27 protein-coding genes (2 of these 27 running past the window's edge) are annotated in these 57,671 nt (G+C 71.1%); 5 read left to right on the top strand and 22 right to left on the bottom strand.

All coding sequences use genetic code 11. The annotated features are described in order from the left end of the window. Both ACIBH1_RS31670 and ACIBH1_RS31665 read left to right on the top strand, forming a co-directional pair. Positions 1 to 938: the final stretch of a family 78 glycoside hydrolase catalytic domain gene (locus ACIBH1_RS31670; protein WP_397317627.1), read on the top strand. 1,636 nt of this gene lie to the left of the window's left edge; 938 of the gene's 2,574 nt are visible here — the last part of the coding sequence; the start codon falls outside the window, past its left edge; its stop codon occupies positions 936 to 938. A gap of 39 nt (positions 939 to 977) precedes the next feature. Further along, positions 978 to 1,694, top strand: coding sequence for a PIG-L deacetylase family protein (locus ACIBH1_RS31665; protein ID WP_397317626.1), 717 nt, complete (start codon positions 978 to 980; stop codon positions 1,692 to 1,694). Here ACIBH1_RS31665 and ACIBH1_RS31660 read toward each other — a convergent pair. From ACIBH1_RS31660 to ACIBH1_RS31630, 7 genes are all read right to left on the bottom strand, one after another. Further along, a complete protein-coding gene (locus ACIBH1_RS31660; protein ID WP_397317625.1) occupies positions 1,691 to 2,371 on the bottom strand; it encodes a Crp/Fnr family transcriptional regulator in 681 nt (226 codons plus the stop codon). The genes ACIBH1_RS31665 and ACIBH1_RS31660 overlap by 4 nt on opposite strands. 101 nt (positions 2,372 to 2,472) lie before the next feature. Further along, positions 2,473 to 3,597 (bottom strand): alpha/beta fold hydrolase, encoded by a 1,125-nt coding sequence (locus tag ACIBH1_RS31655; protein ID WP_397317624.1) that lies wholly within the window; start codon positions 3,595 to 3,597, stop codon positions 2,473 to 2,475. 5 nt (positions 3,598 to 3,602) lie between these two features. Continuing rightward, complete coding sequence (locus ACIBH1_RS31650) at positions 3,603 to 4,517, bottom strand: chlorinating enzyme (protein WP_397317623.1); 915 nt, start codon at positions 4,515 to 4,517, stop codon at positions 3,603 to 3,605. Between the two features lie 42 nt (positions 4,518 to 4,559). Beyond that, positions 4,560 to 6,308 (bottom strand): amino acid adenylation domain-containing protein, encoded by a 1,749-nt coding sequence (locus ACIBH1_RS31645; protein WP_397317622.1) that lies wholly within the window; start codon positions 6,306 to 6,308, stop codon positions 4,560 to 4,562. Further along, the gene (locus ACIBH1_RS31640; protein WP_397317621.1) at positions 6,305 to 7,231 is read right to left on the bottom strand and encodes a DUF6039 family protein; all 927 of its coding nucleotides are present in this window, start codon (positions 7,229 to 7,231) and stop codon (positions 6,305 to 6,307) included. The genes ACIBH1_RS31645 and ACIBH1_RS31640 overlap by 4 nt, the downstream gene beginning before the upstream one ends. An 87-nt stretch (positions 7,232 to 7,318) precedes the next feature. Next, on the bottom strand, positions 7,319 to 8,503 hold the full coding sequence (locus ACIBH1_RS31635) for a cytochrome P450 (RefSeq protein WP_397317620.1): 1,185 nt from the start codon (positions 8,501 to 8,503) through the stop codon (positions 7,319 to 7,321). A gap of 10 nt (positions 8,504 to 8,513) precedes the next feature. After that, on the bottom strand, positions 8,514 to 10,022 hold the full coding sequence (locus tag ACIBH1_RS31630; protein WP_397317619.1) for an MFS transporter: 1,509 nt from the start codon (positions 10,020 to 10,022) through the stop codon (positions 8,514 to 8,516). Positions 10,023 to 10,148: 126 nt separating this feature from the next. On the opposite strand from ACIBH1_RS31630, the gene ACIBH1_RS31625 reads away from it, so the two are divergent. Next, positions 10,149 to 11,549 (top strand): class I adenylate-forming enzyme family protein, encoded by a 1,401-nt coding sequence (locus ACIBH1_RS31625; protein WP_397317618.1) that lies wholly within the window; start codon positions 10,149 to 10,151, stop codon positions 11,547 to 11,549. On the opposite strand, the gene ACIBH1_RS31620 is transcribed toward ACIBH1_RS31625, so the two are convergent. The 11 genes from ACIBH1_RS31620 to ACIBH1_RS31570 form a co-directional block, all read right to left on the bottom strand. Beyond that, on the bottom strand, positions 11,535 to 12,071 hold the full coding sequence (locus tag ACIBH1_RS31620; protein ID WP_397317617.1) for a DUF1697 domain-containing protein: 537 nt from the start codon (positions 12,069 to 12,071) through the stop codon (positions 11,535 to 11,537). The two genes, ACIBH1_RS31625 and ACIBH1_RS31620, sit on opposite strands and share 15 nt — an antisense overlap. 6 nt (positions 12,072 to 12,077) lie before the next feature. Beyond that, a complete protein-coding gene (locus ACIBH1_RS31615) occupies positions 12,078 to 13,151 on the bottom strand; it encodes a flavin-containing monooxygenase (protein WP_397317616.1) in 1,074 nt (357 codons plus the stop codon). Between the two features lie 102 nt (positions 13,152 to 13,253). Continuing rightward, the gene (locus tag ACIBH1_RS31610) at positions 13,254 to 13,652 is read right to left on the bottom strand and encodes a DUF3224 domain-containing protein (RefSeq protein WP_181614168.1); all 399 of its coding nucleotides are present in this window, start codon (positions 13,650 to 13,652) and stop codon (positions 13,254 to 13,256) included. 44 nt (positions 13,653 to 13,696) lie between these two features. Then, on the bottom strand, positions 13,697 to 14,359 hold the full coding sequence (locus ACIBH1_RS31605) for a 4'-phosphopantetheinyl transferase family protein (RefSeq protein ID WP_397317615.1): 663 nt from the start codon (positions 14,357 to 14,359) through the stop codon (positions 13,697 to 13,699). Further along, positions 14,352 to 15,599 carry a beta-ketoacyl synthase N-terminal-like domain-containing protein gene (locus ACIBH1_RS31600; RefSeq protein WP_397317614.1) on the bottom strand — a complete coding sequence of 416 codons (1,248 nt, stop codon included), beginning with the start codon at positions 15,597 to 15,599 and terminating at the stop codon, positions 14,352 to 14,354. Before ACIBH1_RS31600 ends, ACIBH1_RS31605 begins: the two co-directional genes overlap by 8 nt. Further along, a complete protein-coding gene (locus tag ACIBH1_RS31595; RefSeq protein WP_397317613.1) occupies positions 15,596 to 15,847 on the bottom strand; it encodes a phosphopantetheine-binding protein in 252 nt (83 codons plus the stop codon). The genes ACIBH1_RS31600 and ACIBH1_RS31595 overlap by 4 nt, the downstream gene beginning before the upstream one ends. Continuing rightward, entirely contained in the window at positions 15,832 to 17,070 is a 1,239-nt protein-coding gene (locus ACIBH1_RS31590; RefSeq protein ID WP_397317612.1) for a hydroxymethylglutaryl-CoA synthase family protein, read from the bottom strand. The genes ACIBH1_RS31595 and ACIBH1_RS31590 overlap by 16 nt, the downstream gene beginning before the upstream one ends. After that, positions 17,067 to 17,303, bottom strand: coding sequence for a phosphopantetheine-binding protein (locus tag ACIBH1_RS31585; protein ID WP_397317611.1), 237 nt, complete (start codon positions 17,301 to 17,303; stop codon positions 17,067 to 17,069). Before ACIBH1_RS31585 ends, ACIBH1_RS31590 begins: the two co-directional genes overlap by 4 nt. Beyond that, positions 17,290 to 18,207: an LnmK family bifunctional acyltransferase/decarboxylase gene (locus ACIBH1_RS31580; RefSeq protein ID WP_397317610.1), complete on the bottom strand. Its 918-nt coding sequence runs from the start codon at positions 18,205 to 18,207 to the stop codon at positions 17,290 to 17,292. The genes ACIBH1_RS31585 and ACIBH1_RS31580 overlap by 14 nt, the downstream gene beginning before the upstream one ends. After that, positions 18,204 to 39,266: an SDR family NAD(P)-dependent oxidoreductase gene (locus ACIBH1_RS31575; protein ID WP_397317609.1), complete on the bottom strand. Its 21,063-nt coding sequence runs from the start codon at positions 39,264 to 39,266 to the stop codon at positions 18,204 to 18,206. The genes ACIBH1_RS31580 and ACIBH1_RS31575 overlap by 4 nt, the downstream gene beginning before the upstream one ends. Before the next feature lie 4 nt (positions 39,267 to 39,270). Beyond that, the gene (locus tag ACIBH1_RS31570; RefSeq protein WP_397317608.1) at positions 39,271 to 51,525 is read right to left on the bottom strand and encodes an amino acid adenylation domain-containing protein; all 12,255 of its coding nucleotides are present in this window, start codon (positions 51,523 to 51,525) and stop codon (positions 39,271 to 39,273) included. Positions 51,526 to 51,621: 96 nt separating this feature from the next. Between ACIBH1_RS31570 and ACIBH1_RS31565 the strand changes: the two genes are divergently transcribed. After that, a complete protein-coding gene (locus ACIBH1_RS31565; RefSeq protein ID WP_397317607.1) occupies positions 51,622 to 52,368 on the top strand; it encodes a thioesterase II family protein in 747 nt (248 codons plus the stop codon). On the opposite strand, the gene fabD is transcribed toward ACIBH1_RS31565, so the two are convergent. Genes fabD through ACIBH1_RS31545 form a run of 4 tightly spaced genes read right to left on the bottom strand, consistent with a single transcriptional unit; the run spans position 52,352 to position 57,363 of the window. After that, the gene (gene fabD, locus ACIBH1_RS31560) at positions 52,352 to 54,526 is read right to left on the bottom strand and encodes an ACP S-malonyltransferase (RefSeq protein WP_397317606.1); all 2,175 of its coding nucleotides are present in this window, start codon (positions 54,524 to 54,526) and stop codon (positions 52,352 to 52,354) included. The two genes, ACIBH1_RS31565 and fabD, sit on opposite strands and share 17 nt — an antisense overlap. 15 nt (positions 54,527 to 54,541) lie before the next feature. Further along, on the bottom strand, positions 54,542 to 55,252 hold the full coding sequence (locus ACIBH1_RS31555; RefSeq protein WP_397317605.1) for an enoyl-CoA hydratase-related protein: 711 nt from the start codon (positions 55,250 to 55,252) through the stop codon (positions 54,542 to 54,544). A 2-nt stretch (positions 55,253 to 55,254) separates the two neighbouring features. Further along, positions 55,255 to 56,478, bottom strand: a complete 1,224-nt coding sequence (locus ACIBH1_RS31550) for a hydroxymethylglutaryl-CoA synthase family protein (RefSeq protein WP_397317603.1) — start codon at positions 56,476 to 56,478, stop codon at positions 55,255 to 55,257. Positions 56,479 to 56,481: 3 nt separating this feature from the next. Further along, positions 56,482 to 57,363, bottom strand: coding sequence for a DUF6039 family protein (locus ACIBH1_RS31545; RefSeq protein ID WP_397317602.1), 882 nt, complete (start codon positions 57,361 to 57,363; stop codon positions 56,482 to 56,484). Between the two features lie 130 nt (positions 57,364 to 57,493). Between ACIBH1_RS31545 and ACIBH1_RS31540 the strand changes: the two genes are divergently transcribed. Beyond that, on the top strand, positions 57,494 to 57,671 hold the 5' portion of the coding sequence (locus tag ACIBH1_RS31540; protein WP_397317601.1) for a cation:proton antiporter. 1,112 nt of this gene lie beyond the right edge of the window; the window shows 178 of its 1,290 coding nt (coding positions 1–178); its start codon is at positions 57,494 to 57,496; its stop codon lies off the right edge, out of view.

The raw sequence follows: 57,671 nt of genomic DNA, 5'->3' as shown, positions 1-57,671 counted from the left end.
CCGGCACCGTCGAGACGCCCAAGAGCCTCATCGCCACCGCCGCCCTGGCCCGCAGCCTCCGCCTGATCGCGCACGCCGCCGACGTGCTGGGCGAGCCGCACGCTCAGGAGTACGGCGAGGCCTTCACCCGCGTGTCCGGCGCCTTCCAGCAGGCCTTCCTCAACGGGCCGAGGCTGCGCACCGAGACGCAGACCGGCTACGCCGTCGCCCTGGCCTGGGACCTGATCCCGCCCGAGGACCGGGCCGCGTCGGCGCAGGCCCTGGCCGACCTGGTCCGCGACGGCGGCCACCGGCTCATGACGGGATTCGTCGGCACCCCCCTGCTGCTGCCGGTGTTGTCGGAGACCGGTCACCACGACGTGGCCTGCCGGATCTTCAACCAGGAGGGCTACCCGTCGTGGCGCTACCAGCTGCGCGCCGGGGCGACGACCATGTGGGAACGCTGGGACGCCTGGCACCACCGCAACGGCCTGCAGACGCCGGCCATGAACTCCTTCAACCACTACGCCTACGGCTGCGTGGGCGACTGGCTGTTCCGTCATGTGGCGGGCCTGGGCGACGACCCGCGCGGGACCGGCGGCGGCTTCGGCGAGCTGCTGCTGCGTCCCGGCCCCGTTCCCCTGCTCCGTCAGGCGCACGCCCGCTACCGGAGCGCGTCGGGGACCGTCGAGTCGGGCTGGCGGGCCGGGCCCGACGGGGTGCAGTTCACCTTCGACGTCCCGGAGGGCGTGACCGCTCGCGCGGTGCTGCCCGTGCGGGGCGCGTGGGACGGGATGACCGTCAACGGCACCTTCCTCATGGGTCTCAATGAACAGCTGCCGACGACCAGGCTCGGCGACGGGGGATGCGCCCTGAACCTGCCGCCCGGCCGCTGGTCGTTCACGGCCCCGGGACCCGCCGTGAATCATCTGCTCCAAGCCTGGGACGAGCTCCGTTGAGCCGCGTTTACCGCCAGGAGGTGTGGTCAGGGGAAAACCATGACCGAGAATCTGCAACCCATGCCCAACGACTGGACCCGGGCCCTGGCCGTGGCGGCTCACCCCGACGACATGGAGTTCGGCTGCGCCGGCGCGGTAGCGGCCTGGACGGCAGCGGGAAAGCAGGTGGGCTACCTGCTCGTCACCCGAGGGGAAGCCGGCATCGACGGCATGGCGCCGGCGGAGGCAGTCAAGGTCCGTGAGGAGGAGCAGCACGCGAGCGCGGCGATCGTGGGCGTCGGTTCTGTCGAGTTCCTCGACTACGCCGACGGCTCCGTGGAGTGCACGGCGGGCTTACGCCGGGACATCGCCGCCGCGATCCGCCATCACCGGCCCGAGCTGGTCGTGACGTTCAACCACCACGACTTCACCTTCACGGGAAAGTGGAACTCGCCCGACCACAGGAACACCGGACGCGCCGCCCTGGACGCGGTGCTCGACGCGGGTAACCGGTGGATCTTCCCCGACCTCGAGGCCAAGCCCTGGAACGGGGTGAAGTACGTCGCGGTCGCGGGTTCGACCCAGCCGACGCACGCGGTCGACGTGACGGGATTCCTCGATGCCGCCGTCGCCTCCGTCGAGGCTCACCAGGCCTATCTGGCCGGGCTGGGAATTCCGCCGGGCGCCGCTCGCGGCCCGCTGGAGGGCTTCGCCCAGGCCACGGGTCAGAGGTTCGGCGGCCGCCCGGCCATTCCGTTCGAGCTTCTGGAGTTCTAGAAGAACGGCCATACGTCCACGTATTCGGCCAGCCGCTTTTCATCTACCAGCAGGAAGGGTTCGGACGTCGGCAGAACGAAGCCGGCGTCCTTGAACCTCTTGAGGAAATAGCCGACCCGCGAGCGCGTGGTGCCGACCATTCCGGATAGTTCTTCCTGGGTGATTCGGTCCTCAATGGCACGGATATTATGCGCGCAACGTTTTCCGATTTTGCGCGATAAGTTCAGCAGCACGAAAGCGAGGCGTTGCTCGCTGTCCATGGTCACCATGGTCGCTATGACGTGCTGCTGCTCCGCCAGCCGCTGGGCCAGATGGTCGATGAACGCGTCCAGCAGGCCGCTCTCGGCGAGAGCGGCCCGAAACCGGACGGCGGGGATCTTCCTGACCCAGCAGGTCCGCATGGCGGTCGCTGTCTCGAAGCGCTCCGGGCCGAGCAGTGACAGTTCGCCGAAGATGTCACCGGCCGTGAAGATCGAGAGCAGGCATTCCTTGCCGCAGCGGGCGTACATCTGCGTTTTGATCTGGCCGCTCTCGACCAGGTAGATGTTCCCGTCGCGCTGACCGCAGTTGTAGATGTTGGTTCTTTTCGGCACCCTGACCGACGAGGCCTCTACCGAGTCTCGTGCGATGAAGGTTCGCAGGTCTTCTCTGAACTGTGTAACTTGTGCAGAAGTCATCCCTTGCCTCTACATCCGTCCCCGGCGTCTTTTCCCGTCCCCCTACCCTTCAACCTAACGCCAAACGTGACAAATGCGAAATCTGCACGTGACCCATTCTTTTAGCAGTTCTGGATGAAATCCCTGGCCGTCTTCATCAGATCTTCGTCGCCCTGGAACAGCGAAATGTGATCGCCGTGCGGCCTGACGTGGAGCTTCGCGTCAGGGAGCGCTCCCGCCACGACCCTCGACCCGTCGGGATGGGCCGTCTCGTCGTCCTCGCTCGTGACCACCAGGACGGGCCGCTCCAGGCCCGCCAGCCAGGGCGTCACGTCCGTCTTCATGATCTCCCCGTTCAGCCCGCAGTAGCGGAACAGCAGGTCCGCCGTGGCGTACGGGTAGACCACCAGGTGCGCCAGGTCCGGCGGCACCGTCGAGAGCATGGTCTGGCACAAGACAGGATGGATCGCCGCGGCCCGGTCACGGTCCGCGGCGCCCATGTCCATGAGCGCCACCAGGTTCTGCTGGTGGTGGGTCTTCTCCGCCGCCGCGACGGCCGCGAAGTCCCCGTGCCACAGGCTCAGCGACGACACCCTCCCTGGATCCCGGTGCGCTGCCGCGAGCCCGACCACCGCGCCGCCGCACAGGCACATCAGGTGGGCCGTGCGCACGTCGAAGTGATCCATCACGGCGAACAGGTCACCGGCCTGGGCGTCCACGTCCGTGGCCGGGGCCGCGGCGTCCGTGGCCGGCCCGAACAGACCGCGGGTCTCCCAGGTCAGCACGTGGTGGTCGACAGCCAGGAAGCGCACCCACTCCTCGCACAGTTTGGCCGGCATGCCGCAGGCGGCGACGATGACCACGGCAGGAGCGCCGTGCTTCCCCGCGCTGTAGGCGGGCAGCGGCGGACCGCCACCCGGCAGGGGGATCTCGTGGCGGGTGCACAGCGCCTCGAAACCGCCGGCGACGGCCTCGTCGGCCGCCCGGTCGATCTCGGTGGGCGCGAAGCGCGTGTCGAGCCCGCGGTGGTGCAGACCGAGGTGGTCGCTCACCACCCGCTCGAACGTTCCCAGGCCCTCGTGGTCGTCGGTGAGGTGGAACTCCGGTGCGCCCAGCCCAGCCGCCATTCTGTTCACCAGGGAGGCGATCTCAACCGGGCCGGCCAGGCGCACCGGGTGCTCCAGGACGTCCACCAGCGGCCGCACGGACAGCATGGCGTGGGCCAGACTCGTCAGTTCCGCTGTCACGAGCATCACCGTGTCGTGAAGGGGTGTCCTGTGGTCGTGGAGACCGCGATGCGGTTGTGCGGGTTGTCGTTCCTGCCCGCGACCAGCACGGCCCCGTACTTCTCGAGGCTGACCCGCCCGCCGTACTCCTCGATCTCGTCGCTGCCCGGGTAGATGTCCACCCGCGTGGGCACGTAGCGGCTGGCGAAGCCGAGCCGCATCTCGTCCGTCTTGCCGTTGTGCGGCAGCGAGGCGTGCATCAGCGTCGACCAGAACAGGATGGCCTCACCGGGACGCATGACCATCGACACCGCCTTCGACTCGTCCGGCTTCCAGTCCGGATCGATCTGCAGTTCGCGGTAGTCGTAGCCGAAGAACCCGCGACGCACGCCGTCCTTCTCCGCGCTGTTGATCTGGTTGGGGTCGTAGTGCATCCGCTTGGTCTCGTCGTAGAACATCGTCTGGTGGGTGCCGGGGATGAACTGCAGGCAACCGGTGTCCTCGTTGGCCTCGGTGAACGCGGTCCAGACGGTGACGGTGCCGCCGAACTCCTCCGCGTCGGGCCAGACGATCTGCGGCTTGCCCGAGGCGTTGGCGAAGGTGTCGGCCTGGTGCCAGTCGGTGCCCTCGTCGCCGGGGTACTTGGGGAAGAACTCGGTGCGCCAGCACAGCACGTCGGGCCCGAGCACGCTCGTGACCCTGTCGACGATCTCCGGCCGGCTGACATGGTCGGCCAGGAACTCGGAATCGAGGTGCCGGTCGTAGTTGGCGATGTTGGTGTTGCCCGCGGCCGCGCCCTCGTCGCCGTAGGCGGCGTTGCTGCGGTCCATCAGGCGCAACCGCTCCCGCCGCCACATCGCGCGCATCTCGTCGATCTCGTACACCTTGAACGGCCCGAAGTAGCCACGCTGGTGGAAGAGCTTGAGCTCCTCCCTGTTCATGGCGTGGGTACCTTGTACACGACTCTGTTGCATGATCGTTCCCTATGCGGTCAGTTGGTGGTCGACGCAGGAGGCCAGGCAGGCCACGGAGGCGTCCTCCTCCAGCTCGCGGCCGGTGAGTGACACCCCGAATCGCTCGTTGACCTGGGCGATGATGCGGGTGAACGCGAGCGAGGTGGCGCCGAGGTCGAACAGGTCAACCTTGGGCGGGACCTCCTCGCGCTGGAGCACCTCCTCGGCTATACGCTGCACGACCTCCAAGGTCGCGCTGTCATCGGCGCTGCTCGTGACGTTGTCGACGAGGGCCGTGCGGTCTGCCTTTCCCTGCGGTGTCATGGGGATCTCCGGCACGATGTGGAATTCGGATGGCCGCGCGTGCGCGGGCAGCTCATCCGCCGCGCGCGCGGCGAGCTGACTTGCCAGGTCGCCGCCGGGCGAGGCGCCCGGGTCGGGCACGACGAACGCCAGCAGGCGCACATCGCCCTCGCCGTAGTCGCGTGGTGCGACCACCGCGGCGGCCACCTGCGGATGGCCCTGGAGGCACAGTTCGATCTCCCGCGGCTCGATGCGGAAGCCCCGCACCTTGAGCTGCTCGTCGGCGCGCCCCCGGTAGACCAGTTCTCCCTCGGGCAGGCGCGCGGCCAGGTCGCCCGAGCGGTACAGGCGCTCGCCGTCCGGCCCGGTGACGAAGCGCCGGGCGGTGAGCTCGGTCCTGTTGAGGTAGCCGCGGGCGAGCCCGGGACCCGAGACGTACAGCTCGCCCTCCGAGGCCGGGTAGCCCCCGGCGTCGAACAGGTGCAGCCGCAGGTCCGGGATCGGCACGCCGATCGGGCTCTGCTCGGGGTGCTTGAGGTCCTCGTCGGTGACGCGCCGGTAGGTCACGTGGACCGTGGTCTCCGTGATGCCGTACATGTTGACGAGGTGCGGGCGCTGGTCGCCGTAGCGCGCGATCCAGGGCCGCAGCGCCTCCACGTCCAGGCGCTCGCCCCCGAAGACGATGTGACGCAGCTCGTACGGCGAGGGCCGGTCACGCCTGACGTCGGCGGTGACCAGCTGCCTGAAGGCCGACGGCGTCTGGTTGAGCACGGTGACGCCCTCGGTGATCAGCAGCTCGCGCAGCTCTTCCGGCAGGCGCGCGGTCATGCTGGGCACGATCACGAGCCGCCCTCCGTACAGCAGGGCGCCCCAGATCTCCCAGACGGAGAAGTCGAAGCTCACCGAGTGGAAGAGCGTCCACACGTCGGTCTCGTCGAAGCCGAACCAGGGGTGGGTCTGCTCGAAGAGCCGCACGACGTTGCGGTGCTCGATGAGGACGCCCTTCGGGGTGCCGGTCGAGCCCGAGGTGTAGATGACGTAGGCCAGGTCGGCGTCGGTCGCCTCCGGAAGGGGCCCGCCGGATTCATCGGCGTCTTCGTCGATCCAGACGACCCGGGACGTGCAGTCCTCCAGGTGGTCGGCGACCCTGGTGGTGGCCACCACGGTCGAGACGGTGCTGTCGTGCAGCAGGAACTCGATGCGTTTGGCCGGGTAGGACGGATCGACCGGAACGTAGGCTCCGCCGGCCTTCAGGATGCCGAGCAGGCCGACGATCATGTCGATGCCGCGTTCGGCGCAGAGCCCCACCAGGACGTCGGGGCCCACCCCCACGGCGGCCAGGCGCCGCGCGAGCCGGTCGGCCCGCCGGTCGAGGTCGCCGTAGGTGATGTGCTCACCGGAGGCCGACACGGCGATCCGGTCGGGCGCGCTGCTGGCGCGCTCGGCGAAGATCTCGTGCAGACACTGGCCGATCATGTCGCGTACATCCCCCAGTGATGCGGGGTGAGCGCGACGTCCACCATGCTGCCGGGGACGAACATCCTGGCCCACGTGCCGCCGCCCCGCTCCGGGGCGATCCGCTCCTGGAAGTACAGGTCGCGGATGCGCTCGTCCTTCACGTGCAGGGCGAGCACCTTGTAGTAGGTCGTGAGCGACTTCATGTGGATCAGCCAGTGGATGCGGTCGGCGGCGCCGAACGCCTCCTCGTAGACGAAGACGGTCGCCTCGCCCGGCAGGTTCTCGTTGATGGACTCCGCGGCCTCCCGGGCGAACGTGCGCCCCTCGGACCTGAAGTCGTACTCGAGCTGGGCCGTACGGTGCAGCAGCAGCCCGCAGTTGCCCGAGTGCACGAGCTGGTCGACGGGCTGCGGCACCTGCTCCCTGGCGCCCGGAAGGCCCGTGAGCGGGCCCTGCTGCTGGTAGACCGAGGTCTGCTTCTCGCGCTCGCCGTCGACCTTGGTGCCGTACATGCCCCAGAACTGCGGCATGAGCACGGTCTCCTGCATGCTGCCGTCGACGAAGATCTTGTCCCAGCCGCCGCCGCCCTTGTCCTCGGAGACCTGCTCGGACGACACGTTGCCGCGGTACTCCTGGTCCGAGGTGCCCATGTGGACCATGGCCTCGTAGGCCTCCAGGGAGCTCAGATGGATGAGCCAGTGCAGCTTGTCCTTGATCCCGAAGGTCTCCTCGTAGACGAAGACGCTCGCCACGCCCACCTGCTTGACGTTGACGAACTCGGCCATCATGCGGGCGAACTTGCGTCCTTCCGCGTGGAAGCCGTTCCTCACCTGCGCGGTGCGTTCGACGATCACGCCGGCGGTCGAGGAGTTCAGCAGGTCCGTGGAGTCCACGGAGGTCTGCGCCTCGGCCGGCGGGATGACGGGATTCGGATGGGTCATCGCTACGCTCCGTCCATCTATCGACTATTTCGTCACGCTAATCAGGACCGCGGAGACCGCCTGCTCAATAGTGAGCAGGCGGGGGTTTCACCAGGTCACGGGCAGTGCGTGCACGCCGTACACGAACATGTCGTTACGGAAGGGCACCTTCTCCACGGGGACGGCCAGGCGCAGGCCGGGGATGCGCCGGAACAGCGTCGACCACGCCGCTTCCAGCTGGGTTCGGGCCAGGATCTGGCCCATGCACTGATGGATGCCGTATCCGAAGGAGAGATGGTCCCGTTGCTCGCGGTCGAAGTCGAGCCGGTCGGGATCGTGGAAGATCTCCTCGTCGCGGTTGGCCGAGGCGAGCACGACCACCACGCCGTCGCCGGCCTTGATCAGCTCTCCGCCGACCTCGACATCGGCCGTGGCGGCGCGTCGCGCGCCGTAGTCGATGACGGTCTGGTGGCGGATGATCTCCTCGATCGCGGCCGGTAACTTGTCGGGATCGCGGCGCAGCTGCTCCAGCCGGTCCGGATGTTCCAGCAGGACCAGGGTGCCGACGCCGATCTGGTTGGCGATCGTCTCGTAGCCCGCCACCATGAGCAGCGTGGCGATGCCGACGACCTCCTCGCGGCTGACCCCGGCCTCCTCCCTGCTCCGGCCCAGGCGGCTGAGCAGGTCGTCGCCCGGCCGGGCCTCCTTGGCCGCCACGAGCTCGTCGAGGTAGGTCTTGAGGTCGTTGCGCACCTTCATGCGCTGCTGGGGGTCGACGCTCTGGTCCCCGATGGCCTTCGTCGTGTAGTGGAAGTACTCGCGGTCTTCGTACGGCACGCCGAGCAGCTCGGTGATCACCTGCGAGGGCAGCGGCAACGCCAGCGACTCCACCAGGTCGACGGGGGGCGAGGCGCCCGCCATGTCGTCGATCAGCGAGTCGGCGATCCGCTGGATCGCCGGGCGCAGCTCCTGCACCCGCCTGCGGGTGAACTCCGGCAGCAGCAGGCGCCGCAGCCGCGAGTGGTCGGGCGGGTCCATCCGGATGAACGTGCCGGGTCCCGGCGGCTGCGAGGTGAGCCGCGCGGGGAAGCCGGGCGTGGAGAAGTCGGAGCTGAACCTCGGGTCGCCGAGGATGGCCCGCGCGTCCTCGTACCTCGTCACCAGCCACACCACGCTGTCATCGAAGTCCAGCGTGATGCGGGTGATGGGACGTCCGGTGCGGAAGAGCCGGTACTCCTGCGGCGGATCGAGCGGGCAACTCCTGGCGATCGGATAGGTGGCGGGTAAGGTCACGTGATCCATGTCAGGCCTTAGCGGTCCGGTTCGTCGGGGCCTTCTGGGCCGGCTTCTTCGACATCGCCGACATGTCGCGCAGCGGGATCTCCTTGAGGAAGAAGGTCGCCACCAGGCCGATGGCCGTCGCGATCGCGCTGGCGAGGAAGAGGTTGCTCATGGCGTCGGCCAGCTGGGCGGGGGACACGCCTCCGCCGCCGAGGACGTCGCCCTGCGCCGCCACACCGATCTGGGCGGTCAGGATCGAACCGAGGACGGCCAGCGCCACGGGTCCGGCGATCATCCGCCAGAACTGCACCTGGCTGGTGCCGACGCCCACCTGGCTCATCGGCACGGCGCTCTGCACGACCGAGGTCGCCATCGGGAAGGCGATCCCGATGCCCACGCCGATCAGGATCATGGCGGTGATCGGCACGCCCTGGCCGGTGTGGGGGCCGACGGTCGACAGCAGGAACAGCCCACCGGTGATCGCCAGCATGGCGATGACGCCGAGGATCCGGTAGCGCGACATGGCCGTCAGGGCCTTGCCCGCGATCGGGCCCATGAGCATCAGGCCGAGGGTCATGGGGATGAGCAGGGTGCCCGAGTGCGTGGCGGTCACGCCCATCACGCCCTGGTACTGCAGGGGCACGTAGAACGTCACGCCCATCATGGCGAAGGCCGAGAAGAAGGCCACCACGGCCATGATCGCGAACTGCGGGGTCTTGAACAGCGGGAACGGCACGATCGGATTGGCCGCGACGCGCGTCTCCACCAGGAAGAACACCACGAGCATGATCGCCCCGCCGATCAGCAGGGCCAGCACCTCGGGAGAGGTCCACGCACGTCCGTCGCCGGTCAGCGTGAGCCCGATCAGGATGGGCACGACGCCGGCGATGAGCGCCAGCACCCCGCCGAAGTCGATGTCGCGCCAGCTGGCTCCCGAACGCACGAAAGGCACGCCGACGACCACCGCGAGGATGGCCAGCAGGCCGATCGGCACGTTGACGTAGAAGACCCAGCGCCAGCTCCAGCTGTCGGTGATGAGGCCGCCGACCGGCGGGCCGATCACCATGCTGAGCCCGGCGACGCCGAAGAACACGCCCTGCATCTGCGTGCGGCGCTCGGGGGTGTAGATGTCGGCCAGCAGCGTGAAGATGTTGGCCATCAGCACACCGCCGAACAGGCCCGCGAGCCCGCGGAAGCCGACGAGCTGCGGCATCGTCTGGGCCGCGCCGCACAACCACGACGCGACGAGGAAACCCGCCAGCCCCACGAGGAGGACCGGTTTGCGGCCGAACATGTCGCCGAGCTTGCCCGCGACGGGTACCACGACCGCGGCGGCGACCGCGTAGGAGACTCCGACCCAGGCGTACAGGCCCAGGCCGTTCAGGTCGTCCGCGATCCGCGGCATGGCCGCGCCGACCACCGACACGTCGATCGACGCCAGCGCGAGCGCCAGGAGTGCCCCGATCGTGGCGAACAGCTGGGCGCGTGGCGACACCGCTGGTGGTCCTGTGCTGGTACCGGGGTTACTCATGGGACATCGCCTCCCTAGGCGGCTCTCGAGTGCTCCCGCTTTCCCCTCCAGCCAACAGACAGCCGGGACGCGAGTCTGCTCAACACTGAGCATCCCGGGCGCGGGCCGCTTCCTAGGATCGGCCGCATGACCACGACGCTGCCGGAGTTGGTGCGTGACCGCGACGGCGACCACGTCGCGCTGACCGTTGACGGTGACCGTTTCCTGTCGGTCGGGGGGTGGCTGCGCGAGTCGGAGGAGCTGGCCCGCCGCCTGCCGCCCGGCCGGATCGCGTTGCTCTTCGACGACTGGATCGGCTACGCGATCGCCGAGCTGGCGGTCCACATGGCGGGCGGAACGGTCGTCGGCCTGTCGCCGAAGCTGCCCGCCCGCACGTTACGTTCGCGGCTGGCCAGGTGCGAGGTCGCGGGCCTGCTGCACGGTCCCGAGGTGCGCGCGCCCGCGGCCGGCTTCGGCGGCTGGACGGCCACGCCGGAGAGCCTGCGCAAGACATCCCGTACGGCCGGCGGCCCGCCCGACGACCTCGCCGAGATCCTCTTCACCTCCGGCACCACCGGAGGCGCCAAACCGGTGGCCGTCAGCCTGGCCAACCTCACCTTCGGCCACGAAGGACGCGGCCGGCTGTTCGACGGCATCGACGGGGTGCTCGCGGCCGTCCCCGTCGGGACCAACGCCGGGCACAGCGCGATGATGACCGCGATGACGGCCCCGGCCACCGTGCACGTGCTGAGCGGCCTCGACCCGGAGACCGTCGCCCGCATGATCGAGAAGCTGCGGGTCCCGATGGCCATCGTCCCGCCGTCGATCGTCACGCGGATGGTGGCGTACGGCTGGCACGAGCGTCACGACCTGACCGGGCTGCGCGCCCTCATGCTGGGCTCGGCGCCGGTGCCGATGGCGACCGTGAGCCGGCTGGCGAAGGCGCTGCCCGAGACGAGGATCGTCATCGGCTACGGCTCCACGGAAGCCGCCCCCGCCTTCGTGAACCGGCCCGTCGACTCCATGGAGGAACACCTGGGCAGGCCCAGCGGCGGCACCGACCTGATGATCCACGGGGACGACGGGCCGCTCCCGGCCGGGCGGCTGGGCGAGATCTGCCTGCGGTCGGAGGCGCCGCAGCGGTCCTACTTCCGCGATCCGCGCGCCACGGCCCGGGTCTTCAGGGACGGCTGGACCCACATGGGTGACCTCGGTCACGTCGACGAGGAGGGGCGCCTGCACTTCTTCGACCGCGCCTGCGATGTCATCACCGCCGACGACCGGGCGATCTCCTCCACGAAGGTGCAGCACGCCCTGCAGTGGCATCCCGAGGTGGTCGAGGCGGCCGCCTTCGGCGACGCCGAGGGCGTGTGCGCCGCCGTCGTGCTGCGCTCGCCCGTGCCGGAGAAGGAGCTGCACCGCGCGGCCGCCGAACGCCTGGACCCGCACGAACGGCCCGCGCGGATCGTCGTGGTGGACGAGTTGCCGCGCGGGCCGATCGGCAAGATTCGCAAGGCGCTGCTGCGGCGGCGGCTAGCCGTCCGCTAGCTCCAGCAGCTTGGTCACGGTCCGCCAGTTGCGGGCCGTGGCCGTCACGCCGAGCAGCTTCTCCCAGAAGGAGTAGGTGAGCTTGGTGTTGCGCACCCCGTTGGGGCACCAGACGTAGATCTCCTGCCCGACGTGCTTGAACACGTCGGGTTCGTACTTCTCGGGATCCACTTCCTTGATCTTCTTGGCCTCTGGCTTGTCCGACAGGAACGTCACCAGATACAGGGCCGGATCGGAGGCCACCTTGCCGAGCGGATCGGCCTTGGCGATGGCCGCGAGCTCCGTCTTCGTCCTGACCAGCACGGGCACCTTGACGCCCAGTTCCTTGGCCAGGGCCTGCTCGATCTCCTTGGCGGCCCGGTCGGGGGCCTTGCCGGAGCTGTAGACGACGTTGCCGCTCTGCAGGTGGGTCTTGACGTCCTCGTAGCCCAGGCCCTCCAGCAGTTCGCGGAGGGCGGGCATGCCCACCTGGTTGCGGCCTCCGACGTTCACGCCACGCAGCAGCGCCACCTGTCGGCTCATCTCGGCTCACCCCTTCCGGCTGGGAACCCCCGCCGTCCGGTGGCGGCGCTCCCTGATCCGTTCGACGAGATACGCGGCATCATCTTTTACCCACCAGATGAGGGCCGAACCATAGGAGTGCTGGCACTGCATGCCGAGGATGTACAGGCCGGGGGCGTCGGTCACGCCGCGTTCCTGGATCGGCGCGCCGCCCTGGTCGAGCACGGGGGCGTGCATCCAGGAGTAGTCGTAGCGGAATCCGGTGGCCCACACCACGGCGTCGGTCTCGACCTCGCTGCCGTCCTCGAACCGCATGGTGCGGCCCTCGGCCCCGATCGTGCGCCCGACGAGTTCGAATCCGTGCCGTTTGGAGAGCTTCTTCAGGCTCGGTCCGACGAGGATCGTCTTCTTGTGCAGGCGGTCGCGCTCGCCCTGCAGCGGCTTGGCGATCAGCCCGAACTTGTCGCCCCACCAGTGCAGGCCCTTGCCGAGGAAGCGGCGGCCGAAGTGCGGCAGCGGCGAGCCCTGCGACAGCAGCACCCGGTGGGTGGCGGCGAGTTCGGGGGCGATCTGGGCGCCCGAGTTGGCGGCGCCGACCACGACCACGGTCCTGCCGGGGACCTGTGACGGCTCACGGTAGGTGCCGGTGTGGGTCTGGTACACCTCGTCGCTCAGCCCGGCGGCGATGGGCGGGACCTTGGGCAGCCGGTAGGCGCCGGTGGCGACGATGACCTGCTCGGCCTCGAAGGTGCCGGCGGTGGTCTCCAGCCGGTAGCCGCCGTGGGCGGGTTCCAGCGAGGTGACCTTGGTGCCGAGCCTGATCGGCAGGTCGAACTCCCGCGCGTAGGCCTCGACGTAGTCGGCCATCTCGTCCTTGCTCGGGAAGCGGTTCTTCCCGCCGGGGAAGCGCAGGCCGGGCAGCGCGCAGTACTCGGCGATCGTGAAGAGCTCCAGCGAGTTCCAGCGTTTGCGCCAGGCCTGTCCCACCCGGTCCTCCTCGTCGAGGATGAGGAACGGGATTCCGGCCCGCTTGAGGTAGTAGCCGGCCACCAAGCCACTCTGGCCGCCACCTACCACGATCACTTCCACACGCTCAGCCATGGTCTACGACCCCCTTCGACGTCTGTCGAGCCATCGTCGCCGACCATGGAAGAGCGGGTCTGCTCAGAGTTGAGCAGACCCGCTCGTCACTGGAATCGGGGGTCAGCCGTTGGTGAAGTTCAGGGTGAAGTCGGCGGACCCGTCGCTCTTGGAGACGTATCCTCCCTTGCCCTTCAGTCCGGCCAGTTCCTCGGTGCCCGAGTCGGGCACGACCGACCAGTCGGCCTTGGCCAGGCCCTCCTCGAAGGTGCCCGTGGCCTGCAGCACGAAAGTGCCCTTGCGGCCCTTGACGCTGCCGACGACCTGCTGGAGGCCGACGAAGGTGGCGGAGGTGTCAGAGGGGTAGACCATGAGGTACTCGGAGGTGCCCTCGCCCTCGATGTCTCCGGTGAAGGTGTTGGTGAAGTGGGCCTTGGTGAGTTTCGCCTGCCCCTTCTTCTCGGAGTAAGGCTTCTCGTCCCACCCCGTTACCTGGTACGTCCCCTTACCTTGCGTAGTCATGGCGTCTCCTTCCGTTTTTCGTGCCTTACCCGTCACTTCGCTACCTATGTGTCGTGCAGGATGATCCGGCGCTCACCTCCAGCACCGCCCGTGCGCAGGGCCAGGGCCGCCACGCTGTCTGGACGGGGATTCCACTGAGCGAACTGCCAGGCCCGGCCGCCGTCGGTGCCGAGGCGGATTCCTGCCCGCAGTTCGAAGGGGATCTGGTCGAACTCGACCGTCATCCCCAGCCCGCGTGCCTTGACGTAGGCCTCCTTGAGGGTCCAGAAGCGGAAGAAGCACGCGGGCCGATCGGGTGGGGGCAGCGCCATCATGGCCGCGCGCTCGGTGGGCGCCAGGGCTCGGCGGGCCAGCCGTACCACGTCTGTCGTGCGGTCGGTCGTCTCCACGTCGAGCCCGCAGTCGATCCGCCTGGCCACGGCCACGGCGACCAGGCGGGAGGTGTGCGACAGGCTGAAGCGCAGCTCGTCGTCGCCCTCGACCTCCGGCTTGCCGTACCTGCCCTCCTCGAACCGCCACGCGCCGGGAGGCACGGACGGACGGCACCAGCTCAGCGCGCGGCGGGCCAGGCCGTGCGCGACCTCGTAGGACCTGCGGTCCCTGGCCAGGTGGAACCGGCGCATCCTGGCCTGCTCCTCCGGCGACAGGACCGGCAGGAAGGGCGGGTCGCCGGGGTCGGCGACCCAGACGTGGACGTCGTCATCCATCGGCACGCCTCAGCACGACGCTGGTGTTGAAGCCGCCGAAGCCGAAGCTGTTGGACAGGGCGTGCCCGATGCGGGCGGGCTGGGCGGTGTCGGGCACGAACCGGCAGTCGTGGTTGATCGGCCGGTTCAGGTTCAGGTTCGGATGCACGAAGTCGTGGCGCATCTGGATGATCGTGGCGACCGCCTCGACCACCCCCGCCGCGCACATGCAGTGCCCGACGAGGCCCTTGGTGGAGTTCACCCAGGGTTTGCCGAAGGCCTCGCCGAGGGCGCGGCGCAGGGCCAGCACCTCGATCTCGTCGCCGCGTGGTGTCGCGGTGGCGTGGGCGTTGACGTAGTCGACGTCGTCGGGACCGATCCCGGCCATCGCCATGGCGTTGGCCATCACCGTGGCCTCGCCGTCCTCGTCGGGCTCCGGCATGCTGGTGCCCGACAGCTTGAGGTCGTATCCGGCCAGCTCGGCCAGGACGCGGGCGCCGCGCGAGCGCGCGGACTCCTCGCTCTCCAGCACCACGCAGGCCGCCCCCTGCCCGGCCACGAACCCCTCGTGATGTTCGTCGAACGGGCGGCAGCCCGCCTGCTCGGGATCCTCGGTGTCGGCGCCCGCCACGGCCCCGATCGTCGCCAGGCCGCGCTTCTCCATCGGCGACAGGTCGGTCATCGCGCCCACGACCAGGCAGGCGTCGACGGACCCCGACTCCACCAGCCGGCTGCCGTTGACCAGGCCCACGTTGCCGCTGGCGGAGGCGCCGCCCACGGTGTAGCCCTCCCCCTTGATCCCGAGCACCTGGCTCACCGTGCCGACCCGGTCGGTGTCCATGAAATGCAGCGCGAACCTGGCAGGCAGGTGCGCGGGATTGTCCTCGTACTTGGGATGGAGATCGTGCACGTAGCCGGAGCTGAGGTTGTGCCCCGACACGACCAGCCCCAGCCGGTCGGCGGGCGGCGCCGAGCGATGCAGCCCTGCGTCCTCGAAGGCCTGCATCGCGGTCACCAGGTCCATCTGCAGCGGCTCCGGCGAGCGGTGCGCCGCCCGCAGCGCGAGCCTGCCCGCCTCGAAGGCGGAGGCCGCCTCGGAGAAGCAGAAGTCCCTGACCGGAGCCGCGAGGCGCGGACCGCCGTCGCCCGGATCGGGCATCGGGACGATCCCGCAGCGGCCCTCGCGCAGCGCCTCGGTGAAGGATGGCACGTCGGGGGCGACGGAACACAACACGCCCATGCCCGTGACAACGATCTTCATGAGTGCTTCTTCAACAGGTCGACAAGGGAGCGGATGTCGCTGACGTCCTGGAAATCCGCGACCGGGATCACCACGCCCAGGTCCTCCATGGTCATCGTGACCACGTCCGCCCGGTCGATGCTGTTGGCGCCCAGGTCGCTCAGCGTGCCGTCGATCGAGACCTCGTCGGGCGTCAGCTCCGGCAGAACCTTGAGCACGTTGCGCCTGACGGTCTCGAAGATCTCGTCCTCGTTCATCGTGAAAGCCATTCGTAGGTCCGTCGGTAATCTTTCGTCCCCGTGTTCACCAGCAGGTCGCGCCCGATCCGGGCACGGCCGACGATGTCGTCGTAGGCGGCGACGTCGACCTGCCTGTCCTGCTCCGGCACCAGGCAGGTGAGATTGCCCGGCAGCACGCGCGTGTACTCCTCGAACGTCAGCTCGCAGCGGCCCGCCAGGTGCTCGCCGATGCGCATCGCGGCAAGCTCGTCGGCGGAACCCCGGTCGACGAGGCCGCTGAAGAACTCTGACGAGCAGCCGGAGCCGTAGGAGTAGAGCCCGACCCTGGCGCCGCCGTCGAGCTCGCCGTTGTCGATCAGGCTGCACAACGCCAGGTACACCGAGCCGGAGCAGAGGTTGCCCACGCTGCTCGGATAGATCAGCGACGGCAGCACGCGCCGGGTGAAGTCCTCCTCCGCCTCGGCGGGGGCGGTGCCGGCGAACTCCCGCATGAGCTTGCGGTGCGCCGCCTTCACCATGCCGGCGAACGGGGTGTGCATCGCCAGGTAGTCGAAAGTGGTGGCGAAGTCGACGTCCTCGACCTTGGCCCGGTAGCTCTCGAAGCAGTTGGTGAGGCAGTCGAGGTAGGCGAAGAGCGAGCGGTCGGAGTCGGCGATGTCGAAGGAGGGCGTCGGCCTGGCCGAGTCCATGGTCTCGTAGCTGTGGTTGCCGAAGGCCCCCAGGTCGACGGCGAGCACCCGCGGGTCGTCGCTCACCAGCACCGCGGCGGCACCCGCGCCCATGGCGGGCTCGGCGTAGGCGGCGCGCTCGTCGACCAGGGCCACGTCGGTGGCGATGACCAGCGCCTTGGCCCCCGGCGACACCCCGGAGGCCACGTACGCGACCGCCAGCTGGACGGCCGCCGTGGCCGCGTAGCAGGCCTGCTTGACCTCCACCACGCGGCAGTTCCTGGACAGGCCCAGATGCTCGTGCACGTACGAGGCCACCGATTTGGAGTAGTCGAGGCCGGACTCGGTCGAGGTGATCACGATCTCGATCCGGTCCTTCTGCTCGTCCGTGAGCCGGTCCACGACCGGTTTGGCGGCGTTCACCGCATTGGTCACGGGATCCTCGAACGGCAGGCCGACCGAGCGGTTGTGCATCATGAGATTGCCCAGGCGCTCCAGGTCGAGCCCCCTGCCCTCGAAGAGGGTGCGCACGGGGATCTGGGCCAGCCCGCAGTAGACGTTGAGTGCCTCGATGCCGACGTTCATCGCACACGCTCCTCCAGGAAATCGACCAGGGCGTCGATGTTCGGGATCTCGCTGAAGCTCGACAGCGGCTCCTGCACGCCGAGCCGGTCCAGGACGCCGAGGATGATCTCGACCCGGTCGACGGAGTCGGCGCCGAGGTCACGCAGGTGCAGGTCGCCCTCGATGCGCGCCCCGGGCAGGATGTCGGTGATGCCCTCTCGCACAGCCGACCAGACCTTCTCACGCGCCGTCATGGGAACCTCCTGTCGAGACCACGTGCAGGGTGCTGACCGCGGTCGTCCGGCCGTGGTTCTTGATGACCACGTTGAAGAGTTCGTCACCCGGGCTGCCCCACGCGTCGACGTCGATGCGCAGCACCGCGTCGGCGTCGGCGTTGCCCAGGTAGCACAGCTGCTGGTCGAGGACGACGCGGCGCAGGAAGCTCTCGGTGCTCCTGCCCCGTTCGCGCCACAGCTGCAGCAGGGCCCAGTCGGTGATCGAGAAGTAGCTCGCGAAGTAGAGCAGGCCCACCCCGTTGAGGTCGCGTGAGGCGTCGATCCGGTAGTCGACGCTGAGCCGTTCACCGTCGGGCGGGACGGCGTCGAGGAAGGTGAGCCGGCTCCTGGCGTGGTTGTAGACGCGGCGGGGCGAGTAGGCGTCGGGCAGGCGCGGCAGGTGATCGTGCCTGAAGCCCACGGGCGACGACTTGACCAGGCCCTCGTTGCTGCCCGGGGCGCTCCTGGTGATCCAGCGGTTGAAGTTCTCGACGTAGACGGCCTTGGGGTCGTCGAAGCGGTAGAACTCCTCCGGCTCGACGGCCGCCGCGCCGCCGCCCGCGGGCGACACCTTGTGCAGGGCCAGGATCGACTCGCTGCCGAAGCCGAACAGCCGCGAGGTGACGTCGAGCCGGTCGCCGAAGGTGAGCCCGTTGACGTGCATGTCACGGCCGGCCCTGATGCGGAAGTAGTAGAAGGACAGGTAGGTCGGCGAGCCGTCCTCGTTGCTGGCGTCGAAGGCGTTGACGTCGCACAGCGCGCTGACCGTCTCCCAGGTCCAGTCGCCGAGCTGGCCGACGAACAGCGAGTTGGGCCCGCACATGCCGGGCGTCACCAGCGCCGTCCTGGTCACGGTGCTCTCGTCGAGCCTGGTCGGGTTCATCGTGTCCTCCCCAGGAACCCGGCGATGATCCCGTTGACCTCGTCGGCGCTGCTGAGCTGCGGGAAGTGCCCGGCGTCGGCGACCTCGGCGTACTCCGCCCCCGGTATCGCGCCGTGCAGCAGGTGCGCGGTCTTCTGCGGGATGACCGTGTCGTGCCTGCCCTGCACGATCAGCGTCGGCACCTCGATCTCGGGGAGCCTGGCCAGGAAGTCGGGGCGCTCGGCGAACACGTCCAGGTAGCGCAGGCCGATCTGCGGGTCCATGCTCTCCGAACGCAGCAGGATCTTCTGCAGCTCGTCGCGCTCGCCCCGCAGCCGCTCCGAGCCGCTCTCGGCGATGACGTGGTCGAAGTCCTCCTTGGCGACCACGTCGAGCCGGTTGATCTCGCCGACCCGGTTGCCGATCCGGTGGGAGCTGCCGATGAGCACCAGCGACGCGGTGTCGCCCGGATAGGCCAGGGCGAAGGCCAGCGCGGACAGCCCTCCGAAGGACGCGCCCGCCACGTGCACGGGGAGTCCCTCGTCGAGCACGTCGTGGCAGAGCGTGGCGATGCCGTCCAGGGTGATGTCGGCCGCCGCGGTCGTGCCGCCCACGCCCGGGTGGTGGACGCACACGAGCCGGTACCTGTCGGTCAGGGACTCGAACTGCTTCGCGTACACGCCCGCGCCGATGTTGAACGGGGTCATCAGCAGGAGCGTGGGGCCCGATCCGGCGCTGAAGACCTCGACGCCCTTGACGATGCGCTGCTCCACGCGGGGATTGTGCTCGCGCAGGACGCTCAGGTTGTCGTTGTCCGGCCGGTGCTGCTCGCGCAGGGCCTGCTGCACGTCCTCGGGCACCGTCTCGGCCGGGCGGTATTCGGCCTGCGCCCCGCCCGCGCCGTCGGTGACCAGGTGCGGCACCTCCGCCATCGTGCCGAACGCCTCGGCCAGGCGCCCGGCGACGGCCTCGGCGCGCTCCACGCCGAACCCGACGGGTACGGCGAGGCGGATGAGCCCTTCACGCCCCAGATGGGGGCCGCCCCTGACGCCGGTCTGCCGGTACATCCAGGCCAGGCAGGACATGACCGGATGGTCGTGCCCGGCGAAGGCCTCCATACGGCCGACGTCGAGCAGCACGCAGTGGCCCGCGACCGGCTCCACGACGGGCACGCCCGCGTCGGCCAGCCGCTGCCAGAGGGCGGCCACGGCCCGCATCCTGGCGCCCACCTGGGCGGCCACCTCGTCGGTGTCCTCCAGCGCCGTGGCGATGATCTTCCTGGTGGCCAGGTCGACGTCGCGGCCGTGGGTGGCGATGCGTTCCCTGAGCTGGGTGGCGACCGCGTGGTCACGGGTCGCCACCAGGCCGCCCGACGTCACGCCGAAGTCCTTGGACAGGCTGACGGTGGCGCTGTCGGCCAGGCCGAGGATGTCCGAGACGACGTCCCACACCGGCCGGTCGCCGTCGGCGGCGAACAGGGCGTTCTCCACGATGCGGGCGCCGTCGATCACCAGCGGCACGCCGTGCTGGGTGCAGAGCTCCTTGACGCGGCGCAGGTTCTCCAGCGACGCGGGGTAGCCGCCGCCCGCGTTGTTGCTGACCTCGACGCAGACGAACGACACCCGGTCGCGCTCCGACAGGACCTGACGCAGCGCGTCCGTGTCGACGTCGCCGCCGGTGCCGGGGAGCTGGACGGGCTCGAACCCGGCGTCGACCAGGCTCGGATACCAGGTCGGGAAGAGCCCGTTGTGCACGACCGCCCCGCGCGGACCCGGCCACGACCTGCACAGCAGCGCCTCGGCCGACCGCCCGGACCCCGTCGGCACGGCCAGCGGGAACGGGAGCCAGCTCACCCCGGTCAGCTCGGGCGCGTCCGGACGATCGGCGGAACGGTCGGCCAGGTCGCGCATACGGTTGCGGATGAACGGGGAGTCCAGCTCGGCCCAGGAGTCGGTGATCAGATCGGTCTCGACCTGATCCGCGGGCAACCGCACGGGGTTGTAGCCATGGGCGGCCAGGGCATCCTGCGGTTCTTCGGCAGGCCGGTCCTCTTCCGCGGGCGCGGCGGCTTCCGCGGGCGCGGCGGCCTCCACGGGCGGGTCAGCAATCATGAGAATGACATCCGAAACGGACGTCCTGTCCTCACTGTCCGGCTGGCACAGGTAGATCGGGACGTTCGCCGGACGGAACTTGTTCTTGAACTGGAAGTTCCCCTCGCCGAAGATCCCCATGGACCGCAGCTCGTCCAGCGCCTCCTTCACGTCCGGCGCCGCGTTCTCACCGTCCTCCACCTCGACCCCGAAGCTGGCGCCGAAGCTGAACATGGTGATCCCCTCGGCCACGAGGACCTCGATGATCTTCGTGATGGCGAACTCCAGCCCGCCGAGCGGCATGTCCTTGGAATAGAACTCCACGTCGAGCAGGTAGGCGTTCTCCGATGGGATCTTGGTGATGACGATCGCGTTGACGAGCGTGTCGTCCAGATAGGTGAGGAAGACCCGGTGCCGCCGGTCCAGCCTGCCCTCCGCGATCTCCTGCTTCACCACCGCGACGTAGGGATTCACCATCTGCTTGCCGGCCGCCCACCGGTCCACCAGCTCGGCGGCCTCGCGGTCCAGAGCCGGGTCGTCGCCCGAGCGATACTCGACCGTACGGCAGCCGCCCGCCCGGCCGAAGCGCCGCACCATGTAGCGCAACCGCTCCATCCGGCCGCCCTTCAGAGTGAACTCACCCAGGTTCTCCAGCCGCTGCACGGCGCCGAACGGGGTCGCCGTGTACGGCTTGCCCGCAACCTCGGTGACCGGGATCAGCGAGAGGAAGTTGGGCTTGAGCCCGTTGCCCTGCGCGTAGGCGACATACTCCTCGACCAGGGGGAGGAAGTGGTCCTCCGGCCCCGCGTAGCTCCAGGCGAGCAGGTTGCCGTCGATGCGGGAGAAGTTCAGGTAACCCTGCCTGGCGGAGCCGAGGAAGGCCAGCGGGGCGATGTCCCGCCCGGCCAGACCGCCCTCCTTGGCGTGCTCCCGGTCGATCCTGTCGATCACCTCGCGCACCTCGGGGCGCTGCGGGAGACGGCGCTTGGCGATGACCAGCGGCTCACCGTCGCGCTCTTCCTGCTCCTGATCCTCGGGGCCGGGGGTGCTCTGCTCGTCGATGCCCTGCAGCGCGTCCGCCCCGAGGTGCGCGGCGAGCGCCTGCACCGTGGGGTGGTCGAACAGCAGGGTCTTGTGCAGGGCACCGGCCCGCTTCTCCAGGAGGCTGACCGTGCGCAGCATCTCGAAGGAGGTCAGGCCGTTCTTCTCGAAGGTGAGAGCCGGGTCCAGGGGGCGGCCGATGACGGAACTGACCAGCGAGGTGAGCGCCTCCTCGGCGCCTGGCTGCTGCTCTTGCTGCGGCTCGGCGGGAGCCGGGGTGCTCTCGTTGATCGCCTCCTCGACCGCGCGGGTCAGGCGGTCCACGGTGTCGTACTCGTAGAGCTCCGAGGCTTGCAGGTCCAGGGAGAAGGCGGTGTTGAGGCTCTTGACCAGCTCCATTCTGAAGATCGAGTCGAGTCCCAGGTCGCCGAAGGGGGTGTCGGGCGCAACGTCGGACGGGTCGGTGTCGAGGATCGTGGCCAGCCGCTCGCGCAGCAGCTCCTCCACACCGCTCGCGCCACCGGCGCTGCCCGCGGGGATGGCGGGGAACTGCTCCGTGGAGGCAGGAGCGCTGGGAGCGTCCACGACCTTGGCGGCGTCCACGCTGCCGTTCCTGTCGGGGGTGCCGTTCCTGTCGGGGGTGCCGTCCGCCTTGCTGCCGGTGCTCGCGAGCCGCGTGCGCCGGTTCCCGTCGGACGAGCTCGGAGCCCTCTCACCGGCGGCACGCAGGCGCACCTTGGGCTTGCCCGGCGCGTCCTGACGCGACGGCTCCTGACGCGACGGCCCTCGCCGAGACGGCTCCCGGCGCGGCGCCTCCGGCCGAGACGACTCACGCCGCCCCTGCCGAACCGCCTCCCGGCCCCCCGAGTCCTGCCGCCTCTCCTCCTGGCGAGGTGGCGGCGCCTTGAACCAGTGCTCCGTCCGCTCGAACGGGAAGCTCGGCACCGAAGCCCGCTGGGGCCGCGGCTCGGCCCAGCGCTCCAGCCACTCGACCTCGGCCCCGTCGACCCAGGCCTGAGCCAGCTCCTCCAGCCCATCACCCGCGGGCCCAGAAGCCCCCTCACCCGCACGCCCGCGCCAGACCTGCGGCGCGCCGGCCTCGCCCGCCAGAGCGCGGACGGCCTCGTCCCGGTCCCTCACCACGACGGCGAGCCGTTCGCGCATCGGCTCACGCCCCACCTGGAGCGTGTAGGCGACCCGGTCCAGCCCGAGCTCCGGGTGCTCGCCCAGGAACCGCGCGACGTCCCGCGCATATCCGTCGAGCGCCTCAGGGGTGCGCGCCGACAGCACCAGCACCTGCGGCCCGCCTTCGGAAGCGGGCGCCGCCTGCTCGTACGCCTCCAGCACCACGTGCGCGTTGGTCCCCCCGAAGCCGAACGAGCTCACGCCCGCCCGCCGTACAGGAGCACCGCCCTCACCAGGCGCGCCGTCCCACGACCTGAGCCGGTCGTTGATGAAGAACGGCGTCCCCTCCAGCCGCAGGTAGGGATTGGGCTGGTCGTAGTGCAGCGTCGCCGGCAGCTCGCCGTACTTCATGCACAGCAGGACCTTGAGCAACCCGGCGATGCCGGCCGCCGCCTCCAGGTGCCCGATGTTGGTCTTGACGGACGTCACCGCCACGTGGGGCTCGTCCGGCGCGGGCCGGTCCCAGTCGGTGTACAGCTCGGCGAAGGCCTTCTTCAGCCCCTCGATCTCGATCGGGTCGCCGAGCCGGGTGCCGGTCCCGTGGGCCTCCAGGTAGGTCACCGTCGCCGGGTCCGTCCCGGCCTTCCGGTAGGCGTCGACGAGGACTCGCGCCTGCGCCTCGGGGTTGGGGGCGGTGAGCGAGCTCGCCCGGCCGCCGTGGTTGACGGCGCTGCCCTTGATCACGGCCAGGACCTGGTCACCGTCGGCCAGCGCCGCCGACAGCGGCTTCAGCAGTACGGCACCGCAGCCCTCGCCGCGGCCGTAGCCGTCGGCGCGCTCGTCGAAGGTTTTGCACGTCCCGTCGTCGCTGATCATGCCGGACTTCCCGAACGCGATGTACAGCCCGGGGCTGAGCGTGAGGTTGACCCCGCCCGCGATGGCGGTCTCGCACTCACCCGCCTCGATCGCGCGGACGGCGCGGTGCAGGGCCACGAGCGAGCTCGAGCACGCCGTGTCGATCGCCTCGCTGGGGCCGCGCAGGTCCAGGAAGTGCGAGACCCGGTTGGCCAGGATGCATCCGGCCACGCCGCTGGCGGTGTGCGCCTCGACGGGGACGCCGTGCTCCCTGAGCAGGTCGTCGTAGTCGCAGGCGGACGTGCCGGCGAAGAGCCCGGTCCGCGTCCCCGCGAGCGCGGAGGGCCGGTATCCGGCGTCCTCGATCGTCCGCCACACCGTCTGCATGAACAGCCGCTGCTGCGGGTCCATCAACGCGGCCTCCTTGGGCGAGATGCCGAAGAGCGCGGCGTCGAAGGAGCGCACGTCGTCGAGGAAGCCGGCGCGCACCCCGGCCGTGTCCGGGTTCTCTCGCAGGTCGGCACGGTCCTCGGGGACGTCGCGGATGAGGTCGTCGCCGTTGGCCAGGTGCCGCCAGAAAGTCTCCAGATCGGGCGAACCAGGCAGGGTGCCCGCCATGCCGATGACAGCTATCCCGTCGTGGTGCTCGCGGGAAGTCTCGGCGCCGGAGCGCGGGGACGGATGCGTGACCTCCGGCGCCGAGACAGGCCCAGCGGGTGCTTGGGTGCGGGGTGCGGCGTGGACCCTGGCCAGTTCCTGGCGGTGGTTGGCGACCAGGAAGTCGCCGAAGGCGGCCAGGGTCGAGGCCTCGAACGCCACCGTGGGCAGCAGGTCCAGGCCGTATCGCTCGTTGACCTGGTCGACCAGCTCCGAGAGTGAGATCGAGTCGAAGCCGGAATCCATGAGGTTGGTGTCGAGGTCGACGTGTTCCTCGCCGACGAGCAGGAATCCGGCGGCGGCGCGGCGGAGCTCGGCTCTGACCAGCTCGCCGTAGTCGATGTCGCTTTCGTCGACGGCGATGTCATCGGTGTCGATGTCGTCGCTCCTTGCTTCGTTGGTCTCGGCCTGGCCGGTCGCGTGCGAACCGGTCGTGTGCCCGCCCGTATCGCGGTCCTCGGCCTTCTGTGAGCGGTCCGGGCGCTCGGGGGTCGTCTCCTGGGACGGGCCCTCCATCACGGCGAAGGCGCTCTCCGCCCCGGCCAGCCCGCGGGCGAAGGCCGTGAGGCCGGCCGCCGTGCTCATCGGCACGCTGCCCCAGCGGCGCTCGAACAGCCGCCGAGTCGCGTCGTCCACCTTCATGCCGCCCTCTTCCCAGAGCGGCCAGCCGATGGCGACGGTCCTGCCCCGCCTGCTCCGCTCCCGCATCTCGGCGTAGTGGTGGAGGAAGGCGTTGGCGTAGGCGTAGTCGACCTGCCCGATGTTGCCGGTCTCCGCGGCGACGGACGAGAACAGCGCCAGGAAGTCCAGCGGCTCCTCGCCCAGCGCCTCGTCCAGGAGCACGGTGCCCAGCACCTTGGGCGCGAGCACCGACTCCGCCTCGGCTCGCTGCTTCTGTACGGCTCGCGCGTCACGATGGACGCCTGCCGCGTGGACGACCCCGTGGAAGGGGCCGTGCTCACGGACCAGCCGGGCCAGGTCGGCGCCGGACTGCACGTCGGCTCGCACGTAGGTGGCGGGCAGGGCCTCGACCCGTGCCCGGGTGGTGTCGTCGAGCTGGGAGCGTCCGGTCAGGATGAGGTTGACGCGGCCCTGCCCGGCCAGGAACCCGGCGACGGCCAGGCCGATGGCGCCGGCGCCGCCGGTGATCAGGTAGGTGCCTCCGTCCCTCAGCCGCAGATCGGGCGGGCTGGGCTCGAAGGGCTCCAGGTGCCGGTGCCAGCGCGCGCCGCTGCGGTAGCGCAGCTCGTTCACGCGGTTCTCAGGGGTGGCGTCCTGGTCGGCGGCGCGGAGTTCGGCCAGGATGTGCTCGGCCGTCTCGCGCGGGGTGGAGGTGTTCTCCAGGGCGACGGACGCTCCGCTGAAGCCGCTGTGCTCCAGGGCGAGCGTGCGGAGTACGGCGGACAGCGCGGCGTGGTGCGGCCGGGGCTCGTCGGGCGGGCCCACCTGGGCGACCACCGCTCGCAGGCGGCCACCGGAGCGGTCGAGGATCGCGGTCGCCGTCCACAGCAGGGCGTAGAAGCTCCGGTCGAGTCCCTCAGACAGGGCGGTGGGGTCGGGGCCGGGGAACGGGTCGGCCAGGATGTGCACCAGGGCGTCGGGCAGTTCGCCGCGGGCGTCGAGCTCCTCGGCCAGCCGCTTGGCGTCTTCCGGGCCACGGGGGTCGAGGTCCGCGGTGGTGCAGCGAGTGCCTTGGGCTTCGAGGAGGGCGGTGAGCTCGGTCGCCGGTTCGCCGTCGCCGATCACCAGGACGGAGGCGGGCGTCCAGTCGCCTTCTGCCTGGCCGGCGCGCTCCCAGATGGGGCGCAGGTAGGTGCAGCGCGCGTCGGCGGCTTCGTCGGCGAGGGGCGTGCTGGGCCGGGTCGAGGCGGCGTCGGACCAGCCGCTCACGTCCTCGCCCTCCGCCACAGGTGCGGCGGGTTGCGTGGCAGCGCTGGGCTGAGGTGTCGCGGCCTGCTGCCCAACCGGCGGCTCCTCCGGCAGCCAGTAGCGGCGGCGGTCGAACGGGTACGACGGCAGGCTCACCCGGCGGGGCCGCGGCTGGGGCCACAGCTCACCCCAGTCCACGTCCGCCCCCAGGACCCACAGCCGCCCGAGCTTGGCCCACTGCCGCTTGGCTGCCAGCGAGCGCAGGAACGCGATGCCGTCGCCATCGTCCAGCAGCTCCGAGCCCGTGGAGTCGGCGCCTGCCGTACCGGCCACGACCCCGTCCGCCGACTCGCCGGACGACGCGAAGGCGCGCAGGCGGGAAGCCAGCTCGTCCACGTCGGCGGCGCGTACGGCGAGCCGTTCCGTCATCTCCGCCCTGCCCACCTGGCTCGTGTACGCCAGCGAGCGCAGGGAGGGGCCGCTCTGCGCCATCTCGGCGACGCTGCCCGCGAGCGCCCTGAGCTGGTCGCGGGTGCGGGCGGAGAGCACGACGAGCTGCTCCCCGGGCGGGTCGGAGAAGGCGGAGTCCGGGCCCTCAGGCACGTACTCCTCCACCACCAGGTGCACGTTGGCGCCCCCCGCCCCGAAGGAGCTCACCCCTGCCCGGCGCGGGAAGGTCCGGGTGTCGCCGTCGATCTCGAGCGTGGGCCGCGCCCATTCGGCCTGTTCGGTGGGCGGGTAGAACGGCGACCCTGCGAAGTCGATCTTCGGGTTGGGTGTGCCGAGGTTCGCGCAGGGAGCCAGCCGCCCGTGCCGCATCTGCAGCAGCACCTTGGTCAGCCCCGCGATGCCCGCGGCGCCCTCCAGGTGGCCGATGTTGGCCTTCACCGAGCCCACCGCGCACCGTTCTGGTGCGCCGCGGAACGCCTTGGTCAGGCTCGCGATCTCGATGGGGTCGCCGAGCGCGGTGCCGGTGCCGTGCGCTTCGACGTAGGTGACGGTCCGGGGGTCCACCCCGGCGCGCTCCATCGCCTGCGTGACCAGCTCGGCCTGGGCGTTGGGGTTGGGCACGGTGTAGCCCGCCGTCTTGCCTCCGGCGTTGGCGAAGGCGCCCCTGATGACGCCGTGGATCACGTCGCCGTCGGCTTCTGCGTCGGCCAGCGGCTTGAGCAGCACGGCCCCGACGCCCTCGCCTGGCACGAACCCGTCGGCCGACGCGTCGAACACCTTGCAGGCGTCGTCGCCCGACAACATGTTGAGCGAGCACAGCGACACGTAATGGGCCGGGTGCAGGATGAGGTTCACGCCGCCGGCGATCGCCAGCCGGCACTCGCCGCGCCGCAGGCTCTCGCAGGCCAGCTGGACGGCCGTGAGCGAGGAGGAGCAGGCGGAGTCGACGGCGAAGCTGGGGCCTTGCAGGTCGAAGAAGTACGACACCCGGTTGGCGATCGACCAGTACGCGGAGTGGGCGCCGGCGAACCTGCCCTGCGGCCAGCCCGCGGCCGCCGCCATCCGGCCGTACGACCCGTACATGGTGCCGACGAACACGCCGGTGCGCGGCTCCTTGGTGTGACGGCTCAGGTAGCCGGAGTCCTCCAGCAGGTTCCAGGTGGTCTCGAGGAACAGCCGCTCCTGCGGATCGGTGATCTCCGCGTCCCTGGGGAGGATCCCGAAGAATCCGGCGTCGAACTCGTCGGCGCCTTCGATGAATCCGCCCCACCTGCTGTAGGTGCGCTGCTTTCGTCCCCGCTTGGGGTCGAACAGCTCGTCGAGGGCGAAGCGCTCCTTGGGCACCTCGGTGATGCAGTTGACCCCTTCGGCCAGGTTGTTCCAGAAGGTGTCGAGGTCGGGCGAGCGCGGGTAGCGTCCGGCGATGCCGACCACGGCGATGTCGAGCGAGCCGCCGCGCTGCTCGGGCTCTGGCGGCTTCTGCGACTTTTGCGACTTTTGCGGCTGGGCAGCCTGTACGGCACGCGCAGGAGCAGGCGGTTCGGCGGGCTGGAGCAGGTCGCGCAGTCGCTGTTCGTGTTCGGTCATCAGGTGCCCGGCCAGTTCCTCGATGGTCAGGTGCTCGAACAGGAGGGTGGAGCCGAGCTCGCCCAGATCCTGCTCGAAGCGGTGGATGATGTTCTGGCTCACCAGGGAGTCGACCCCGAAGTTCTCGAAGGTCAGGTGCTCGTCGAAGTCCGCGGTGCGATACTTCAGCACCTCGGCGAAGACGTTCTTGACGTAGGTGCGGACGGCGGCGCCGAGGTCGTGGGCGGCGGCCTGCCGTTCGCCCGCGAGCACGCACTGCTCCGTCTCCTCGACCGGCGTGCCGGGGATGCCGCGCGTGCGCGACACGTCCAGCCCGGCGGCGGCGAGCGCCTCATGCCACTGCGCGGCCGAGAGCAGAGGTCCGTGCGGCAGGCGCCGCTGCCCGTCGGCGAACCTCCACCATCCGGGCGTCAGGCCGAAGGTCAGGGTGAGGAAGTCGGCGAGCCGGGTGACCTCGTTGATCAGCAGCACGCCGCCGGGCCTGAGCAGCTTGGCCGCGTTGCCGAGCGTGCGCTGGATGTCGGCGGTGGCGTGCAGCACGTTCGTGGCCAGGACGACGTCGTAGTCCTCCGCCTGGAGCCCCTGCTCGGCCGGGTCTCGTTCCACGTCGAAGGTGGTGAAGGAGACGAACGGGTAGCGCTCGCCGTACTCCTGCTCGCCGTGGCGCAGGAACGCGGGTGAGATGTCGGTGTAGGTGAAGTCGACGGGCTCGCCCAGCTGCGCGAGCTCGGGCAGCACGAACGCCGTGGAGGCGCCGGTTCCCGCCCCGATCTCCAGGACTCGGGCGCCCCTGCCGCGCAGCCGCCGTACGGCGTCGACCGCCTCTCCGGCCAGGACGCGGTTGAAGTAGTCGGAGGCGGACTGGCCGCGGTACACCTGCTCGACCAGGCTCGTCGAGCCGCCGGGGAAGAGCACCTCGACCGGGTCGCGCTCGCCCGAGAGCACCTCGGCGAGCGCGTCGACGCAGGTGCCGAGCAGCCGGACGTGCGGTTCCAGGTCGGGGAAGCGCGACAGCAGCTCGGCGGCGTCCGGGTCGGCGGCGGGTCCGGGGCGCACGATCAGGTCGTCGCCTTCGAGGCGGATCGCGCCGGACGATTCGAGGACGTGCAGGACGGCGTCGAGGAGGCGTCTGCGTTCCGCCGTCACGCGCAGCCGCCGCTCCAGGTCGGAGACGGAGGTGCGCTCGTCCGGCAGGACGGGGGCGAGCGTACGGCGGAGCAGGGCGCGGGCCAGCTCGTCGAGCGCGGCGAAGGCTGCTCTGGCGCGCTCGAGCCCGGCTTCGTCGTCCCTCGCCTTGCCGGGTCTCGCCGGTCTGATGCCGATCCGGGCCAGTCCCTCGGGCTCGCCCTTGACCACCAGCGCCTGCCGTACACCCGTCCGGAGGATCGCGGACAGCGCCGCCATGCCCTCCCCGGGCTCGATGGAGCCGATGCCGATCGAGGCGAACCGGTCGCCGTAACCCTCACCGGCCACGGCCCCGACGCTGCCCCAATAGCCCCAGTTGATCACGCTGACCGGCCGTCCCAGGCGGGCCAGGTGGAGCGCGTAGGAGTCCTCGAAGGTGCTGGCGGCCGCGTAGTTGGCCTGCCCTCCTGGCTCGACGAACGACGCGGCGGAGGAGAAGTAGGCGAGGAAGTCGAGCGGTTCGTCCCGCAGCGCCTCGGCGAACGCGGCGGCCCCGGCCACCTTGGGGGCGAGCACCTCGGACAGGTCCGCTTCGCCCATGTTCGCGAGCGTCATGTCCCGCAGCACGAGGGCCGCGTGGAAGGCGCCGTTGAGGGGGCCGAACCGCTCGCGCGCCTCGGCCACCGCCCGCCCGAGCGCCCGCGCGTCGGCGACGTCGGCCCGCAGGTAGACGGCCTGGCCGCCGAGGGATTCGACCTCGGCCAGCTGCCGCTCGATCTCCGGGCTGGACGGACTGCGCCCGACCAGCGCGAGCCGCGCGCCCGCCGTACGGGCCAGATGCCTGCTGAGCGTCCGGCCGATGCCGCCGGAGCCACCCACGATCAGATAGGCGCCGCCCTGCCTGTACGGCCCGGACCCGGTCGCAGGGCAAGGCTCCAGGACCCGGACGAGCCGGCTGCCTTCGCGCAGGGCGACCAGCGGATCCGCGCAGTCCTCCGCACGCAGCCGGCGGGCGAGATCCTGCTCGTACGGCGCCGCCGCGCCGACGTCCACGCATCCGGCACGCCAGCGAGGATGCTCGGCGCCCACAGCACGGGTCAGGCCGATCAGCCCGGCGGCATGCGGGACGATCGTCTCCTCGCCGGTCACCGCGACGGCACCGGCCAGGACGACCTTCACGGTGAGCTCACGCTTGCCGTACCCTGCCTCGATCAACCGCTTGACCAGGCGGAACGTCGCGAGCGTGGCCGGGTCTTCCTCGGCCGGTGCTCGCGGGTCACCGGTGCGGGCGAGCACGTACACGGTGTCGAACGGCGTCCCGGTCAGGTCAGGGATCTGCCGCAGCGGCGCGAGCCGGCCGTCGCCGTACTCCGCGAGCAGGGCGCGCGCGAGCGGCTCGTCGGCGGGCGTGTGCAGCACGAGCGCGCGGTCGCCGGCCGGTGCGGTCGTGGCTGGTGCGTCGCGCCAGACCGGCGCGTAGATCAGCTGGCGCTTGGCCCGCAGGGCGATGCCCGTGAACCGGACGCACACCCGACCCTGGTCATCGGTCAGCCGGACCGCGTACGTGTCCCGGCCCTCGCGGGTGGCATGAGCGTACGCCGGGGTGGTGAGAGGGCGCAGGACCTCGACGGACTCGGCGGCGTACGGCAGAGCGGGAGCCGACGGCTCCTCGGGACGCAGCGCGACGATCGTCTGCAGCGCTCCGTCGAGCAGCTCGGGATGCAGGCCGTCCTCGGACCGCGCCGTGGTGGACAACCTGCTCAGCGCCTCGTCGCGGCCGATGCGCAGGTCGCGGATCACGCGGAAGGCGGGACCGTAGTGGAGGCCCCCACGGTCGAAGGCGGCATAGACGTCGTCCGGCGAGCGCCGGTCCTCGCAACGCTCCTCGATGGCGCGCAGGTCGAGGTGTTCCGGCTCGACCTGGGCCGGCGACACGGAACCGCGGGCGTAGGGGGCGTCCGGCTCGTCACCGAGCTCGAAGGTCAGCTTGCCGTTGTCGCGGTTGATCGACATGCGGAGGGGGCGGGGCTCGTTCACCTCGAAGGGGCGCAACCACCTGACCCCGGACAGGCGCAGGGGCAGCGGCATCCCGGAGCGGTCAGCGGCCATCGCCAGGCACGCCGCACCGGGCAGCACAGGGGTGTCGCCGAGGCGATGGTCGGCCACGATCCAGTCATCGGGCCTGACCTGGTCACCGCCCGAGCCGCGGCTCGAGTCGCCGGCCGGGTGCTCGGCCGGCGCGCTCAGCCCTTCAGCTGGGGCACTCAGGCTGTCAGCCGAGGCGTCCAGGCTGTCGGCCGAGGCGTCCGAGTGCTCCGGCGCGGCCTCCAAGTCGTCCGACAGGGCGCCCAAGCCCTCCGGCAGGGCGTCCGAGTCGTCCGCCGCGGCCTCCGAACCCTCTGGCGGGGCGTCCACCCAGAACCTCTCGCGGGCGAACGGGTACGTCGGCAGCGGGATCCGCGTGCCCGGACGCTCCGCCCAGACCGCGCCCCAATCCACGTCCTCCCCCGCCCGATACCGCTCGGCGAGCCCGTCCGTGACCGAGGCCGCGCTCCCGCGCAGACCGGCCACCAGCTCGTCCAGGTCACGCGCCACCACCGCGGCCCGCACCGGCAGGTGGGGGCGCCCGACGGCGAGCGTGTACGCGACGTCACGCACGCTGACCCCAGGGTGGGCGGCCAGGTGGTCGGCCAGCTCCCCCGTCCGCCGCTCTAGCGTCTCCTCGTCGTGCGCGGACACCGGGACGACGACCTGCGAGCCGTCCGGCTCCTCGACCGGCCGGTCCGGGGCCTCAGAGAGCACGACGTGGCAGTTGGTCCCGCTGAACCCGAAGCTGCTGACCGCGGCCGTGCGCCGACCGGACGGCCCCGGCTCCCAGTCCGTCAGCTCGGTGACCACCTCAAGGGCGGCGTTCCCGAAGTCGATCTTCGGGTTGGGCGTCGAGAAGTTCGGCGAGGGCGGCAGCTTCCGATGCCGGAGCGCCAGCAGCGCCTTCAGCAGCCCGCCGATCCCGGCCGCCATCGTGGTGTGCCCGATGTTGGCCTTGAGCGAGCCCAGACCGCAGGGCCGCTCGCGCTCTCCGAAGACCTGCGTCAACGCCTTGACCTCGATGGGGTCGCCGAGCGAGGTGCCCGTTCCGTGGGCCTCCACGTAGCCGACGTCGTCCGGGGTGACACCCGCGAGCCGCTGCACCCTCCTGATCAGCTCGGCCTGCGAACCGGCGCTCGGGGCGGTGATGCCGTTCGTGGAACCGTCGCCGTTGACGCCCCCCGCCCTGATCACGCCGTGCACGTGGTCGCCGTCGGCCAGAGCCCGGTCCAGCCGCTTCAGCACCACCGCGCCGACACCCTCGCCGAGCACGATGCCGTCGGCGGACTCATCGAACGGCGCGCACGCCCCGCTCGGCGACAACATCCCGGCGTTGCTGCACCAGATGTGCATCTGCGCGGTCGTCATGACGGCCACACCGCCCGCGATGGCGGCGTCGCACTCGCCCCGCCTGATGCTCTCGCAGGCCAGATGCACGGCCACCAGCGACGACGAACAGGCGGTGTCGACGGCCATGGTGGGGCCGCCGAAGTTCAGCAGGTAGGCGATCCTCGCCGGGAGCACCGAGGAGGTGTTGCCGAGGAAGGCCTGACCGCTGTCACCCAGCCCCGCCTTGGCGAGCCTGCGCGCATAGTCACCCGCCGCACAACCGACGAAGACGCCCCACGGGCGGCGATCGCCCCGCCCGCCCGCATAGCCGGCGTCCTCCATGGCATGCCAGGCCTCCTGGAGGAAGAGCCGCTGCTGCGGGTCCATGGCTTCGGCTTCGAGCGGGGAGAGGTTGAAGAAGGCGGCGTCGAACTCGTCGACGGCCGAGAGCATGGCGGCGTGCTTGCTGTAGGTCTTGTCGGACTTCGAACGATCGGCGTCGTAGGCGGCGCCGATGTCGAAGCGGTCGGACGGGATCTCGCGGATGCTGGTACGGCCGGCGGCGAGGTTGTTCCAGAAGGCTTCGAGATCGGGGGCATCGGGGAAGCGACCTGCCATACCGATCACGGCGATGTCATCGGTCGGGGCGGTCGCGGGCTCCGGGGTGATGGGGGCGGTCGCGGACTCCGGGGTAGTGGGCCCGGGGGGCGTTTCCGTGGCCAGGGGCGTGAGGTGGATCTGGCCGGGGTCCGTGGCGGGCTCCGGCTTGGTGGGGGGTTGCTGGGCAGAGGGCTGCTTGGTGGAAGGTTGCTGGGCGATGGGTTGCTGGGCGACTTGCTGGGCGAGGGGCTGCCGGGCAGGGGCCCGCTGAGCAGGGACCTGCCGAGTGGTCGGCTGCTGAGTGGTCGGCTGCTGAGTGGTCGGCTGCTGAGTGGTCGGCTGCTGAGTGGTCGGCTGCGGGGCTTCCTCGCGGGGTGGCGGCGGTGCGGCGGCTTCCAGCCCGGCGACATGCTCCACCAGGGCGGAGAGCGTGGGGTGGTCGTAGACGGCCACCGAGTCGAGGTCGAGGTCGAAGCGACGGTTGAGGTCGCGGACGATTTCCACGGCACCGATCGAGTCGAGGCCCATTTCGCTGAAGCTCGATGACTCGTCGATCTCGTGAGCCTCCAGGTAGAGGTGAGCCATGAGGGTCGACTCCACGACCTGCCGCACCTCGCCGGGGTCAAGCCCGGTCTGGACGGCGGCCGACGTGGCCTCGGAGGCTTGGGCGGGGGCCGCGGAGGGCTCGGAGCCAGGAAGGGCGGCGGCCTCGGCGGACGCGGAGACCGGCTCGGCGGGCGCGAAGGCCGGTTTGGCAGGCGCAGTCGGCTCATCGGGCGCAGCGGGCTCGGCGGGCGCAGCGGGCGCAGCGGGCTCGGCAACGGAGCCAACGGGTGCGAGGTCGACGTGCGGGGGTGCGGCGTTGGCCTGCACGGGCGCGAGCTCGACCTGCTGTGGCGCTGGGTCGGCCTGCGGGGGCTCAGGAGCACGATCCCCTTGCGCCCGGAAGCTCTCCACCTTCGCGAAGTGGTCACGCACCCTGGCCGACGACTCGGCCCCCAGCACACGGGCGTGCAGATCCACCTCGCCCGCGATCACCTCGTCCAGCCGCTCCAGCACCCGCCCAGCCAGCTCCCCCTTGAGCGCGCGGACGGCACCCGGCGGGAGGGCGGCGATCGAGCGGGCCTGGCGGAGCGCGACCTTCAGTACCTCCGACTGCGGCAGGACCGACACGTTCGCGCCGCGCCGCTCCAGTTCCTCTCCGGTGACCTGGCGGCCGGTGAACAACATCTCGTGCGCCAGCGACCGTCCGAATCGTTCCTCCAGAACGTAGGTCGAACCCATTCCTGGGGTGAACCCAAACTTCATGAAGTTCGCGCTGTACACGCCTTCCCTGGCCAGGTGCACGACGTCCGCGTACAGGCCGAAGGCCAAGCCGCCGCCCGATGCGTGGCCCTGGATGGCGGCGATCACCGGACGGTCGCACTTGAGGAGCCCCTCGTAGAGGAAGGGCACGTCCGTGAACTGTCCCTGTCCTTCCGACAGGGTCTGCAGGGCGTCGGGTGTCGCGCCCATGCTGAACACCTTGTCGCTGCCGGTGACGACCACGGCCTTCACGTCGTCGCGCTGGGCGATTTCGGCGAAGGCGGTCTGGAGGCCGTCGATGAGGCCCTGGGTGAACATGGTCGACTCCATGGCCACCAGTGCGACGCCGTCCTGGTCCACGTTGAACCGCACGTCCTGGCCCTCCTTCCGGGTGACGGGCGGGGCGATGGGACGGGTGACGGGCCCGGGCTGGGTGACCGGCCCGGGCTGCGTGGCAGGTCCGGACTGCGTGGCAGGCCCGGACTGAGCGGCGGGCTCTGGCTGAGCGGCGGGCCGAGGCTGGGTGGCAGGTTGCTCTTGGCGGTTGTCCTCGCCGCGCCATCGGCCGAGCCAGCAGCGTTCCTCCTGGAACGGGTAGGCGGGCAACGAGATGCGGTGCGGCGCGCGGTCGCCGTCGCGACGCGGGTAGCACTCGCGCCATGGCACCTTGGCGCCCCGCACCCACTGTTCGGCCAGCTCGCGGAGGCGGCCTGTGCGGAACAGGCGGACGTATTCGCCGGGCTGGGCGTCGGTGTGGGTGCCAGCCGTACTGGTGCCAGCTGTGTTGGAGAACTCGATGGCGTCGCCGCGGGCGAACGCCTCCAGCCGGGCGCGCAGTTCGGCCACGTCGGTCACGACCAGCGCGAGCCGTACGGCGAGGGCGCTCCTGCCGACCTGGGAGGTGTAGGCGAGGTCGTCGAGGAACGTGTCGGTGCCGCCCGCCAGGTCGTTCACGGTGCTGTCGAGCGTGAGCCCGGCGCCGAGCCGGGCCAGGGCGGACGGGTCGAGGCCGAGGTCGCCGAGCGTCTCGTCGGGGTCGATCTGCGATTCGGGGACGCCGAGGAGCCGTGCCACGCGGGTCCGCGCCGCGTCGCCGCCGCCCTCGGTGGGACGGTTCTGGAGGAAGGCGACGTAGGAGGCGGCGTAGTCGCGCAACGCCTCCGCGGTCCGCGCGGACAGCACGAACAGGCACGGCCCGTCCCAGCCGCCGCCCCGCGCTTCCGGCTTGCCGTACTCCTCGAGCAGCACGTGGGCGTTGGTGCCGCCGGCGCCGAAGGCGCTGACGCCGGCGCGGCGGGGGCCGGGCCAGGGCGCGAGTTCGCGCTGGACGCGGAAGCGCGTGGCCGGGAAGTCGATCTGGGGGTTCAGCTCTTCGATGTGGAGGGAGGGCACGAGCCGGCCGTGCTTCATCTGGAGCAGCACCTTGGTGAGTCCGGCGATGCCGGCGGCGCCTTCCAGGTGGCCGATGTTGGACTTGACCGAGCCGATCGCGCACGTGTCCCCGCCGGTGTCGAGCGCCTTGCGCATGCCCTCGACCTCGATGGGGTCGCCGAGGGAGGTGCCGGTGCCGTGGGCTTCGACGTAGGTGATCGTCGCCGGGTCCCAGCCGGAGCGGCGCACGGCCTTGTCGATGAGTTCGGCCTGGGAGGCGGGGCTGGGCACGGTGGCGCCGCTGGTCCTGCCGGTGTGGTTGACGGCGGAGGCGGCGATGACGCCGTAGATGTGGTCGCCGTCGCGTCTGGCCCGCGACAGCGGCTTGAGCAGCACCGCACCGGAGCCTTCGCCGGGCACGTAGCCGCTGCTGCCCTTGGCGAACGCGCGACATCGGCCGTCGGTCGACAACCAGCGGCCCTGGGCGAGTTGCAGGTACTTCTGCGGGTGCACGGTCGCGTTGACCCCGCCGGCGAGGGCGAGTGTGCATTCGCCGCGCCGCAGGCTCTCGATCGCGAGGTGCACGGCGGTGAGCGAGGAGGAGCAGGCGGTGTCGAGCGCGAGGCTCGGCCCGTCGAAGTCGAAGGTGTAGGAGACGCGGTTGGCGATCGACGCGTGCATCGCCGTGGGCGCGACCCCGCCCTCGCCGCCTTCGACGAGCTGGTAGTGGTTCCACATGACGCCGGCGAACACGCCGACGTTCTCGCCGGTCAGGGCGTCGGGCGGGTAGCCGGCGTCTTCCAGGGTGTGCCAGCAGGTCTGGAGGAAGAGCCGTTCCTGGGGGTCCATTCGTTCGGCGTCGCGCCGGGAGATCCCGAAGAAGGCCGGGTCGAAGCGGTCGACGCCGTCGATGAAGCCGCCCCACTTGCCGTAGGTCTTGCCGGGGCGGCCCTTCTCCGGGTCGAAGATGGCGTCGTGGTCCCACCGGTCGGCGGGGACCTCGGTGATGCAGTCGCGTCCGTCGGCCAGGTTGCGCCAGAAGGCTTCGAGGTCGGGGGCCTGGGGATACCGGCCGGCGAGCCCGACGATCGCGATCCCGTCCTGCTCGTCGTGGACGGCTGACGGCTCCTGCTGCACGACCGGTTCCTGTCGCCCGGCCGTTGACTGTCGTCCGGCCTTTGACTGCCGCGCGGCCGCTTCTTGCCGTACGGCACGCGGCAGCAGCCCGGTGACGCGCTCGCCCTCGCCGTGCAGCACGACGAACCTGCCCTCGGCGCCCGCCAGACCGCGATCGAGCACCTCCAGCGCCTCGCCGGTGGGCAGCGGCGACAACCCGGTCGCCTTCCGCGCCCGTTCCAGCGCCTCGGGCCCGACCTTCATGCCGCCGTCGGCCCAGTACGGCCAGCCGATGGACAGCGTCTTGCCGCGCCCCTCGCGCCGGAGCGCGAACTCCTCCAGGTAGGCGTTGGCGAAGCCGTACCCCGCCTGGCCGGGATTGGCCAGCGAGGCCGACAGCGAGGAGAAGACCACGAAGAAGTCCAGGTCGTCGTCCTTGGTGGCGTCGTCGAGGTGCTTCACGCCGAGCGTCTTGGGCGTCACGACGGCCTCGATGTCGGCGGCTTCTTGACGGAAGTAGGCGCCGTCGCGGTTGACGCCCGCGCAGTGGATGACGCCGTCGATGCGCCCGTATCGTTCCCGGACGGTGTCGAGGGCCTGCTCGACCTCGTCCCGGTCGGTGAGGTCGGCGCGGATCTCGGCGCTCCGGCCGATGGCCACGGGCCGGGCGTGGTGGCGCCGCTCCAGGTGGTCGGCGACGTGCCGCCCGATCCCGCCGGTGCCTCCGGCGATCACGTAGACGCCGTCCTGCTTGATGGGGGCCTGGCCGGGCTCCGGCTCGTACGGGAGCCATCGCCGCACCGCGCGCCCGTCTCGGGTGTAGCGGATCTCGGGCTCGTCCGAGGGGTCGCGCAGGGCCGCGCTCAGCAGCTCCGGGTCGCCGAGCGCCACGCTCCTGCACCGGATGACGGGCGTCTCGGCGGAGATCGTGCGGGCGAGCGCGGCCACCGCCGCGTGCTCGGGCGACGATTCGTGGACGAACGTGATGGTGATCTCGTCCTGCGGTGCCTGGTCGACGAGGGCGCAGGCGAGCGACCACACCGTCAGGCAGGCGTCTGTGGCGCTCCCGCCGGGGAGCGGGAAGAGCGCGATGTGCCGTGGCGTGCTTCCCAGGTCGGCGAGCATGCGCCCCAGTTGCCGCCGGTCGCGCGGATCGAGACGGTAGGCGTTCTCGCCGGTCTTGCCGAAGTCGGCGCCGGGCTCCACGCGCACGAACGATCCGGTCAGGTGCTCCGGCGCCGCGATCACCACCTGCGGTTCCGGAAGGCTCGCGCCTTCCGCCTCCTGCGGCACCCACACGTCCCGGTAGCAGAGCGTCGCGCCGCTCGGGGCGTCGGGCCGCTGGGAGGGCAGGTCCATGTCGTAGGCGTCGGCCAGGTGGGCGGCGAGGCTGTCGATGTCGCCGTGCTCGAACAGCAGCGTCGGGTACAGCCGCCGCCCGAGGAGCTGCTCCAGCCGCTCCCCGATGGCCAGCACCGTCACGGAGTCGAGGCCCAGGTCGTAGAAGCCGACGTCGGTGGGCACCTCCTCGGGCGACTTGCCGAGGTGCTCGGCGACCATCGCGCGCAGGTGTCCTGGCAGGCCGTCCGCCGACGACGTCCCCTCCGTCCGCTGTACGGCGGGCTGCTCGGTCTCCAGCAGCTTCTCGATCAGCCCGGGGAACCTGATGCGCTTGCAGGCCAGCCCGGTGAAGGAAGCGATGAAGCGGCCCTGTTCGTCGTAGATGCCGTAGTCGTTGCTGATGACGTCGCCGGAGGGCGCCAGCGTCTCCGGCCTCGGGGCGTAGACGTGGAAACGGTCGGGAAGCCGCTCGGGGGCGCGGAACTCGCTGATGTAGAAGGGGATGAACGGCTCCTGCCCCGAGGCCTGCGTCTGGCCGAGTCCTGCCAGCGTGGAAGCGTCGAGCCTGGCCGGATGCAGGTAGAACCGCTCGTGGTCCGGATCGGTGGCGACGGGCCGCAACTCGGCGAGCAGGTAGTCGTCGCCGTGGTGGAGCCGGCCCCGGCACTTCATCGCATCGCCGTGGCTGATGTCCTCGGCCCTGGCCCTGGCGTACAGCTCCTCCATGTCGCTGTGCCGTACGGCGGCGTCCTTCAGGGCGGCCGGGTCGATGTCAGGGAGGGGTTCCTGGTCGGCGAGGACCAGCTCGCAGGTGAGGTTCCTGCGCCACTCCGACAGCGGCTCGCCCTCGCGCACCCAGCGGCTCTCGGCCAGCACCTCGTGCACGCCGTCGTCCGGCTCGGCGATCGAGACGCGGATCTCGCGGTCGGCGTCGGGCCTGGTGACGATGGCCTCGGTGAAGAGCACCTCCCTGAGCGTGACGCGCCCGTGCTCCCATCCGGCTCCGATGAGGATGCGGTAGACGATGTCGAGGAAGGTCACCCCGGGCATGACGGAGACGTCGTGCACCCGGTGGTTGCGCATGATGAAGTCGGAGTGGGTCAGCAGCGTGTGACATTCGATCGCGGGCATGGATTCACGCACTCCCTCTCACGCGTTCGCCGTTCATCGTGAGATCCAGGTCGAGGATGGAGGTCATACGGCGAGCCGGTTCCTTGTCCTTGGCCGGTGGTTCCTTGGCCGGTTCCTTGTCGAGCCACAGCCGCCTGCGGTCGAACACGGGGGCGGGCAGCGGCCGCCGCCGCGCCGGGGCGCCCTCGCGCAGTTCCGGGTCGAGCTGGCTCAGCACGAGGTGGGCGTTGGTGCCGCCGAGGCCGAACGAGCTCACCCCGGCGACGCGCACCCTCCCGGCGCCGGCCCAGTCGCGCAGCTCGGTGCTCGGCCGGAAGGGCGAGGCGTCGAAGTCGAAGCGCGGGTTGGGCCGCTCGCACGAGAGCGTGGGCGGGATCCGCCCGTGCTCCACCGCGAGGGCGGCCTTGAGCAGTCCGGCGATTCCCGCGGCGCTCAGCGTGTGCCCGATGTTGGACTTCACGCTGCCGATCGCGGTGGCGCCCTTCTCGTCGGTGCTCTCGCGGAACACCTGGGTGAGGGCGCGCAGCTCGATCGGGTCGCCGATCAGGGTGCCCGTGCCGTGCGCCTCCACCAGGCCGATCTCCGCGGCGCTGCGCCCGGCGGCGGCCAGCGCGCGCCGTACCACGTCCGCCTGGGCCTCGGGGTTGGGTGTGGTGATGCCCATCGTGTGCCCGTCGTTGTTGACCGCGACGGCCTCGATGACCGCGTGGATGCGGTCGCCGTCGGCCAGGGCGGCGGCCAGCGGCTTGAGCAGGACGACACCGCAGCCCTCGCCGGGGACGAAACCGTCGGCGCTCTCGTCGAAGGTGTGGCACCTGCCGGTCGGCGACAGCGCCTTGGCCGCGCTGAGCTGGAGGTAGTCCTCCTCATCCAGCAGCACCTCCACGCCGCCCGCCAGGGCCAGGGCCGACTCTCCGGCGAGCAGGCTGCGGCCGGCGAGCTGGACGCTGACCATCGAGGAGGAGCACGCGCTGTCGACCACGAGGTTGGGGCCGTGGAAGTCGAAGTGGTGGGCCACCCGGGCGGCGATGAAGTTCTGGTCGGAGGCCAGCCCGCCGGCCCGCACTCCCGCGCGGCGCCCGTAGGCGGACATCCTGGCGCCCGCGAACACGCCGACGTCGGCGCCTCGCAGCTCCGCCGGGTCGTATCCGGCGTCGCTGAGGGCGGTCGCGCAGCACTCGAGGAACATGCGGATGGCGGGGTCGAGCGCTCGTGCCTCCTGTTCCGCCATGGCGAAGTAGTCGCGGTCGAAATCCTCGATGCCCTCGACGAACCCGCCCCACTTGCTGATGCTCCGGCCCAGGCGGGGCTCGGGGTCGTACAGCTCGCGATGGTCCCAGCGGGACTCGGGCACCTCGCCGACGGCGCAGCGGCCGGAGGTGAGGTTGTCCCAGAAGGTGTCGAGGTCGGGGGCGCCGGGGAGGCGGCAGGCCATGCCGATGATGGCGATCTTGCCGTCGACGCCGGCGGGAAGCTCGCCGCCGGCCACCGCAGGCCCGGGTTCCGGCCCCGAAGGCGCGTCGACGTGCTCGACGGCCGCGACGGGCACGACGGGCTCAACGACCGCGACGGGCGCGACCGACGCGACGGGTTCACCGGAATCGTCCGGTTCGACCGGCTCGACGGTCTCGACCGGCTCGGCGGTTTCGCCGAGGTGCTCCCGCAGTTGCTCCAGCGTCGGGTAGTCGAGCAGCACCGAAGGCTCCAGGTGCCTGCCCAGCCGCCCCTCGATGCCCTTCACCAGCTCGGCCAGCATCACCGACTCCACGCCGAGCTCACCGAACTCGGCCGTGGGGTCGAGCGACTCCAGCGGGATGCCGAGCATCTCGGAGAACAGCGGCGCCAGCCAGTCCCGCCGCTCCTGCCGTACTGGTGCGGACGGCCGGGTGGATGTCGCCCGAGAAGGCAGGAGCAGAGCCTCGACATCCACCGGGCCGTCCTCGGCCGGGCAGGGCAGGAGGCTCGCCCCGTCCGGCAAGGCCAGGACCCGTTCGAGGATCCGCAGACCCTCGTCGTCACCCAGGGTGGCCACGCCCACGGGGGCGCAGACGTTGGGCTCGCCGCGGGCACCGCCCGACTCCTGCCACTGCGGCCAGGCGACCGACCGGAACTCGGGCCGGCCGGAACGCCGCTGGTAGCCGGCGAACAGGTCCACGAAGGCGTTGGCTGCCGCGTAGTCGGCGACGCCGGAGGCCAGCCGCGGGACCACGGCGCAGATCGAGGAGAAGGCCAGGAAGAACGCGGGGCGGTCCGGCGAGCAGAGCTCGGCGAGCACCTCCAGCCCGTCGGCCTTGGGAGCCATCACCTGCTCGATGTCGGACAGGTCCTTGTGGATCAGGGAGGGCCGTCCCTGGCTGCTGCGGCCGGCGCAGTGCACCACGCCGCCGATCGGGCCCAGGCTGGTGCGCGCCTTGTCCAGGAAGGCCGCGATGTCGGAACGTTCGGTCAGGGGTCCGGTGTGGACGAGCACGCGTGCGCCGCCGCCTTCCAGCCCCCGGATGACGTCGATCGTCTCGCGGGCGGCGTCGGGCAGGCCGGGCTTGTTCCACTGCTCGCGGGGCGGCAGCGGGCGGGCGCCGATCACCGCCAGCTTCCTGGCTCCGCGTTCCACCAGGTGCCTGGCCACGAGCGCGCCCAGGCCCCTGGTGCCTCCGGTGACCAGGTACACGGCTTCCGGGTCAGGCCGTAGCTCGGTGTGCGGGGCAGGCACCTCTTGGAGGCGTGGGCGGTGGCGCCGCCCGTCGCGGTAGCAGGTCTCGGTGTAGGCGTCGGTCGCGCCCCACTCGGCGAGGAGTTGCGCGGCCGTGGGCCGGTCGGTGTCGACGACTGTGGCCGTCGCGCCCGAGTATTCGGCCGAGAGCATGCGGACGAACGAGGCCAGCCGGGCGCCGCCCAGGCTCGGCGGCGGGCCGCCGAGGTCGAGCAGGCCGCTGGTCACGTGGAGCACCCGCAGGTCGGTACGGCCGCGCAGGGCACGTTGCAGCAGCGCGAGCCGTGCGGTCTCGTGGGCGGCGTCGACCTGGTCCAGGTCGCACAGGTCGATCCAGCCCGACGGCTCGAAGGGCAGGTCGGCGCCCGGTTCGGACGACAGGGTGACGCGGTCGGGACCGATCGCCTCGGCCAGCTCGCGGGCGAGGTCCTCGGTGCCGGGAGTGTACAGGCACAGGACCTTTCCCGTGATCTCGCGCGCCCGCGGCTCCTCGGCGGCGACCCACACCTTCTCGTAGAGAGGCGTCTCCGGCCGTCGCTGCGCAGGCGTCTCCGGCTGCCGCTGCGCAGGTGTCTCCGACTGTCGCGACGCGGGTGTCTCCGGTTGTCGCGGCGTGGGGGTGCCCGATGGTTCCGGCACCCAGCACCGCATCCGCGCGAACGGGTAGGTGGGCAGTTCGGTGACACGCGAGGCGCCGCCGCGCAGCCGTTCCCAGTCGACGTGCCCGCCTGAGACCCAGTGCCGCCCGATCGCCTGCAGGTCAGCGCCCTCCGGTTCCCGCTGGTCCGACGCCGTGGCACGGCCGCGCAGCACGCCCGCGTCCTGGCCCGTGGCGAACCGCTCCAGCCGTTCGCAGAGCTCGGCGACGCCGGAGACCACCACGGCCAGCCGTTCGCGCAGCGGCTCGCGGCCCGCCTGCAGCGTGTACGCGACGTCGGCCAGGTCAGGCCCGGCGCCTTCGTCGAAGGTCCGGACGAGGTGCGCGGCGAGCGCGTCGCCGGTCATCTCGGTGGCGGCCTGCCCGGAAGCCACGCGTCGCAGCTCCCGCAGCAGCCCTTCCGTGTCGGTCCCGCCGCCGGCGCGGCGCAGGTGCCCGGCCAGCCTGGCGGCCGACGCGCGCAACCGCTCCTCGTCGTAGGCCGACAGGACGGCCAGTTGCGGGCCGCCGGAGCCGGTACGGGACGCCGGCTCGGAGGTGTACTCCTCCAGCACGGCGTGCGCGATGGTGCCGCCGGCCCCGAAGGAGCTGATGCACGCCCGCCGCGGCCCGCCCGGCCAGTCGGCCAGCTCGCGCTGCACGCGGAAGGGCACCCGCTCCCAGTCGATGTTCGGGTTCAGCTCCTCGGCGTGCAGGGAGGGCACGAGCTTGCCGTGCCGCATCTGCAGCACGATCTTCGTGAGCCCAGCGATGCCCGCCCCGGCCTCGACGTGGCCGATGTTCGACTTGACGGAGCCGATCGGGATGCTGCCGGGCGAAGCCTGCCCGAACACCCGGAGCAGGGCGTTGACCTCGATCGGGTCGCCCAGTTCCGTGCCCGCGCCGTGGCACTCGACGTAGCCGATGGTGGCGGGGTCCACGCCGGCGTCGGCGATGGCCCGGCGCACGAGCTCGCCCTCGGCGGCCGGGTTCGGAACCACCCAGCCGTTGGTCTTGCCCGAGTGCAGCACGCTCGTGCCCCGGATCACCGCGTGGATGCGGTCGCCGTCGGCCTCGGCCCGTGAGAGCGGCTTGAGCAGGACGACGCCGGCTCCCTCGCCCGGCACGAACCCGTCGCCTCCGGCGCCGAAGCTGCGGCACACCCGGTCGGTGGCCGTCAGCTTCATCCGCGAGTGCTGGATGAACTTGTTGGGGTGCAGCGACAGGTTGATGCCGCCGACGAGGGCCAGCCCGCACTCGCCGTACCTCAGGGAGCGGACCGCCAGGTGCAGCGCGGTGAGCGAGGACGAGCACATCGTGTCGATCGTCATGCTGGGGCCGGTGAGGTCCAGGTGGTAGGAGACCCGGTTGGCGACGCCGCCGGTGGTGGCGCCGGTGTCCTGCGGCGAGCCCAGCAGGGTCTGCTCGACCCCGAAGTAGGGGTACTCGTTGTACATGACGCCCGCGTAGACGGCCACGTCGGAGCCGCGCAGGCGGGCACGGGGGTATCCGGCGTCCTCGAGCGCCTCCCAGGCGACTTCGAGGAAGAGCCGCTCCTGCGGGTCCATCAGCGCGGCGTCGCGAGGGGTGATGCCGAACAGCAGCGGGTCGAACCTGTCGACGTCGTCGAGGAAGCCGCCCCACATGCGGTCGACCGGCCAGCCGTCGCGGGCGCGTTCCTGCGGGATCCGGGTGACCGAGTCGCGCCCGGCGGCCAGGTTCTCCCAGAACGTCGCCAGATCGGGCGCCTGCGGGTACCGTCCCGCGATGCCGATGATCGCGATCGCGTCGTCGTCCGCCGGGCGGGAGACGGCGGGGGCCTGGGCGCGCTCGCCCCGGCCGAGCGCGGCGGCGACGCTCGCGAGGTCGCGGTGCTCGAAGAACAGCGTGCGCGAGCGCTCGCCCAGGTCACGCTCCAGCCGCGCGTTGAGCTGCGCCACGATGTTCGACGTCAGCCCGTACTGCTCCAGCGGCACGTGCACGTTGAGCTGGGCGGCGGGGATGCCCGACACCTCGGCGTAGGTCTGCTTGAGGTAGTCCTCCAGGTCGTCCACCGGCCTGGGCGCGGCCGTCGCCGGCCCGTCCTGGGAGATCCAGTACGGCTGGGCGGCGAACGGATACGTGGGCAGCTGCACCCGCGCGGCGGGCGTGGTCCAGTACTTCTCCCACGGCACGTCCTGCCCCGCCGTCCACGCGTCGGCCGCCTCGGCCTCGCCGGCGGGATCGGCGGCGGCGCCCGGCTTCTCCACGACACCGGGCTGCCGCTCGCCGGCCACGAACGCCTCCAGCCCTGCCCGCAGTTCACGCAGGTCGGAGCAGGTCACGGCGATCCGGTACGGCAGGGCGACCCGGCCCGTCTGGGTGGTGTAGGCGATGTCGGCCAGGGAGTCGTCCGTCTCCGCGAGGTGGTCGAGCATCCGCCTGGCCAGCGTGGTCAGCTGCTCGTGGCTCGCGGCGGAGAGCACGACGGCGTGCCGGCGCCCGTCGGGGCGTGAGGGCTCGCGCGGCGCGGCGGCGCGGAGCAGCGCGTGCCCGTGGGTGCCGGTCGCGCCGAAGGCGTTGATCAGCGCCCTGCGCGGCTCGTGCTCCCAGGGGCCGAGCCGGTCCGCCACGTGGACGGGCCCGCCGTCCACCGGCCGGTCGGCGGCGAGGGTCGGGGCGATCTGGCCGTGCCTCATCTGCAGCAGCACCTTGGTGAGCTGCGACAGCCCGGAGGCGGCTTCGAGGTGGCCGATGTTCGGCTTGACCGTGCCGACCGCCACCGGCCGCGGCCTGCCGTCGAAGACCTGGGTGAGCGCTTCGAGTTCCGCCGCGTCGGCGAGGGTCGCCCCTGCCGCGGCGCACTCGACGTAGGAGACGTCGGCGGGTGTCGTTCCGGCCCGTTCGAGTGTCTGGCGCATGGAGGCGGCCATCGCCTCGGCGCTGGGCGCGGTGAAGCGGCTGCTGCGTCCGGCGTGCGCGATCCACGTGCCTTCGATGACGCCGTGGACCACGTCGCGGTCGCGCTCGGCGGCTTGCGCCGGGCGCAGCAGGAGTGCTCCGACGCCCTCGCCGACGGTCCAGCCGGGGTGGTCGTCGTCGAAGGCCCGGCCGGCCGGGTCGTCGGTGAGCAGGTCGAGCCCGGCCAGCAGGCCCGCGTGGTAGGGGTCGGCGACGAGGCTGACGCCGCCGACGACCGCCGCGTCGCACTCCCCCTTGCGCAGGCTCTCCGCGGCCAGGTGCAGGGCCGTCAGCGCGGAGGAGCAGGAGGTGTCGACCGCGATGCTGGGGCCGGTGAAGTCGAAGAAGTAGGAGACCCGGTTGGCCGCGTCGGAGGAGGTGGCCGAGACGAGGGCCTGGCCGCTCTCCCTCCAGGCGGCCGCCCCCGCGTGCTGGTAGTCCTGCCACATCGAGCCGACGAACACGCCGACCCTCGGCGCCGCCCGGCGCAGGGAGTCGGCCGTGTGACCGGCGTTCTCCAGGCATTCCCACACGCTGTGCAGCAGCAGCCGCAGCTGCGGATCCAACTGCGCCGCCTCCTGCGGCGCGATGTGGAACAGCAGGCTGTCGAACCGGTCGATGTGCTCCAGGTAGCCGCCGGGCACCGGGCCGCGCGGGCTGGAGCCGATGGCTGAGGCGCCGGAGCTGAGGTTGCGCCAGAAGGCGTCGAGGTCGTCGGCTCCGGGGTAGCGGCCCGCCAGGCCGATGACGGCGATGTCGTCGGGCCGGGAGTACACCGGTGCCTCTCCCGTGGACGAGGACCGCTTCGGATGGGGCGCCGGTCCGCCCAGGAAGGCCTGGAGGAAACGGTGCCCGTCGTCGAGGTCGAGCTGGTCGCGCAGCCGGTCGAAGGCGATGTCGCCGATCGGGCACAGACCCAGGCCGCTCGCCGCCTGGCCGGTCATGAGCAGCTGGCCGAGGTAGCCCGCTTCGAGGGTGAGGTACTTCAGGCTCTGCTCGCCGTACAGCGGCTCGATGCCTTTGAGCTGGCCTACGAGGTAGATGCTGAAGGCCGCCCGGTCGTAGGTGGGGCGGTTGTAGGAGAAGTGCACCGTGCGGTCGATGTCGGGCCGGTCGTTGACGAGCTGGAGAGTGTGCTCGCGCGGGTGGTAGTAGTAGACGCCCTCGGCCAGGCCGTCCACGCCGTCCTCGGCCACGTGGAGGTAGGCCTGGACCGCGTAGGTGTCGCCGGCCGACGGGTAGAGGTGGCGTTCCTCGCCGTCGATCCGCCTCTCGCGCAGCAGGCCGAGCAGCTGGGACAGCGCGCGCCGCGGCACGGCGCGCTGGCCGAACTCGCGGACGCTGGAACGCCAGGCGTAGTGCTCCTGCGCCACGTCGAGCGGTTCCAGGCGGATGCCGTCCGAGCCCGCGCGCCGCAGGTTCCACTCGCCCTCCTTGAAGGCGGCGCGGTCTTCTGGCGAGAAGAACTCCACCTGGGCGGGTTGGGGTGCTGCCGGTGCCGGTGCGGGTGCCGGCGCCGGCGACCCTGCGGGGAGCTGGGCCGCCACGGTCTGCGCGATCCCGTTGACCGTCGGGTTCTCCAGCAGCGCCGACACCGCGATCCGCGTCCCCCGGCTCTTCTGCAGCGCCTTGGAGACCTGGACCATCGTGAACGAGGTCGCTCCCTGGTCCCACAGGTCCTGCGCGGGATCGACCTCGCCGCCGTCGAGCAGGCCGGCGAACAACGCCGAGATCTCCTGCACGAGCTCATCCCCCGCCGCGGGCGCCTCCTCGGCTGGGGTCTCGCCGTTCACCGGCCAGGGCAGCGCGTCGCGGTCCAGCTTGCCGTTGTCGGTGGCGGGGAACGTCGTCAGGAAGGCGACGTAGTTCGGCACCATGTAGTCGGGCAGCGTCTCGGCGGCGTGGCCGCGCAGTTCCGCCACGGAGGGCGCCTGGCCGGACTCCGCGATGACGTAGGCGACGAGCTTGCGCTCCCCCGCCTCGTCGTCGCGGGCGACCACGACCACGTCCCTGACTCCCGCGTGCAGGCGGAGCCGGTGCTCGATCTCGCCCAGCTCCACGCGGAACCCGCGGATCTTGACCTGGGCGTCGGCGCGGCCGAGGAAGGTGATCGTGCCGTCGGGGAGGTAGGCGGCACGATCACCCGTGCGGTACATCCGCCGGCCCGGCTCGCGGGCGAACGGGTCGGCCACGAACCGCTCGGCGGTCAGCTCGGGCTGGTTGCGGTAGCCGAGGCTCAGGCACTCCCCGGCGATGTGGAGGTCGCCTTCCGTCCCGACCGGACAGGGCTGCTGCTCCTCGTCGAGGATGTAGTACCTGGAGTTGTCGATCGGCCTGCCGTACGGGATGCTGCGCCAGGCCGGGTCGACGGCGCCGACCTCGAAGTAGTTGGACCAGACCGTCGCCTCGGTCGCGCCGCCCAGGCTGACGATGGAGGCGTTCGGGAACAGGCCGCGCACGGCGTCGGGCAGCGGCAGCGGCGTGTAGTCGCCGCTGAGGAAGACCAGGCGCAGGTCGCCGGTCCCCTGCCGGCCCGCCCGCTCGGGGAAGAGCTGCGCGAGCTGGTTCAGCGTGGTGGGCGCGGAGTTCCAGAACGTGATCGGCTCGTCGAGCAGGGCGTCGAGCAGCAGGTCCGGGTCGCGCTGCTGGCTCTCGTCGGCGATGTAGAGCCCGGCGCCGCATCCGAGCAGGCCGAGAATGTCGAAGACCGACAGGTCGAAGCCGAGCGAGGTCACGCAGAGCCCGACGTCTGAGGTGCCGAAGCCGAACGTGCGGTAGCACCAGTTGAGCAGGTTGAGCACCGGCCGGTGCGTCACCTCGACGCCCTTGGGCTTGCCGGTGCTACCCGAGGTGAAGATCACGTAGGCGAGGTCATCAGGCGTGTTGACCGGCTCGGGGTCGCCGCGGTCGTCGCGCGACTCGGCGTCCAGCTCGACGGCGCGCACCTGTTCGGGCACGGGCCAGCCGGGGGTCTGCGCGCAGGTGAGCAGGATGTCCGCGCCCGCGTCGGCCATCATCACGCGTGCCCGTTCCGGCGGCAGCGAGGGCTCCAGCGGCAGGTAGGCGCCGCCCGCCTTGAGGATGCCGAACACGGCGGCCACCATGTCGAAGCCGCGGCAGAGCCGGATGCCGACGATGGTGCCCGGCCCCACGTCGAGGTCCTTCAGGCGCCACGCGATGGCGTTGGCCCGGTCGTTGAGCTCGCCGTACGTCATGGTGCCCTCGCGGCTGCGCAGGGCGGTCGCGTCGGGCCTGGTCCTGGCCTGCTCCTCGAACAGCAGGTGGACGGGCTCGGTGTCGGGGAAGTCGGTGGCCGTGTCGTTCCAGGCGTAGAGCATCGTGTCGCGGTCGGCGGCCTGCCGCCTCTCCCCGCGCAGCGCCCTTTCGAAGGCGGCGAACAGCTCGGCGGCCTCCCCCTCGGCGAAGGCCGACTCGGCCACGTCCCAGTAGTAGGCGAGCCGGTCGCCCTCCCTGACCGCGATGCAGTCCAGGGCGACGTCCGGCGTGTAGGTCATCCACGGCCCGGCCTCGACGCCCTCGGGGAGGGTGTGCCCGGTCAGGTCGAGGATGCTCGTGTACACGACGGGGAAGGCGTAGGACCTGCGGCGCCGCTCCTTCATGATGATCTTGCGCAGCGCGGCCAGACCCGCCAGCGTGCCGTGCTCGGCGTCCGCGGCGATCTGCCGGTGATAGACGCCCGGCGCGTCGTCGGCGGTGTGCGTGACCCAGCTCAGCGCCGTGAACTCGCCCGGCCGGTAGGGCTGGGACTCCTCGGTCCACCGCACCACCGACACGGTGAACGGGTCGGTGAAGCGCGCCGACAGGGCGTCCGTCAGGGCGGCCAGCACGAGCGCGTCGGGCGTCACGCCCTGCTCCCGCGCCGCGGCCTCGATGCGGTCCCACTCGGCCAGGCTGCCCAGCAGCCGCGTGCGCCGCGAGGGCGCGCAGTCCAGCGGCGGGCCGGGCGGCATGTCGCCGAACCGCTCGCTCCAGTAGCCGTCGTGCCGTTCCTCGACGTGCTGGTCCGGCGGCAGCGGCTCACCGGCCGGGGCGGAGGGGTCGTGGTAGAGCCGGAACAGCTCGCGCATCACGCGGTGGATGCTCATGCCGTCGAGCACGGTCAGGTCGATCGCGATGTGCACGGTGTCGCCCTCGGCGCGCAGCTCCCACTGCGGCCAGCGGCCCAGCGGGAAGGCCCGCCCCGCCATCTCCTCGACGCTCACCTCGTCGACGACCGGGATCGTCCACGTCTGCGGCGCGCGTGCCCTGACACGTGACCGGCCGTCGTGCGTGACCTCCGAACGCAGGGCGTCGTAGGCGTGGACCAGGCGCATCCACGCCCCCGACAGCCGGTCCACGTCGAGATCCTGCACGTGGAAGCTGTGGTAGACCTGGCAGCCGTCGAACTCGTGAGAGCCGCCCGCGCGGGCGACGAAGTAGGCCTGCTGCAGCTCGTTCAGCGGCCGCTCCACGGCGTCGCCGTCGGCGGCCAGCGCGCGCAGCGAGTTGACGAAGGCCGCGAACACGCTCTCCAGCACGCCGGGTGCGAACCGGCCGGGAGTCACGTCCCAGCGCAGCTGCAACGCCCCGCCGTACTCCCCCATCTGGTGGTCGAGCGCCACCCCTGAGGTCTGGCTCAGCGCGTACGTCACCGGCGGGACCAGCTCGTCGGGCCGCGCGTCCAGCAGGCTCGTGAAGACCACGGGCAGGCTCACGCCGGACCGCAGCTCGCGCATGACCGTGACACCCGGCACGCCGGCGTGCCCCAGGTCGCTCCACAGCGCGTGGTGTACGGCTCGCGCCGCCTCGCTGAGCGGCTCGCCCGAGGTGTCGGCGGCGGCGAACACCGCCGTCGACGTGAACGGGCCCACGACCTCGTCCACCTCGCGGGGCAGCCAGGCCCTGCCGGTGGTGGTCAGGGCGATCGGGAAGGCCCGGCCCTGCGCCCGCTGGAGCGCCTCGGCGAAGAGCGTGAGCACCAGCGAGGTCGGGGAGACCTCGAGATCGGCCGCGGTGGCGCGCAGCGAGCTCCACTCCTGCGGCGTCAGCTCGGCCGTCATGGCCACGCGCTCGCCCGCCTCGTCGGAGTGCATCGCGGGACCCTGCGGCAGATCGGCCAGGCGCTTCTTCCAGTAGCCGAGGTCGCCCGGGTTGCCGCGGTAGCCGTCGAGCGCGAGCACGCAGTCCCTCAGCGAGAGCGCGGGGTCCGCGAGCTCGTGCTCGGGATCGTGATAGCAACGCCACCAGTCGCGCAGGAGCACGTCCAGCCCGCGCCCGTCCGTCACGCTCGCGTCGATGCCGAAGTGCACCGTGCTGGAGTGCCCCGTGCGCTGGCCGGACACCTCGATGGCGAACGGCGGCCACGCGCCCACGGGTGACACATGCCGGGACATGCGCGCACGGACCTGCTCGCCGTCGCACTCGTGGACGGGCAGCTCCCACTCGGGGGCCCGCTCAAGCACGCGCTGCGTGCCGTCCTCGCCCACGACCAGCCGGAGCGCGTCGTGGTGCTCCACGACCCGCTGCCAGGCCGAGCGCAGCCGTCCGGCGTCCAGGCCGTCCACCTCGAACTCGCGATACACCTGGCAGCCCACGGCGTCGGCCGAGAAGTCTTCGTCCTTGCCCAGGACGTAGGACTGCTGGACGGGTGTGAGCGGGAAAGGGTCGAACCTGGAGCCGGGATCGGCCTCGATCACCGGTCCCGACGGCTCCGCCGTACTCCCCTGCTGGGCCCTGCCCCTGACCTCGTCGATGCGCGCGGCCAGCTCGGCCGGCGTGGTGCACTCGCCCAGCCGCTCGACCGGCAGGTCCAGCGAGAACTCCCGCTGGATGTCGAACCACACCCGCACCGCGGAGATCGAGTCGAGCCCGTTCTCCCTGAGCGACGAATCCGCGGTCAGCTCCGCGTCGCCTGGCAATGCCTCTGCCAGCAACCGGATGACCGCCTCGATCGTGCTTTCGTTCTGATCCATGGCCTCCTCCGTGCTTGCGACGCTAACGACGCGGCGCGGCCGTGCCTGCTCAAGACTGAGCAGTCGCGCGGATCGGCCCCGGCTTACGTTCGTGGCATGTCAGACGCCTGGATCTCCGGAGGAGACCCCCGGAAGGACGCAGAGGTACGGCTGTTCTGCTTCGCGCACGCGGGAGGCGGATCGGCCCTGTTCCGCAAGTGGGACGCGCACCTGTCACCGACGGTCGACGTGTGTCCCGTCGTGCTGCCGGGGCGGGAAGGGCGCCTGCGCGAGATGCCCTTCAACCGGATGGAACAGCTCGTGGAGCCGTTGTTCCGCGCGCTCGCGCCCCACGCCGACCGTCCCTTCGCCCTGTTCGGGCACAGCATGGGCGCCGCCGTGGCGTACGAGATGGCGCGCAGGTTCGCCGACAGCCCGCACGGGGAGCCGGCCGTGTTGTTCGCCTCCGGGCGGCGCGCGCCTCACCTGCCCACCAGGCGGCGGCGCTTCAGCGACCTGTCAGAGGACGAGCTGCTGGACGAGCTCGCCACGCTGAACGGCACGCCCGCCGAGGTGATGGACCAGCGCAATCTGCTCGAGGTGTTCCTGCCGACCCTGCGGGCCGACTTCGAGCTGAACGAGTCGTACACGCCGCTGCCCGGACCCGGGCTGACGTGCCCGGTATCGGCCTTCCTCGGCGACACCGACCCCGAGGTGGACCAGGACGAGATCGCCGCGTGGGCGGACGCCACCCGTGGGCCGTTCATGCTGCGGCTCTTCGAGGGCGACCACTTCTACCTCAAGGGGCCGCGGACCGAGGTCCTGGAGGCCGTCCGCGAGGACCTGGCTAAGCTGCGCCTCTGAGCTCGCGCAGCCGGGCCTCCAGCAGCTCGGCGGCCCCGTCCATGAGCCGCTCGGCGATCAGGTCGACGTGCCGGTTGCGCCAGTCGGCCAGCTCGGTGCCCGCGACGAACCGGTTGAACGACCCCATCGCGGGCCCGCAGTGCACCTGGTAGTCCACCCGCTGGTCCTCGGCTCCCTCCAGCGCGAGCCGGATGGAGTGCACGAAGTACCAGCGGAAGATCAGGGCCATCCGGTGCTTGGGGTCCCGCTCGGCCCTGGCCAGTTCGTCGGGTTTGCGCGCGGCCAGGTAGGCCTCGGTCTCGGCCCAGACCTCGTCGAAGGACCTGCGGAAGTACTTGTCCTGGATCGTCCGCCTGGTCCTGTCGTCGATCTCCTCCAGCGAGCCGTGCCGCCGGTAGAGCTCGTACAGCTTGTTGGCGCGGGCCGGGAACAGCGTGCCCTTCCTGGCGACCTGCACCCTCGCGCCCATCTCGAACATGTCGCCCGCCGGGGCGTAGGCGGTGTCCTGCACGTCGAGGTCGGCCAGCATGCGCTTGACCTCGGGAGAGGTCCCGGCCTCCGGCGAACATTGGTTGACCGAGCCGGTCACGACGAACTCCGCGCCGAGCACGAACGCCGCCGCGACCGCCTCGGGCGAGCCGAGACCGCCGGAGGCGCCGACCCTGACGGGCCTGGCGTAACGATGACGAGCCATCTCCTCGTCGCGCAGCTTCACCATCGCCGGCACCAGGGCGTACGGCGAGCGGGCGTCGGTATGGCCCGCCGAGTCCGCCTCCACGCAGATGTCCTCGCTGATCGGCAGCTCGGCCGCCACCTCGGCCTCGGCGGGGCTCAGCGCGCCCTGTTCGGTCAGGCGGCGCAGGATCGCCTCGGGCGCCGGCCGCATGAAGGCGCCCGCGACCTCAGGACGCGACACCTTGGCCAGCACGCGCCGGACGGCGACCGGCCGGCCGGACTCGTCGCGGTGGGCGCCGGCGAAGCGGTAACGCACGAGGGGCGCCGTGATGTGCGGATAGGCGGCCGCCTCGACGTAGCGCACGTCGTGGCGCAGATACAGCTCCACGGTGTCGCGTTCGAGCCCGTCCTCGTCGAAGCCGTAGAGCAGGTTCATGCCGAACCGGGTCCCGACCTCCTGCTTGATCGTGCGGATCGCCGCCTCGATCTCGTCCAGGGTCAGGCCGCCGGCGCCGAAGAAGCCCATCAGGCCGGCCTTGCCCATCCTGATCACCAGGTCGGCCGAGGCGATGCCCTTGAACATGGATCCGGCCAGGTAGGCGTGACGCACGCCGTAGTCCTCGCGGAAGGTGCGAGAACCGAGGGTGGAGTCGGGGACGCTCGGCGTCTCCTGCCTGGTGACGTCCCACAGTTTGGAGAGCACGGTGCCGGGGCCCAGCTCCACCAGCTCGTCCACGCCCTGCCCCATGAGGTACCGCATGCCGTCCAGCCAGCGCACCGGGCTGTGGATCTGCTTGCGGAGCAGCTCGGCCATGTCGCCGGCGGTGTGCGGGCGGCCGGTCACGTTGGAGAGCACGGGCACGCGCGGCTCGGCGAGGTCGACGGCCTTCAGCTCCTGCGCGAACGCGTCGGCGGCCTCCCGCATGTGACGCGAGTGGGCGGCGACGCTGACGGCGAGCGGCACGCACTTGCCGCCGTCGGCCTCGATCGCCCCGGTCACCGCGGCGAGGTCGTCCTGGAGCCCGGCGAGCACCACCTGCTGGGGCGAGTTGTAGTTGGCGATCTCGACGTCGGTCCCGTGCACCAGCGCCTCCAGACGGTCCACCGGAACGCCGAGCACCGCCGTCATAGTGCCGCCCTTGGCCTGGCTCATCAGCTCGCCGCGTCGCGCGACCAGCCTCAGGCCGGTCTCGAAGTCGAAGCAGCCTGCCGCGAACAGCGCCGTGTACTCCCCCAGGCTGTGCCCGGCCAGGTAGTCGGGCTTGCCCTCCTGCGACAGGTAGCTGAGCGCGTTGACGGTGTAGAGCGCGGGCTGGCTGAAGCGGGTGTCGCGCAGCCGCACGGGATCCTGGCACAACTCGGCGATCGAGTACCCGAGGATCTCGTCCGCCTTCGCGCACAGGTCGGGGTGGCGTTCCAGGACGCCCTCACCCATTCCTCTGCGCTGGGAACCTTGGCCGGGGAAGACCCATACGACTGCCATCGGGCGCTTTCCTTCCTAGCGTTCCCAGGGGAACCGCTTCTCCGTTGCGTAGTCGGACAGCCGCTGCCGGACCTCGGGCGTGGACATCAGCCGGCCGAACTCGCCGACCGCCTTCTCCTCCGTGGCGTCGGAGATGATCCACAGGTCGCGGAAGTAGCGCTTCATGTCGCCGATGACCGACTCGTCGAGCTTGGTCAGTCGGTAGGCCAGGCGTTTGACGACCGCCTCGGGATCCTGCGTCACCTCGTCGACGAGCTGGAACCGCTCGGCCTGCTCGGCGCTGACGGGCTGGGTGCTGAACGTCATCGTGTAGGCCCTCTGGAAGCCGGCCCGCCGGATGAGGAAGGGCAGCACGCAGCAGGGAAGCAGCCCCCACAGCGCCTCGGGCAGGCTGAAGGTGCTGCGCTCGCTGGCGTAGACGAAGTCGCTCGCGGCGGCCAGGCCCACCCCGCCGCCCGCGACCCGGCCGTCGACCTGCGCGACGACCGCGCGCGGCGTCGTGGTGAAGCGTTTGAGCAGGCCGAAGAAGTCCGCGCCGCCGTCCTTGGCGTCGCCCGTGGCGGCCTGCTCCAAATCCATCCCGGTGCAGAACACCCCGTCGCCGCCCTGGAGCACGAAGATCCGGCAATCCGGCGAGTTCTCGGCCTCGTCCAGGGCGGCGTGGATCTCCTTGATCGCCGCGCCGTCGATGGTGGCGCCGATCGTGAACCGCACGGTGGTGGCCATCGTCAGCTCCATCTGTATTCGCGGTGGAAGTCCGCGATCCGGTCCAGGACCAGCAGGCCCCGGTCCTCGAACCCCGCCTCGAAGAGCCCGCCGTAGGCCTTGGTCTCGAACACCGCGTTCCGCGTGCCGAAGCCGCGGTCCGCGCTGAGCTCGCCGACCTCGTCGAGCTCCTCGACGGTGAGCTTGCTGCGCTCGTCGAGCGCTTGGGCGACCTTGGTCACGGGCCGCGCGCCGGGCGGGATCACGCCGCTGAAGAACTCCGATGCGCACCCGGAGCCGTAGGAGAACAGGCCCGCCCGCCTGGGCGCCGGGAAGTCGCCCTGTTCGAGCAGCGAGCACAACGCCATGTAGAGGGCGGCCGAATACGTGTTGCCCACGCGCACCGGGTAGGCCAGCGACGGCGCCACCCTGGCCGCGAAGTCGGCCTCGATGGCGGCGGGCGCCAGCCCCTTCTGCTTGCGCAGCAACGTGCGGTGGGCGCCCTTCACCATGCCGGCGAACGGCGTGTGCAGCGCGAGGTAGTCGAAGGTCTCGACGATGTCGGCCCCGGCCACCCGCTCCTTGTAGGCGCCGAAGCTCTCCTCGATGCACCGCATGTACGCCAGCAGCGACAGGTCGGGGTCCACGGCGTCCTCGTCGTGGCGCGGGCGCAGCGTGTCCATGACCTCGAAGGTGTGGTAGCCGCTGGCCCCCTGGTCGAGCCGCAGCACCTCGGCGTCGTCGCCGACGAGCATGGCGACGGCTCCGGCGCCCTCCGACGGCTCCCAGTAGGTGGCCCTGGCCGTGGAGCTGGCGGCGTCCGTCGCGATCACCAGCGCCTTGACGCCGGGGACCGGGCTGGCGCCCACGACCCCGACCGCGCTCTGCAGGGCCGCAGTGCCGCCGTAGCAGGCGTGCTTGACCTCGAACGAGCGGCAGGCCGGGTTCAGGCCGAGGTAGTGGTGGACGTAGGTGCTGATCGGCTTGCCGAAGTCGAGCCCCGACTCGGTGCCGACGACGAGCAGCTCGATGCGCCGCCGCTCGGCGGGGCTCAACGACTCCACGATCGGCTTGGCCGCGTTCACGGCGTTGGTGACCGGGTCTTCACACGGCAGGTTGACCGACCTCTGCTCCATCATGAGGTTCGCGAAGCGTTTCATGTCGAGGCCGCGTGCCTCGAACAGCTCGCGCACCCCGATGAACGCCCGGCCGACGTAGGCGTTGATCGACTCGATCCCCAGAGCCATGGCTCAGGAACCCTCCGTCAGATGCGGGACCATCAGGACGTCGTTGATGGTGGTGGGGACGAACAACCGGTCCCAGCCGCCGCCGCCCTTGGCCTCCGGCACCCGCTCGGCGTCGTAGACCTGCTTGTGCATGCCCTCGCTGCGGTCGATCTCCTGCACCAGCCGGTAGTCCTCCAGCCTGCGCAGGTGGATGAGGCAGTGGATGCGGTCCTGCTGGCCCCACGTCTGCTCGTAGATGTAGGCGGTGGCCTGGCCGGGCAGCGAGTCGTTGACGTAGCTGGACCAGTCGTGGAGGAACTGGCGGCCCTCCTCGCGGAACTCGTACTTGACGTCGCCGGTGCGCAGGATGATCGCGCCCGCGTTCGCCGAGTTGAGCTGGGAGTCCTGCGGCTGAGTGGTCTGGTGCATCGCCGGGGGCACGAACAGCGCCGGGTCGTCCTCGGCGTGGTCGGCGAAGCCGTGCTGCGGGCACATGATCGTCTCGCGCAGGCTGCCGTAGACGAACATCTTCTCCCAGTTGCCGCCGCCCTTCTTCGGCAGGCGGTTCTTCAGGGAGATGTCCTGGAAGGCCTCGTCGTGATCGACCATCTCCAGCAGCCTGCTGTACTTCTCGGGCGACTTCATGTGCACGAACCAGTGCAGCCGGTCGCGTACGCCGAAGACCTCCTCGTAGCAGAAGGTCGTGGCGACGCCCGCCTGGGCGCGGTTCATGTAGCTCAGGAGGTCGACGCTGAAGTCGCGGCCCTCGCGGGCCATGTCGTACTCGAGCATGCCGACCCGGTGGATGATCAGCCCGGCGTTGCCGGAGTGCAGCAGCTTGTCAGGCGCCAGGGTGGTCTGGTGCTGTGCCGACAGCGGCGTCGCCCAGACGTCCTCGTGTGTCATGACCCTTCCCCTCGGTTGCGGCTCTGGGTGCGAATCTCGCTCATGGGGGCCGGATCGTCCGCTCAATATTGAGCAGACGATCGACGGGCCGATCGGCGTAGATTCCGTTGTGCTCGCACTAGGACCCGTCATGCCGCTGGGCACCCATGAGCTGCTGGTTTTCATCCTTCAGCTCGGGGTGCTGCTCCTGCTGGCCATGCTCCTGGGCCGCCTGGCCGTCTGGATGCGCGGCCCCGCCATCGTCGGCGAACTGGCCGTGGGCGTCCTGCTGGGGCCCTCACTCCTGGCGCACGTCGCGCCGGACTTCT

Origin of the sequence: Nonomuraea sp. NPDC050663 (assembly GCF_044456985.1) — a bacterium.
In the GTDB taxonomy this organism is placed as follows: domain Bacteria; phylum Actinomycetota; class Actinomycetes; order Streptosporangiales; family Streptosporangiaceae; genus Nonomuraea.
Note: the sequence above shows the minus strand (reverse complement) of the source record. Positions and strands in the feature narration are given on the sequence as shown.

Excerpts from the sequence above, each read along its gene's own strand:
- ACIBH1_RS31615 (WP_397317616.1), bottom strand. The coding sequence starts at position 13,151 with ATGGCTGAGCGTGTGGAAGTGATCGTGGTAGGTGGCGGCCAGAGTGGC.
- ACIBH1_RS31570 (WP_397317608.1), bottom strand. The coding sequence starts at position 51,525 with ATGGATCAGAACGAAAGCACGATCGAGGCGGTCATCCGGTTGCTGGCA.
- ACIBH1_RS31580 (WP_397317610.1), bottom strand. The coding sequence starts at position 18,207 with ATGAACCCGACCAGGCTCGACGAGAGCACCGTGACCAGGACGGCGCTG.
- ACIBH1_RS31610 (WP_181614168.1), bottom strand. The coding sequence starts at position 13,652 with ATGACTACGCAAGGTAAGGGGACGTACCAGGTAACGGGGTGGGACGAG.
- ACIBH1_RS31565 (WP_397317607.1), top strand. The coding sequence starts at position 51,622 with ATGTCAGACGCCTGGATCTCCGGAGGAGACCCCCGGAAGGACGCAGAG.
- ACIBH1_RS31550 (WP_397317603.1), bottom strand. The coding sequence starts at position 56,478 with ATGGCTCTGGGGATCGAGTCGATCAACGCCTACGTCGGCCGGGCGTTC.
- fabD (WP_397317606.1), bottom strand. The coding sequence starts at position 54,526 with ATGGCAGTCGTATGGGTCTTCCCCGGCCAAGGTTCCCAGCGCAGAGGA.
- ACIBH1_RS31640 (WP_397317621.1), bottom strand. The coding sequence starts at position 7,231 with ATGACCCATCCGAATCCCGTCATCCCGCCGGCCGAGGCGCAGACCTCC.
- ACIBH1_RS31605 (WP_397317615.1), bottom strand. The coding sequence starts at position 14,359 with ATGGATGACGACGTCCACGTCTGGGTCGCCGACCCCGGCGACCCGCCC.
- ACIBH1_RS31600 (WP_397317614.1), bottom strand. The coding sequence starts at position 15,599 with ATGAAGATCGTTGTCACGGGCATGGGCGTGTTGTGTTCCGTCGCCCCC.
- ACIBH1_RS31625 (WP_397317618.1), top strand. The coding sequence starts at position 10,149 with ATGACCACGACGCTGCCGGAGTTGGTGCGTGACCGCGACGGCGACCAC.
- ACIBH1_RS31630 (WP_397317619.1), bottom strand. The coding sequence starts at position 10,022 with ATGAGTAACCCCGGTACCAGCACAGGACCACCAGCGGTGTCGCCACGC.
- ACIBH1_RS31575 (WP_397317609.1), bottom strand. The coding sequence starts at position 39,266 with ATGCCCGCGATCGAATGTCACACGCTGCTGACCCACTCCGACTTCATC.
- ACIBH1_RS31665 (WP_397317626.1), top strand. The coding sequence starts at position 978 with ATGACCGAGAATCTGCAACCCATGCCCAACGACTGGACCCGGGCCCTG.
- ACIBH1_RS31620 (WP_397317617.1), bottom strand. The coding sequence starts at position 12,071 with ATGAGCCGACAGGTGGCGCTGCTGCGTGGCGTGAACGTCGGAGGCCGC.
- ACIBH1_RS31585 (WP_397317611.1), bottom strand. The coding sequence starts at position 17,303 with ATGACGGCGCGTGAGAAGGTCTGGTCGGCTGTGCGAGAGGGCATCACC.
- ACIBH1_RS31645 (WP_397317622.1), bottom strand. The coding sequence starts at position 6,308 with ATGATCGGCCAGTGTCTGCACGAGATCTTCGCCGAGCGCGCCAGCAGC.
- ACIBH1_RS31555 (WP_397317605.1), bottom strand. The coding sequence starts at position 55,252 with ATGGCCACCACCGTGCGGTTCACGATCGGCGCCACCATCGACGGCGCG.
- ACIBH1_RS31660 (WP_397317625.1), bottom strand. The coding sequence starts at position 2,371 with ATGACTTCTGCACAAGTTACACAGTTCAGAGAAGACCTGCGAACCTTC.
- ACIBH1_RS31650 (WP_397317623.1), bottom strand. The coding sequence starts at position 4,517 with ATGAACAGGGAGGAGCTCAAGCTCTTCCACCAGCGTGGCTACTTCGGG.
- ACIBH1_RS31590 (WP_397317612.1), bottom strand. The coding sequence starts at position 17,070 with ATGAACGTCGGCATCGAGGCACTCAACGTCTACTGCGGGCTGGCCCAG.
- ACIBH1_RS31545 (WP_397317602.1), bottom strand. The coding sequence starts at position 57,363 with ATGACACACGAGGACGTCTGGGCGACGCCGCTGTCGGCACAGCACCAG.
- ACIBH1_RS31595 (WP_397317613.1), bottom strand. The coding sequence starts at position 15,847 with ATGGCTTTCACGATGAACGAGGACGAGATCTTCGAGACCGTCAGGCGC.